The sequence below is a fragment of the Tistlia consotensis USBA 355 genome, from assembly GCF_900177295.1.
In the GTDB taxonomy this organism is placed as follows: Bacteria; Pseudomonadota; Alphaproteobacteria; order Kiloniellales; family DSM-21159; genus Tistlia; species Tistlia consotensis.
This window is the reverse complement of record NZ_FWZX01000019.1, coordinates 1-53,286: the sequence shown is the minus strand read 5'-3', so window position 1 is coordinate 53,286 and position 53,286 is coordinate 1. Positions and strand designations below refer to the sequence as shown.

Genomic DNA, 53,286 nt, shown 5'->3' with positions numbered 1-53,286 from the left:
CGCCTTCAGCGTGATCGCCAGCTTGGTCGCGAGGTCCGGATCGTCGGCGGAGGGCGGCACGCGCGGGCCGGCGTCCTTGTCGATCAGGCAGTAGGCCAGGATGTAGAGGACGTAGAGCGCCGAGAGGATCAGGCCGGGGATGATCATGCCGACCATCAGGTCGCCGATCGAGACGTTGGCGATCGGCCCGAGCACCACGACCACGACCGACGGCGGGATGATCGTGCCGAGCGAGCCGCCGGCGCAGATCGTGCCGCTGATCAGGCTGTTGCGGTAGTTGAAGCGCATCATCGCCGGGATCGCGAGCAGCCCGACCACGGTCTCGGTCGCGCCGATCACGCCGGTCGAGGCGGCGAAGATGATGCACATCACGACCGTGCCGACGGCGAGGCCGCCGGGCAGCCGGCGGGTCCAGAGATGGACCGCGTCGAACAGCGACTCGGCGATGCCCGAGCGCTCCAGCATCGCGCCCATGAAGACGAACAGCGGCACCGCGGCCAGCACGAAGTTGGTGGCGACGTCCTCGATCTTCTGGGTGAACTGGAAGAAGGCCGCCAGGTCGAAGGTCATGACGCCGAACACGAAGGCGACCGACATCAGCGAGAAGGCGACCGGGAATCCCAGGAAGATCAGCAGGAACAGGGCCGGGAACATGAGCAGGGCTTCCATGCGCTCAGAGCTCCTGTTCGCGGTACAGCGGGTGGTCGGACATCTCGGCGGGCAGGTCTCCGGCGCCGTCCCCGTCCAGGTCGAGCGGCCGGCCGATCAGCACGGCGGCGCTCTTGATGATCTCGGCGACGACCTGCAGGCCGAGCAGCGCGAAGCTGGAGGAGATCATGACGCGCAGCGGCCAGATCGGCGGGTTCCAGGCCGACTGGCCGGTGCGCTCGCCGCTCTGGATCGCCTGCCACGCATAGTTCGCGAGCGTGTCGGTCAGCAGCACCAGGAAGGGCAGCAGCAGGAAGAGGTAGCAGACCAGGTCGATCCCGGCGCGCCAGCGCGGCGGCAGCTTGGCGTAGATCAGGTCGATGCGGATGTGGCCGCCGCGCTGCAGGGTGATCGCTGCGCCCAGCAGGAAGTGCGCGCCGGTCAGCGTGTAGCCGAGCTCGAAGGCCCAGATCGTGGGCTCGAGCAGCACGTAGCGGGCGAACACGTCATAGACGGTGGCCAGGGCCAGCGGCAACACGATCAGCGCCGTGACGTAGCCGATATTCGTCGTGACGCGCTCGATGGCCTTGACGATCGAACGCATGGACAGAGGAGCTCCCTGGAAAGCGCGGGGGAAGCGGGAACGGGCCGGAGCGGAACCGGGAGGGCGGATAGCCGAAGGGCGGCGGGACCTGCGCCCCGCCGCCCCCGCGACCGGCCGGAGCCGCTACTCGGTGTCCTGGGTCTTGACGTTGCGGTAGCGGTGCGCGTCCTTCCAGAGGTCGGCGAAGGCCTCCTGGCTCTTCAGCACCTTGGCGAACCAGGGATTGTCCTTGGCCTGGCCCTCGGCCCACTTGATGCCGAGCTCGTGCGCCTTGTACTGGACCTCAGGCGCCAGCTCGATCACCTCGTTGCCCTGCTCGCGATAGAAGGCCAGCGCCTTGGCGTCCTCCTGGCCGATGGTCAGCCAGGAGTTCATCGTCGTGACGAAGGCGGCCTGCCTGATGATCTCCTGGTCGCCGGCGGAGAGGCTGTCCCAGACCTTCGGGTTGATCACCAGCTCGAAGGGCGCGGTCGGCTGGTGCACGCCCGGGATGATCACGTACTTGGTGACCCGGTAGAAGCCCGGCGCGATGTCCTCGTAGAGCGTGCCCCACTCGGTGGCGTCGATCGTGCCGCGCTCCAGAGCGGTGTAGACCTCGCCGCCCGGCGTCGTCACCGGCGCCGCCCCCATCTCCTTGGAGATCTCCAGCCACGCGCCGGCGGTGCGCAGCTTCAGGCCCTTCAGGTCCTCGAGCGTGCGCACCGGCTTGCGCGAATGCAGGAAGGCCTCGGCGGTGCGGATGAACAGCGGCATGGCGACCAGGTTGAACTTCTCCTTGCGCCACTCGGCCCAGAGCTCGTTGCCGCCGCCGCGATAGAGCCAGTGCAGCATGTGCTCGGTGTCGAAGCTGCCGGCATAGCCGCCGAACAGCACGGCGGTCGGGTCGGCGCCCCAGTCGTAGCCGGGCCAGGTGTGGCCCATGTCGGCGATGCCCTGCTGCACCGTCTCGGAGACCTTCAGCGCCGGGCCCAGCGTGCCGCCCGGGAAGACCTGGACCTCGAGGCGGCCGTTCGACAGCTCGGCGACGTTCTTGGCGAAGGCCTTGGCGCCGATCTCCATCAGCGGCCCACCGGCCCAGCCGGTCGCCATGCGGAAGCTCCGCTCGGCGGCCTGCGCGTGCCCCGAGGGCAGCCCCGCCGCCACGGCGAGCGCCGCGGCGAGCACGAGGCCCCGCAAACCCGTCTTCATGTCCAACATCGATACCTCCCCTGTTGATTGTCCTGCGCCGCCCTGGACGGCCGTTGCCCCGGCGCCGCTCAGCGCGTCGTCGGCATGTCCGCCAACGCCGCCTCGATGTCGGCGTCGGTCATCTCCCATTCGTTGCCGAAGTTGGCCACGACCTGCCGCATGAAGGCCTGGTAGGCGCCCTTCGCCCGCGCGTCGTCGCCCCAGTGGTCGGCGAGCAGCGCCAGCGCCAGCTGGGCGGGCTCGGGGCCCTCGTAGCTCCACTCGAAGCCGTTGCGCGACAGCGCCAGCAGGTCGGTGCGCGGATCGAGAGGCCGGCCGTCGACCGTCACCATCAGCCCGTCGATCGTGCGATCGCCGCGATAGGTCTTCATGTTCCCGGAACCCCGACGTTTCCCCAAGGCGACCGGTCATTCGTGACCAGTCGTGTACCAGTGATATATTTTTGACATTCTAACCCCGGCTCGTCACGCTGAAAAGGTCGGCATGCCCATCCAAGCGGAAAGAAAGTTTCGAACGCGCCTCCCGTGCGGCGCAGGCGGTACTGGCCCGGCTCAACCAGCCTGGTGTATCGAGGAACCGCGGCTCCGGCCGGGCGGAGCACGCGTCGAGAGAGGCCGCGGACCAACGAACGGATGAGGGACGGCATGGCCGAGAGCAGCAGGTCGGATCCGGAAGCGCAGCCGGCGGACGACGGCGGCAGCCTGACCGACCGGGCCTACCGGCAGCTCGAGGAGCTGATCGTGACGCTGCGCCTGGCGCCGGGCGAGGTGCTGTCCGAGGCGGCGCTCAGCAAGCAGCTCGGCATCGGCCGCACGCCGATCCGCGAGGCGCTGCAGCGCCTGGCGCGCGAGGGCCTGGTGGTGATCCTGCCGCGCCGCGGGATCCTGGTCGCCGAGATCAACGTGCGCAGCCAGCTCGAGCTGCTGAAGGTGCGCCGCGAGCTGGAGCGGCTGATGAGCCAGCTCTGCGCCCGGCGCGCGACCCCGGCCGAGAGGCACGCCTTCGCCGAGCTCGCCGCCGACATGGAGCGGGCCGCGAGCGACGACGACGACGTCGCCTTCATGCGCCAGGACCGCCAGCTCAACGCCATGATCTCGCAGTGCTGCCGCAACGAGTACGCGCTGAAGGCCCTGGGCCTGACCCACGGCCTGTCGCGGCGCTTCTGGTACCAGCACTACCGTCAGGTCCTCGACCTGCCGCTCTGCGCGCGGCTCCATGCCGCCCAGGCCCGCGCCATCGCCGAGGGCGAGCCGCAGGCCGCCGCCGCGGCCTCGGACCGGCTGATCGACTACATCGAGACCTTCACCCGGGCGACGCTCGACGCCGACTCGCCGGCCGTCGCACGCGCCTGACCCCGGCCCGCCGCGGCCCGGCGCCGGCGCCTCAGCCCAGGTGGGCCCGCAGGTCGTCGGCGTTGCGCCGGCGGCGCTCGCGCCTGAGCCGGCTCGGCGGGCAGCCGTAGAGCTCCAGGAAGGCCCGGGCGAAGTGCGAGGCCGACTGGAAGCCGGTCGCCAGCGCCACCTCCATCACCGGCATCGCGGTGTGCTCGAGCAGCTGCCGGGCGCGCGCGAGGCGCAGGTTGCGGTAGAAGCCGCCGGGCGTCTGCTGGAAGAAGCCCAGGAACAGCCGCTCCATGTGGCGCGGCGAGACGCCGGCGAGCCGGGCCAGGGCCGGCTTGTCGAGCGGCGTCTCGAGGTTGCGCTCCATTGCGTCGACGCAGCGCGCCAGGGCCTCGTGGTGCACGCCCAGGCGCTCCGACAGGCGCTGGCCGCCGGGCTCGCCGGCGCCGCTCGCGCCGCGCACCCGGCCCAGCTCGCCGGCGACGGCGTCGGCCAGGCTCTCGCCCTCCCAGCCGGTGATCACCTCGAGCGCCAGCCGCAGGCCGGCCTCGCTGCCGGCCGCGGTCATCACCGCGCCGGGATCCGAGTGCCCGAAGCCGGCGATCGGGTGGCGGCCGAAGGTCTCGAAGAAGGCCGGCGCCAGGCGCGGCTGCACGAAGGCGCTCTCGGGCGCCGCCAGGCCGGCCCGGGCGAGCAGCCAGGCGCCGGCGTCGAGCCCGGCGAGCGCCGTGCCGAAGCGCGACAGGCGGCGCAGCCAGTCGAGCAGCTCGCGCGCCTCGAGGCCGATCGCGGCCTCGCCGCCGCAGACGCAGAGCAGCGCGTAGTCGAGCGATTCGACGGCGACCTGCTGGATCGCGACCCGGGCGCCGCTGCGCGCCCGCGCCGGCTGCGAAGTCAGCCCGACCGCGCGGACCTCGATGCCCGGCGTCGGCCGCCGCCGGTGCGCCTCGGCGAAGGCCTCGGCCGGCAGGGCGAAGCTGCCCAGGTCGTAGCCGTCGAGCAGGAGGAAGCCGACCTGGCGCGGCCGGCCCGGCGCCGCGGCCGGGACCGGCGGAAGCGCCGGGGGGAGCGTCGAAGCCGGCGTCAGCGCTCGCCCTTCTGCTTCTGGCCCTTGGCCTCGGGGAAGACCCAGAGGGCGAAGATCATGAAGGCGCCGAGGCCCCAGGCGACGTAGCCCGGGCCCTGGTGGCCGAGGCCGAGCTGCCACCAGCCGGCGAAGGCGGCGACGAGGACGACGATGGCCGAGAGGATCAGCTTGATGTGCGTCGGCATGGCGAGGCTCCCTTCCTGAACGCGATCATAGGACCTGGTTGAGCGCCGCGGCCAGGGCGCCGCCGGCGAGCAGCACCAGCAGCAGGCCGGGCCGGCCGTTGCGCAGGCCCGCGGGCAAGAGCTGGAACAGGAGCGGCCCGGCCAGCAGCGCCAGGCCGCCGGCGATCACCGCCGGGGCCAGGGCGAGACGGTCGAGCGCGAAGCGCAGGGCGCCGAGCCCGAGCAGCAGGACCGCCAGCAGCGCGAGCAGCAGCAGCGCGTCGGCCAGGGGCCCGCGCTGCGCCGGCGTGCGGGCAGCGAGCGGCAGGAAACCGCCGAGCAGCACCAGGGCCGCGGCCAGGACGGCGACCCCGGCGGCGAACAGGCCGAGCGCGGCGATGTCGAGCGAATCCAGGCTCACGGGCGCGTCGCTTCCCCCTTCGTCCGCCGCGCGGTCCGGCCGTCGTGCGCTTGACCGCGGCCGGCCGGCGGCATTAAGCAGGGTTGATATATCAGTGACGCATCAGCAGGGGCAAGGGAGGCGAACCGTGGCCGATGGCGAGAAGAAGAAGCGCACCATCACCGAGATCCGCGAGTCGAAGCGGACCGGCGAGAAGATGGTCTACACCTCGGTGCCGGACTACACCTCGGCGCGCTGGGCCGAGATGGCCGGGGTCGACGTCTGCGTCGTCGGCGACAGCCTCGCCATGGTCGCGCACGGCCACAAGAGCACGATCCCGGCGACCATGGACATGATGGTGATGCACGCCCTGGCGGTGCGGCGCGGCGCGCCCGAGACCTTCGTGCTCGGCTGCATGCCCTACCAGAGCTACAACACGGTCGAGCGGGCGCTGGCCAACGCGACCCGCTTCATGCAGGAGGCCGACTGCGACGCCGTCAAGCCGCAGGGCGGCAAGAGCCAGGCGCAGATCCTCAAGGCCCTGGTCGACGCCGGCATCCCGACCGCCTCGCACATCGGCCTGACGCCGCACACCATCGCGATGTTCGGCGGCTTCAAGATCCAGGGCCGCACCGCCGAGGCAGCGATGAAGATCCTGGAGGACGCCCTCGCAATCCAGGACGCCGGCTGCTTCATGCTGGAGTTCGAGGCCGTGCCCGCGCCGATCGCCAGGGTCATCTCCGAGCAGCTGGAGATCCCGACCATCGGCATCGGCGCCGGCGCCGGCACCGACGGCCAGATCCTCCTGAGCTACGACCTGCTGGGCGTGTTCACCGACTTCAAGCCGAAGTTCACCAAGCGCTACGCCAACCTGACCGAGGTCGCGGTCGGCGGCCTCAAGCAGTACGTCAAGGAGGTCAAGGAAGGCTCCTTCCCCGACGACGACCACAGCTACGGCGTCAAGGAGGGCGTGCTCGAGGAGTTCCAGGCGCTGATCGAGAAGCGCCGGCAGGTCTGAGGGCCGCGGGACGCTTCCATTCGCTTCATCCTGAGCCTGTCGAAGGGTGGAGCGAAATCGGCACGGGCGGTGACCGAATGGCTTCGCCCTTCGACAAGCTCAGGACGAAGCCATCGGGGGAGCACCCCTTGCGCGATTTGACACAGGCACGCGGCTGATCTATTGTTGATATATCAGTAGAGACCCGTCAGGCTGCCCAGGTGGCCCGACGCAACGACGCTAGAGAGAGGTGTCTCGCGATGGAACTTGCCCAGTCCCCGATGAGCGACCGCCAGCGCAGCTACCGGGCGCAGTACCGCGAGCGGATCGCCGGCTGGTACAACGGCTGGCTCCACGTCCTGGTGATCTACGCGATCGGCGCGGCCGCCCTCTACATCTACGTCTCGAACATCGCCGACGTCGTCTGGTGGGAGTGGCTGGCGATCCCGCTGGTCTTCCTGGCCTGCAACTTCTTCGAGTGGTTCCTGCACCGCCACGTGATGCACCGGCCGCTGCGCTTCCCGGGCCTGCGCGCGATCTACACGCGCCACACCCTGATGCACCACCAGTTCTTCACCGACAGCGAGATGCGCTTCGCCGACTCGCACGACTGGCGCGTCACCTTCTTCCCGCCCTACGCCCTGGTGACCTTCATCCTGATGTCGATCCCGGGCGCCCTGGTCGCGGCCTGGCTGCTGTCGCCGAACGTCGGCTGGCTGGTCATGTGCACGACGACCTCGATGTACATGATCTACGAGTTCATGCACTTCTGCTGCCACGTCGAGGAGAACGCCTTCGTGCGCTGGTGCCCGCTGGTCAACACCAACCGGCGCCACCACACCGCCCATCACGACCAGTCGCTGATGATGGAGCGGAACATGAACCTGACCTTCCCGATCGCCGACTGGCTGATGGGCACCTCGGACCTCGACCGCGGCCTGATCGGCACGCTGTTCAACGGCTATGGCACCAGGCACATCCGCAAGGACATGCGGAAGACCTCGCGCACTCCGGGCCGCAAGACGGCGTCCGGCGGCAAGGTCGCCGGCGCCACCGCCTGAGCGGCCGAGCAGCTCGAACCTCCCGACAGGGGGTGGGGCCGGCAGGCCCCGCCCCCTTCTTCTTGTCAGCCTGCCGGTCCGCGTCGCCCCGGCAGCGGACCGGGCGGTGCCGCGGCTCCCGAAGCCGCCGGCGATCTTTGGCTTGGCCGCAGCCGGCCCGCCGGGGCATACCGGGCTCTCTCTCCGGCGCCGGAGACCCGCACGACAGGAAGCCGAACGGGCCGTCTCGATGCAGCTCTTGGGAAACCAGGCCCGCTATCTCTGCTGCGTCTTCCTCGCGGCCTTCGGCCGCGGGACGCAGCTGCTCGCCGCCATCTACTTCCTCTACCTGGACACCGGCGACCTGCACCCGGCGGCCCTGCTGGTCGCGGCGCACGCCCTGGCCCTGGCGGGCTGCAGCCTGGTCCTGCGCAGCAACGCGCTGGCCGAGCGTCTCGACGCCCGCGGGGTCGTCGCCGCCGCCATCCTCTGCCACGGGGCGGTCTCGGCCACGATAGCGCTGCTGGCCTTCGGGCAGGACCTGACGCGCGACGGGCTGCTCGCGCTCTACGCCCTGCACGGCGCGATCAGCAGCGTCGGCATGCCGGCCAGCCTGTCGCTGCGCCACGCGGTCGCGCGGCAGGACCGGGCGGTTCACGGCCAGGCCCTGCCGAAGGGCCTGACCGGGCTGGGCCGGGCCCTCGGCGCCCTCGCCGGCGGGCTGATCGTCGATCGCTACGGCATCGCCGTCGCCTTCGCGGTGCCGCTGCTGACGCTGCTGCCGGCCCTCGCCGCCGCCCTCTCGATACGCCTGCCCGCGGTGCACGGCCCGACCGGCGGACCGAGCCCCGAGGCCGGACAGGGCCGGCTGCTGTGGTCGGGACTGGCGGCGATCCGGCGCAATCCGGCCATGCGGTCGGCGGCCGTGATCTTCGTCGCCTTCAACGTCTTCGCGGCACCGGTGCACCGCCTGCTGCCGGACATCGCGCAGAAGCTCGGCAGCAGCGCGAGCGCGCTCGGCGCCCTGACGGCCTCGCTGCTGGTCGGCGGCCTGCTGCTGGTGCCGCTGGCCGAGGCGCTCGGCCAGCGCATGGCGCTCCACCGCCTGATGCTGCTCTCGCTGCTGGGCCAGGCCCTGCTGCTGATCCTGCTGGGCCTCTACCTCGACCAGGCCAGCCCCTCCCCGGCCGTCGTTCCGCTCCTGCTCGGCCTCCTGGGCTTCCTGCTCGCCTATCCGGCCGCCGTCGTGCTGGCCGTGCTGCAGTCCCACAGCCCGCATCCGGCCCGGCGCGGCGTGCTGACGGCCTACACCAATCTCGGCCTCGTCGCCCCGGTCAGCGGGGTCGGCCTGGCCCTGCTCGCCGATGCCTTCGAGATCCAGCCGGTCATGCTCGCCTGCGGCTCGGCGCTGCTCTGCCTGGCGCTCCTGCAGTCCGGCCGGATCCGGTCGCTGTCGATCGCCTCCGGCTCGTGACGGCGCGGGCCGCCGCCCCGCGCGGTCGGGCGCTCATGCCCTGACGTAGTGCAGCCGGTCGAAGCCGCGCCGCCACTCGGCGACGCGCGGCGCCATCGCCTCGGGCGCGTTGGCGCGCAGCGCCTCGGCGATCAGGCGCGCGAGCGGCGCCATGTCGGCCACCGTCATGCCCCAGCGGACCAGCTCGGGGGTGCCGAGGCGCAGGCCGTTCAGGTCGCCCTCGACCGGGGCACCCGGCAGGCCGATGCCACAGGCCAGGAAGCCGGCCTTGCGGAGCTTCCTCGAGGCCGCCTGGCCGCCGCCGAAGCCGGCCGCCTCGAGGGCGAACTGGTGCGAGGCGGTGAAGCCGCGCCCGGCGGCGAAGACCGGCAGCCCCTCCGCCGCCAGCGCCCCGGCCAGGGCCTTCGCGGTCCCGGCCATGGCCCGGGCATAGGCGGCACCGTACTCGCGCCAGTCGAGCAGCGTGACGGCGAGGGCCGCGGACTTGGCGACGTCGAAGTTCGCCGTCAGGCCGGGAAAGGCGATCTCCTCCAGGCGCCGGGCGAGGCCGGCGTCGTTGGTCACGATGAGGCCGCCGGCCGGGCCGCCGAGGCTCTTGTAGGTGCTCATCGTCATCAGCTGCGCGCCCTCGGCGAGCGGGTCGGCGAAGACGCCGCCGGCGATCATCCCGCACTGGTGCGCCGCGTCGAACAGCACCCGCGCGCCGACCTCGTCCGCGACGGCGCGGACCCCGGCGACCGGGTGCTGGAACAGGTTGAGGCTGCCGCCGACCGTGATCAGCGTCGGCCGCACCCTGAGCGCCAGCTCGCGCAGGCCTGCCAGGTCCAGGGTGTAGCCCTCGGCGTCGACCGGCGCCGGATGGATGGTCAGGCCGTAGAGCCCGGCACAGCCCGCGAGGTGGTGGGTGACGTGGCCACCGATCTCCGGCGGCGGCGCGATGATGACGTCGCCCGGCCGGGTCGTCGCCATGAAGGCGTAGAGGTTGGCCAGCGCGCCGGAACCGACGCGGATCTCGGCATGGCTGGCGCGGAACACCTCCGCGGCGAGCTCGGCGGCGATGACCTCGATCTCCTCGATCGCCTCCAGCCCCATCTCGTACTTGTCGCCCGGATAGCCGAGCGAAGGCCGGCTGCCGAGGCCGCTGGCCAGCATCCGCTCCGCGGCCGGGTTCATCACGTTGGTCGCCGGATTGAGGTTGAAGCAGTCGCGCTCGTGGATCCGGCGGTTCTCCTCGACCAGCGCGTCGAGGCGGCCGGCGATCGCCTCGGACGAGGCCGCGGCGGTGGCCTCGGCGATGGCGCCGACGCGCTCGGCGGCGACGGCGGGCAGCCAGGGGCGGGGAGCGAGTGCGGTCATCGGGATCACCTCGTAGGTTCGGAGGCACTCTCCCCGGATTGACACATCACGGCAAAGGGGATTTCAGGAATGGCGGCCCAAAGCGCCGAGCCTCGTTTCGTCGGCCATCCCTTCATCTGCCGCTCCGTCTCCCTCGAGGCGGCAGTGAGTCCGATGATTGCGCCGCAACTGAGTGCGCATCTCCTCCGCGCCTGCCGGCAACCACGCTCAAATGCGGCGGGGCGTCGGCCGGGCCTTCTGGAAATCAGGACTCCGGCCCAACTTCGAACGGTGTGGTTCGGCGCACGCGACGAATCAACTTCTGGAAGCGCTTGACCGCCTTAAGGCTGATTCCCCCTCTGCGCCCGCGCTGCCGCAGGATGAGCCTTCCTCGATGAAGTTGAGGACCGACGACAGCAGCAACGGAATTTATCATCGCGGCGATGCCCGCGAAGAACGTCGGAATAAGCAACAACCCGACCATAACCATGGGAAAGATGCCCGGCCGGCCACCAACCCTATTTCGCTCAGTGTTTTCCGGATCATAGGTAAAGGTCAGCGGCTCACCGACAGCGATCTCTCGACGAAGGTCAAATGACCGCCTCGTGCCTTGAGAAGACACGATCACCGAATAACAGTCGCGTCTGCTGCTCAAGCGGCATTCGCCCTGTCTCGCTTCCTGCACCTTACCCGTTACCTCGATGCCTCGAAGAAACAGGATGCCTTCCTTCTGGACAGCCACGATAAGAATGAGGGCAGAAAAGGCGGCAACGACGATCGATGCCAGGAACCAGACCAGCGCTGCCCAAGGTGACATGTCTCTTCCCGAGCGCATGAGATCGCCAGCATAGAGCCCTATACGCCGAACCCAAGAAAGACAACCCAGCCGGGTGACGGCCCGGACGCGGCAGTAGCCCCGACCGCCCTACCCCTCGACCAGCGCCTCCAGGGTCTCGACGCGGTCGGCCTCGTGGGCCGGCTTGTCCCAGCGGATCCGGCTGACCCGGGGGAAGCGCAGGGCCAGGCCCGACTTGTGGCGGGTCGAGCGCTGCACGGCGTCGAAGGCAACCTCCAGCACCAGCCCCGGCTCAACCGCGCGCACGGGCCCGAAGCGCTCGGTGGTGTGGTCGCGCACCCACTTGTCGAGCCGCTTCAGCTCCTCGTCGGTGAAGCCGAAGTAGGCCTTGCCGACCGGCACCAGCTCGTCCTCCGGGGTCCAGGCGCCGAAGGTGTAGTCGGAATAGAAGGAGCTGCGCTTGCCGTGGCCGCGCTGGGCGTACATCAGTACGCAGTCGAGCACCAGCGGGTCGCGCTTCCACTTGTACCAGGGCCCCTTGGGCCGGCCGGCGAGGTAGGGGCTGTCCTTGCGCTTCAGCATCAGCCCCTCGATGCCGTTCTCGCGCGCCGCCGCCCGCAGCGCCTCGAGCTCCGACATCGAGGCGAAATCGACCAGCGGCGAGAGGTCCATGCGCCGCGGCTTCTCGCGCGCGACGAAGGCCTCCAGCCGCGCCCGGCGCGGCAGCAGAGGCAGGCTGCGCAGGTCCTCCCTGCCCTCGAACAGGATGTCGTAGAGCCGGAGGTGGGCCGGGTGCCGCTGCAGCAGCTTCGCCGTCACGGTCTTGCGGTTGAGCCGCTGCTGCAGGTCGTTGAAGGGCGCGACCTCGCCGCCCTCCGGGCCGTCCCGCAGCACCAGCAGCTCGCCGTCCAGCGTCGCCTCGAAGTCGACCGCCTCCAGGATGTCGGGGAAGGCGCCGCCGATGTCGTCGCCGGTGCGGCTGAACAGGCGCGTCTCGCCGCCGCGCGCGACCAGCTGGACCCGGATGCCGTCCCACTTCCATTCGGCGAGGTACTCCTCGAAGGGCAGCGCCTCGACCTCGCTCTCCTCCAGGGGCGTGGCCAGCATCAGCGGCCGGAAGGCGGCGGCCTCGCCCAGCTCGGGCTTGGCGCCCCGGCCCTCCAGCCAGGCGAAGAGCGCGCCGTAGGGCGGCGCCAGGCCGTGCCACAGCTCCTCGACCTCCTCGACCGGCCTGTCGCCGAACGCGGCGACCGCCGTCTTGGCGAGGCGCGCCGAGACGCCGACCCTGAGGCCGCCGGTGATCAGCTTGAGCAGCGCCCAGCGCTCGGTCGGGTCGAGCGCGTCGAGCCAGCGGGCCAGCAGGGCCGGCACCTCGCCGCGCCCGGCGGCGCGCAGCGCCTCCACGACCTCGCCCAGGGCCGGCGGCCGGTTGGCGCCCGGCCGCTCCGGCCAGATCAGCGCCACGGTCTCGGCGAGGTCGCCGACGTAGTCGTAGGACCAGCGGAACAACACCGGGTCCGTGCGCTCCTCGACCAGGGCGCGGACCAGGGCCGGCTTCGCGCCCTTGAGGTCGAGGCCGTCGCTGAGCGCCGCCAGGGCCCAGCCGCGGTCGGGGTCGGGGGCGTGGCGGAAGTAGTCGACCAGCAGGCGCAGCTTGCCGTTGCGCTGCGGCGTGTAGACCAGCCGGTCGAGCAGCGCGGCGAAGGCCTTCACGACGCTCCCCCGAGAGCCTCTCCCTCGTCCTCCTCGCCGAGACCGACGACCGACAGCGCCCGCGCCCGGAAGCCGCGCTGCCGCGCGTGGTGGACCAGCGCCTCCTCGTTGCCGTGGGTCACCCAGACCTCGGGCGCGCCGACCTCGTCGAGGGTGCGGGTCAGCTCGTCCCAGTCGGCGTGGTCGGAGATGATCAGGGGCAGCTCGACGCCGCGCTGGCGGGCCCGCTGGCGCACCCGCATCCAGCCCGAGGCCATGGCCGTGACCGGATCGGCGAGGCGCCGCGCCCAGCGGTCGGCCAGCGCCGAGGGCGGCGCCAGCACCAGGGCACCGGCCATCTCGGCCTTCGCCGCGACCGTCGCCGGGCTGAGCGGCCCGAGCGGGACGCCCAGCTCCTCGTAGAGCGCGCAGAGCGCCTGCAAGGCGCCGTGGACGTGGATCGGCCCGTCCCAGCCGGCCTCGCGCAGCAGGCGGACGACGCGCTGCGCCTTGCCCAGGGAATAGACCCCGACGACGTGCGTGCGCTCCGGGAAGACCGCCAGGGAATGCAGCAGCTTGGCGATCTCGCCCCGGTCGTCGGGATGGCGGAACACCGGCAGGCCGAAGGTCGCCTCGGTCACGAAGACATCGCAGGGCACGACCTCGAAGGGCGCGCAGGTCGGGTCGCGCCGCCGCTTGTAGTCGCCGGAGACCACGACCCGGCAGCCGCGCCACTCCAGCACCGCCTGGGCCGAGCCGAGCACGTGGCCGGCCGGCGCCAGCCGCACGGTCACCTCGCCGATCGTCACCGGCTCGCCGTAGCCCAGCGCCTGCAGGCCGCTGCCAGCCCGGTCGCCGTAGCGTGCCTGCATGATCGCCAGGGTCTCCGGCGTCGCCAGCACCTTGGCGTGGCCGGGCCGGGCGTGGTCGGCGTGGCCGTGGGTGACCACCGCCCGCTCGACCGGCCGGACGGGGTCGACGTAGAAGTCGCCCGGGACGACGTAGAGGCCGCGCGGCTCGACGCGCAGCCAGCTCTCCGGCCGAGGTTTGTTCATGGCCCGTACCATATGGGCGGCTGCGGCGACTCGCCAAGTGCGCTAAGCTTCCGTAAACGCCTGAGGGAGTTTGATCGCCCCATGCAGCCGGACGTCGAGATCCATCCTGCCCTGCTGAAGGACTGCCACGACATCGGGCGCCTGCGCATGTCGCGCCTGCTGCTGATGGACGAGGCGGCCTGGCCCTGGCTGGTGCTGGTGCCGATGCGGCCCAACAAGGTCGACTGGGACGACCTGGACCCGATGGACAGCTACCGGGTCTGCGACGAGATCCGCGAGTGCTCGCTGGCGCTGAAGCGGCTCTACAGCCCGATCAAGGTCAACGTCGCCGCGCTCGGCAACCAGGTGCCGCAGCTCCACATCCACGTCATCGCCCGCTTCGAGAAGGACCCGGCCTGGCCGCGCCCGGTCTGGGGCGTGACCGAGAAGCGCCGCTACGAGCCGCACGCCCTGCAGCAGCGCATCGCCGAGATCGAGCGCGAGCTGCACTCCTCCCTCGGCTTCGCCGACCGGAAGGGCTGATTCGCCTCGCCCCCGGGGCGGGAGGGGCGACGCTCACCCCGAGCCGCCGAAGCCCAGGTTGGCGAGGCCGCGGTCGGGGCGGCGGGCGTAGTCGACGAAGAAGTCCGCGAGACGGCCGGCCGGACCGTCCTCGGGCTCGGCGGCCCGCGTCACCGCCCACCAGTCGAGGCTGAAGCCCTCGGGACCGAGCGGCTTGGCCAGCAGCGAGCCGTCGGCGACCTCCGGCTCGACCGCCCAGCGGCTGAAGATCGCGCAGCCGAAGCCGGCGCGCACCAGGTCGATCACCGCCTCCGGCAGCTGCACCTGGGAGACGCGCCGGAACGGTACCGGCGGCGGCCCCGCCACCGTGTCCCAGCTGTAGCCGGGCTCGCTCGACAGCGGGTAGGCGAAGTAGCGCTCGTCGGCCATCTCGCGCGAGGACAGCCAGGGCAGCGCGGCCAGGCGGTGGCCGGGAGCCACGATCACGACCAGCGGGTCGCTGGCGATGTGCCGCCAGCGGAAGCCGCCGCCCCACGACCCCCGCTGCTCCGACCGGCTGCCGTAGACCAGGGCGACGTCGACGGCGCCCTCGGCGAGCGCGGCGAAGGGGCTGTGGGTCGCCCGCGCCACCAGGTCGACCTCGATCCCCGGGCTCCGGTCTCCGAAGTCCTCCAGGAAGCGCGGCAGCCAGTGGTAGCGGCTGTAGGTCGCCTGGCCGAGGCGCACCAGCTCGCGCACGCCGCCGGCCGAGGGGCGCAGCTCCTGCTCGGCGCGGCCCAGCTCCTCGACGACGCGCTGGGCGCTCTGCAGCAGGCGCTCGCCGGCCGGAGTCAGCAGCAGCCGCTTGCCGGAGCGCGAGAAGAGCCGGCGCTGCAGGCGCCGCTCGGCCTCGCGGACCCGATGGGTGACCGCCGACTGGGTCAGGCCGAGCCGCAGCGCCGCCGCGGTCACGCCACCGGTCTCGACGATGGCGATCAGCACCAGCAGGTGGCGCAGCTCGAGCAGCGGGGCTTCGGCCAAGAATGAATCCTTTTCATCGAAAGACTGAAAATAACCAATTTTTCTCCAGATCGCGAGGCCGCTAGACCTGCGCCATGACCGAGCTAGCCCGACGCCCGCCCCGCCTCTCCCCCCGCCTCTCCCCTGGCGCGGGCGCCACGCTGCTGGTCATGCTCAGCGCCGTCGGCTTCGGCCTGGTGCCGCTGTTCGGCCGGCTGCTCGCCGCGGACGGGCTGTCGAGCCCGACCATCGGCTTCCTGCGCTTCGCCTTCAGCCTGCTGGTCATGCTGCCCTTCCTGCCGCGCGGCCGCGCCAAGCTGAAGCCGGCGCTGCTGCTGGCCGGCGCCGGCGCCACCATGGGCATCGGCTGGACCGCCTACCTCGACGCCCTGCAGGAAACCAGCGTCGCCGCGGTCGGCGTCGTCTACATGACCTATCCGCTGTTCGCCGTGCTGCTGGCCCGCCTGCTGCTCGGCCAGCGCCTCGGCGTCCGGGCGCTGCTCGCCGGCGGCCTGGTGCTGGCGGCCGCGCTGATCGCGCTGTCTCCGGCGGCCGTCCCGGAGGCCCAGGTCCCGGCGCTGCTCTCGGCGCTGCCGGCGCCGCTCGCCTTCGCCCTGGTCATCGTCGTGCTGACCGGCTGCACCCACGGCCTGACGACCCTGGAGAAGATGGCCGCCGGCATGGGCGGCGCGACCCTCGGCCTGCTGCCCCTGGCGATCTTCCGGGGCGAGCTGCTGAGCCTGCCCGCCGATCCCGGCACCTGGCTGCTGATCGCCGGCATGATCGGCGCGACGGCGATCCTGCCGCAGCTGCTCTACACCTTCGCCGCCCCCCGGGTCGGCCCCTCGCGCTCGGCGATGGCCGGCAGCCTGGAGCTGCCGACGATGTTCCTGGTCGGCGCGCTCGGCTTCGGCGAGCCCATCGGCCCGGCCGAGCTGGCCGCAGCCCTGCTGATCTGCCTGGCGGTCGCCCTGGCGCCGGCCGTGGCGGTGCCGCCGCCGGGCTGATGCCCCGGGGGCGAGTTTTCTCCGGGCCCCGGGCCGTGCTACCTGAAGCGCCATGAGCGCCTCCTTCATCGACGAAAGCGACGAGGTCGCGGCGGCGCGCGCCGAGGGGCGCCCGCTGGTCGCGCTGGAATCGACCGTCGTCGCCCACGGCCTGCCCTGGCCCGACAACCTGCACGCCGCCGAGGCGATCGAGGCGGCGGTGCGCGAGGCCGGCGCCGTGCCGGCGACGATCGCGCTGGCCGACGGCCGTCTCAGGATCGGCCTCGACCGCGACACGCTGGAGCGCCTGGCGCGCGGCGCGGCGCCGGTCGCCAAGGTCAGCCGGCGCGACTTCGGCGCGGTGCTGGCGAGCCGCGGCCTCGGCGCCACCACCGTCGCCGGCACCATGGCGGCGGCGGCGCTGGCCCGCATCCGGGTGATGGCGACCGGCGGCCTGGGCGGCGTGCACCGCGGCGCCGAGGCGAGCTTCGACATCTCGGCCGACCTCGGCGAGCTGGCGCGCACGCCGGTCGCCGTGGTCTGCAGCGGCGCCAAGTCGATCCTCGACCTGCCCAAGACCCTGGAGCTGCTGGAGACGCTCGGCGTGCCGCTGATCGGCTACGGCTGCGGCCGCCTGCCCGCCTTCTACCTGCGCGAGACCGAGCATCCCGTCCCGGCACGGGCCGACAGCCCCGCCGAGGCGGCGGCGATCCTCGAGGCGCAGTGGTCGCTCGGCCTCGGCGGCGGCGCGCTGCTCGCCAACCCGATCCCCGCGGCGGCGGCGCTCGATCCGGCGCGCTTCGCCGCCTGGCTGGCCGAGGCCGAGCGCGAGGCGGCGCTGCAGGAGGTCACCGGCAAGGCCGTCACGCCCTTCCTGCTGTCGCGCCTCCACGCGCTCTCGGAGGGCGCGACCCTGGCCGCCAACCGGGTCCTGCTGATCGAGAACGCCCGCCTTGCCGGCCGCATCGCGGCCGCGCTCGCCGGCGGTGGCTGAGGCCGCAGCCGAGCCCGTCCTGCCGCCGGCCTTCGCGGCCTGGTTCGCGGCGCGCGGCTGGCAGCCGCATGCGCACCAGCTGGCGATGCTGGCGGCGGCCCGCGCCGGCCGCTCGGCCCTGCTGATCGCGCCGACCGGCGGCGGCAAGACCCTGGCCGGCTTCCTGCCCAGCCTCATCGAGCTGGCCGAGGCCCCGGCCGACGGCCTGCACACCCTCTACGTCTCGCCGCTGAAGGCCCTCGCCGTCGACATCGAGCGCAACCTGATGACGCCGATCCGCGAGCTGGATCTCGCCGTCGCCGCGGAGACCAGGACCGGCGACACGCCCCAGGCCAAGCGCCAGCGCCAGAGGAAGCGGCCGCCGCAGATCCTGCTGACCACGCCGGAATCCCTGGCGCTGCTGCTCAGCTACCACGACGCGCCGGAGATCTTCGCCGGCCTGCGCTGCGCCGTCGTCGACGAGCTGCACGCGCTGGCCGGCACCAAGCGCGGCGACCTGCTGGCACTCGGCCTGACCCGCCTTTCCGCCCTGGCGCCGGGCCTGCGCCGGGTCGGCCTCTCGGCGACGGTGCACGACCCGGAGCGCCTGACCGCCTGGCTGTCGCCGACGGGCCGGGCCGAGGGCGCGCCGGTCGAGCGGGTCGTCGGACGCGGCGGCGTCCGGCCCGAGATCGAGATCCTGACGACCCGCGAGCGCCTGCCCTGGTCCGGCCACATGGCGCTGCACGCCCTCGCCGAGGTCTACGAGCGGATCCGCAAGGCCGGCGTCACCCTGGTCTTCGTCAACACCCGCGCCCAGGCGGAGCTGGTCTTCCAGGAGCTCTGGCGGCTCAACGAGGAGGCCCTGCCGATCGCGCTGCACCACGGCAGCCTGGCGGTCGAGCAGCGCCGGCGGGTCGAGGCGGCGATGGCCAGGGGCAGCCTGCGCGCCGTCGTCGCGACCTCCTCGCTCGACCTCGGCATCGACTGGGGCGGCGTCGACCTGGTCGTGCAGGTCGGCGCGCCCAAGGGCGTCTCGCGCCTGCTGCAGCGCCTGGGCCGCGCCAACCATCGGCTCGACGCGCCGAGCCGCTGCCTGCTGGTCCCGGCCAACCGCTTCGAGGTGCTGGAGTGCCGCGCCGCCCGCGACGGCGTCGAGGCGATGACGCTCGACGGCGACCCGCCCCGGCCCGGCGGGCTCGACGTGCTGGCCCAGCACATCCTGGGCACGGCCTGCGCCGGCCCCTTCGCGGCCGACGCGCTCTACGCCCAGGTGACCGCGTCCGAGCCCTATGCCGGCCTCGCGCGCCGCGACTTCGACGACGCCCTGGCCTTCGTCGCGACCGGCGGCTACGCGCTCAAGAGCTACGAGCGCTTCCGCCGCCTGAAACAGGACGGGGACGGCCGCTGGCGGGTCGCCGGGCCCCAGCACGTCAAGCGCTACCGCATGAACCTCGGGGTCATCGTCGAGGCGCCGACCCTCAAGGTCAGGCTCGGCAACGGCCGCCGGCTCGGCGAGGTCGAGGAGTACTTCATCCAGTCGATGGTGCCGGGCGACACCTTCGTCTTCGCCGGGCAGCTGCTGCGCTTCGAGAAGGTGCGCGAGACCGACGCGATCGTCAGCAAGGCCGCCGGCGGCGACGCCCCGAAGATCCCGGCCTACGCCGGCGGCCGCCTGCCGCTCTCGACCCACCTCGCCGAGCGCGTGCGCGCCATGCTGGAGCGGCCGGACAGCTGGGGCGGCTTCCCGGGCGCGGTCGAGGAGTGGCTGCGCCTGCAGCGGCTGCGCTCGGTGCTGCCGCCCGGCGACGGCCTGCTGGTCGAGACCTTCCCGCGCGGCGGCAAGGAGTTCCTGGTCGCCTACTGCTTCGAGGGCCGCAACGCCCACCAGACCCTGGGCATGCTGCTGACCCGGCGCATGGAGCGCGCCGGCCTCGGCCCGCTCGGCTTCGTCGCGACCGACTACGTGATCGCCGTCTGGTCGGTGAAGCCGGTAACCGACGCCGCCGCGCTGTTCGACCAGGACATGCTGGGCGACGACCTCGAGGAGTGGATGGCCGAGTCCTCGCTGCTGAAGCGCACCTTCCGCAACGTCGCGGTCATCGCCGGCCTGATCGAGCGGCGCGCGCCGGGCAGCGAGAAGTCCGGCCGCCAGGTCACCTTCTCGGCCGACCTGATCTACGACGTGCTGAGGAAGCACCAGCCCGACCACCTGCTGCTGCGCGCGACCCGCGCCGACGCCGCCGGGGGCCTGACCGACATCGGCCGGCTCGCCGCCATGCTGGCCCGCGTCCGGGGCAGGATCCGCCACCAGCCGCTCGAGCGCGTCTCGCCGCTCGCCGTGCCGGTGCTGCTCGAGATCGGCCGCGAGCAGGTCTACGGCTCGGCCCTCGACGACCTGCTCGACGAGGCCGCGGAGAGCCTGATCGCCGAGGCCATGGCGCCGGAGCAGGGCGGGCTGCCGCAGTAGGGGGCGCTCCTCTCCCTCGTTGACCACTCCCTCTCTTCGTCACCCCCGCGAAAGCGGGGGCCCAGAGAAAAGGCCCGTTCGCACAGACCATCGCCAGTCCGCGCACACGGCGTCGTTCTCTGGATCCCCGTTTTCACGGGGATGACGAATAAGACGGGGGTGAGGGGAATGGGAGACCTTCAGCCACGACCACCCCTTTGCACCGCGCCGCGAAGCGTGCTTCACAGGAGGCAGCGGGGAAGGACGCAGCATGATCGCCAACGGAATCGTCATCGCCGTGCTGCTCGGCGCGGCGGCGCTGCTGTTCGCGCCGCGCACCCAGCGCTCGACCGACTGGCAGGCGACGGTGACGCCGCTGGCCTCGATCATCGGCAGCGGCTTCCTGGTCTCGGTGCCGCTGCTCGCCCGCCAGGTCGGCGATTGGGCGCTGCCGGCGATGGCCGTGCTGGTCGGCGCCGCCTGGCTGGTCGGCGCGGCGATCCGTTTCAACATCCGCCACGTCGAGCCGCTGCTCGGCGAGCCGCCGAAGGACGGCGAGACGCGGCTCGCGCTGTCCCTGGAGAAGCTCTCGCACTTCGTCCTGGCCTTCGCCTACTTCGTCTCGGTCGCCTACTACCTGGTGCTGCTCGGCAACTTCCTGCTGAAGGGCCTGGGTGTCGTCGATCCAGCCGCCGCCAAGGCGATCGCCACGGTGATCCTGGCCACGCTCGGGGCGCTCGGCCTGCTGAAGGGCCTCGGCATGGTCGAGCGGATCGAGAAGTACAGCGTCGGCCTCAACCTCGCGGTCATCGCGGGGCTCATCGCCGGCCTGCTGTGGCGCAACGGTGACCTGCTGGCGAGCGGCGCCTGGCAGCTGCCGGGCGACACCCCGCCGCTCGGCCTGCATTCCCTGCAGGTGCTGCTCGGCCTGCTGATCGTCGTCCAGGGCTTCGAGACCTCTCGCTTCCTCGGCGACGAGTTCGATGCCGAGACGCGGATCCGCACGATGCGCCGGGCGCAGCTGATCGCGGCGGCGGTCTATCTCGCCTTCTTCGCGCTGACCACGAGCCTCTTCGGCCTGCTCGGCAGCGACCGGGGCATCGCCGCGATCGTCGGCCTGGTCGGCCACGTCGCCCTGGTGCTGCCGCTGCTGCTGACCGTCGGCGCCGTGGCCAGCCAGTTCAGCGCCTCGGTCGCCGATTCGGTCGGCTGCGCGGGGTTGCTGGAGGACATCGCGGCGCGGCGCCTGTCCCTGCGCCACGCCTATCCGCTGATCGCCCTGGTCGCGGTCGCGATCACCTGGGGCACCGACGTCTTCCGCCTGGTCACTCTGGCCTCCCAGGCCTTCGCCCTGTTCTACCTGGTCCAGGCCTGCGTCGCCCTGGCCGTGGCCTGGGACGACCGCGGCCTGCCCAGCCGCACGCGCCACCTGCTGCTCTTCGCCGGGGGCGCCGCCTTCTGCCTCTCGGTCGTGCTGTTCGGCGTCCCGGCCGAGGGCTGAGCCGCCGCTCCGACGGCGCCCGCGGGCGCCGTCCCGTCGCCAAATTGCCCCGAGTTTGCCCCTTTGCGTACTCTTGCGGCACGGGTATCCGGCGCCACCTCCTTGCTTATGGAAAGCGAGAACTCCTCGCGGAACCGACGTCCGAAAGCGGAGGTCCCTGCCATGCTGAAGACCACCTCGACCCTCTTCGCCGCGCTGCTGCTCGCGACCCCGGCCGCCGCCGGGACGCCGACGCCGTCCAGCGGCACCCAGATCGCCAGGATCGCGCCGGGCGCCGGCCTCGCCACCGCCCCGCTCGCCGCCGCCCCACTCGCCGTCGGCGGCCGGATCTTCGCGCCGGGCACCGACTGCGCGCCGGACCGGCCGCGCGGCTGCTCGATCGCCGCCTACGACGCCCGCAGCGGCACCGAGCTGTGGCACCAGGCGCTCGACGCCAGCCCCGACGGCCAGGCCGCGCCGGCCCGCACGGCCGCCGGGGCACAGGGCAGCCTGACCTGGATCTCGCCGGTCTACGACGCCGAGACGAACACCCTCTTCGTCGGCCTGTCGGACCGTTCCGCCGGCGCGCCGCAGCCTCTCGTCACCTACGCGCTCGACGCCCGCACCGGCGCCGTCGAGTGGTACCGGCGCGCGGCGCCGATGAGCCAGCTCGGCCTCGAAAGCGCGTCGGCCGCGCCCACGCGCGGCGAAGCCGGGTTCTGACGTTCGCTTCCGGCAGGGGCCCCCCGCGGGACGAGCTGCGCTTCCCCGCGCCCTTGCCGGCATCGCGCATCCAGGTAGGATGCCGCGATGCCCTCCGTTCTCGATTCATCCCAATCCAGCGCAACGGTCCTGACGGTCGCCGGCGCGACCCTGATGCCCGAGCCATCGGGCGCGCTCTGGTGGCCGGAGCGCGAGCTGCTGGTCGTCGCCGACCTGCACCTGGAGAAGGGCACGGCGTTCGCCCGGCGCGGCCAGCTGCTGCCGCCCTACGATACGGCGGCGACGCTGGAGCGGCTGGCCGAGGCGCTGCGCCGGCGGCGGCCGAGACGCTTGGTCTGCCTCGGCGATTCCTTCCACGACCGCGAGGCAGCGGAGCGCCTCGCGCCCGAGGCCCGGGCGCTGATCGGCGACCTGGCCGCGACGACCGACTGGGTCTGGATCGCCGGCAACCACGATCCCGCGCCGCCCTCGGATCTGGGCGGCCGGGTCGAAGAGGAGCTGGTCGAGGGCTGCCTGGCGTTCCGTCACGAGGCGGCCGAGACAGGCGGCGCCGGCGAGCTGTCCGGCCACTTCCATCCCAAGGCGCGGGTCAAGCTGCGCGCGCTCGGCCTCTCGGCGCGCTGCTTCGTCGGCGACGGCCGGCGCCTGATCCTGCCGGCCTTCGGCGCCTTCGCCGGCGGGCTCGACGTGCTGAGCCCGGCGATCCGGCGGCTGTTTCCGGAGGGCTTCGAGGTCGCGCTGCTCGGCCGGCGCGCCGTCTATCGCTTCCCCGCGAGCCAGCTGCTGCCGATCGCCTGACGCGGCCGGCGCGACCCGGAATTCCCACTAAACAACTGATAATTAATGAAAAACTGCCAGACCCGCGGGTGATCCAGGACGCCGGCGGCTGCGTATAGCTCCGGAATCGCGCAGGGCGCGGCCGCCCGACGACGCTTCCCGAGGAGCTCCCTTGACCGCCTCCCCGACCCTCGTCTGGTTCCGCCTCGACCTGCGGGTCTCCGACAACCCGGCCCTCCATGCCGCCGCCGAGCGCGGCGCGCCGGTCGTGGCGCTGTTCCTGCTCGACGATGCGGAGGCCGGCGCCTGGGGCTTCGGCGGCGCCCAGCGCTGGTGGCTGCACGGCTCGCTGGCGAGCCTCGCCGGGAGCCTCGGGGAACGCGGCGTCGAGCTGGTGCTGCGGCGGGGTCGGGCCGCGGAGATCCTGCCGGCCCTCGCCGGGGAGATCGGCGCCGGTGCGGTCTACTGGAACCGCTGCTACGAGCCCTGGCGGATCGCCCGCGACCGCCGCCTGAAGCAGGCCCTGGCCGAGACCGGTGTCGAGGTCGAGAGCTTCAATGCGGCGCTGCTGCACGAGCCCTGGGCCGTCCAGACCCTGCAGGGCGGCTCCTATGGCGTCTTCACGCCCTTCTGGCGCGCCCTGCAGCAGCGCGCGGTTGCCGCGCCCTCGCCGGCGCCGAGCGCGATGACCGGCCTGAGGGGAGTCGAAAGCGAGGTGCTGGCCGACTGGGGCCTGCTGCCAGCGAAGCCCGACTGGGCCGGCGGCCTGCGCCGGACCTGGACGCCCGGCGAGAAGGCGGCCGAGGGCCGGCTCGGCGCCTTCCTGCAGCAGGCGGTCGAGGGCTATGCGGAGGAACGCGACCGGCCCGGCCTCGACTCGACCTCGCGCCTCTCGCCGCACCTGCACTTCGGCGAGATCGGCCCGCGCCAGGTCTGGGCGGCGACCCGGCGCTTCCTGGAGCGCCAGGGCAGCGCCCCGGGCAAGGCCGGCAAGTCGGCCTGGAAGTTCCTGGCCGAGCTGGCCTGGCGCGAGTTCTCCTATCACCTGCTGTTCCATCACCCGGCGCTGCCGGAGCAACCCTGGCGGCCGCAGTTCGCGGCCTTCCCCTGGTCCGACGACGAGGCGGCCTTCGCGGCCTGGTGCCACGGCCGCACCGGCTATCCGGTCGTCGACGCCGGCATGCGCCAGCTCTGGGCGACCGGCTGGCTGCACAACCGCGTGCGCATGATCGTCGCCTCCTTCCTGGTCAAGGACCTGCTGATCCCCTGGCAGCGCGGCGAGGCCTGGTTCTGGGACACGCTGGTCGACGCCGACCTGGCCAGCAACGCGGCGAGCTGGCAGTGGGTCAGCGGCTGCGGCGCCGATGCCGCCCCCTACTTCCGGATCTTCAATCCGGTCCTGCAGGGCGAGAAGTTCGATCCCGGCGGCGACTACGTCCGCCGCTGGCTGCCGGAGCTGGCGGCGCTGCCGGACAGCCACCTGCACAGGCCCTGGGAAGCGCCGGCCGAGCTGCTGCGCCGTAGCGGCATCGTCCTGGGCCGCGACTACCCGCTGCCGCTGGTCGACCACCGGCGCGCCCGCGAGCGGGCGCTCGCCGCCTTCGAGGAGATCAGGAAGGAGGCCGCGACGTGAGGATCGCCGTCGTCGGTGCCGGCATCGCCGGCCTCGGGGCCGCCTGGCTGCTGTCCCGGCACCACGAGGTCGTGGTCTACGAGGCGGCGGAGCGCCCCGGCGGCCACGCCAACACCGTCGAGCTCGAGGTCGCGGGGGGCGCATCGCCGTCGACACCGGCTTCATCGTCTACAACGAGCGCAACTATCCGCACCTGGTCCGGCTGTTCGACGCGCTGGGGGTCGAGACCGCGCCTTCGGACATGTCCTTCGCCTTCTCGGCGGCCTCGCCGGACGGGCGGGGCGCCTTCGAGTACGCCGGCAGCCCGGGCGGCCTGTTCGCCCAGCGCCGCAACCTGCTGCGGCCGCGCGCCTGGAGCCTGCTGCGCGACGTGCTGCGCTTCTATCGCGAGGCGCCGGCCCTGGCCGGGAGCGACGACCAGGTCACGACGATCGGCGCGTGGCTGGAGGCCCGGGAAGGCGGCGGCCGCCGCGTCCGGCTCCATCAGGAAGGGCATCGCGAAGTCGTTGCGGTCGGTCAGCGGCGTGCGCACGAAGCCGGGGCTGACGACCTGCAGCACGACGCCCCGGCGCGCCAGCTCCGGCCGCAACGCCTCGCAGAGCCGGACCAGGCCGCCCTTGGTCAGGGCGTAGCCGCCGGCGGTCGGCAGGCCGCACCAGCCGGCCATCGAGGCGACCACCGCGATCCGGCCGCAGCGCCGCGCCGACAGGACGGGCATCAGCGCCTCCAGGCAGTGCGCCGTGCCGAAGACGTTGAGCTCGACGAGGGCGCGCAGGTCGGCGCTGGAGAAGCCGGCAGCCGGGGTCGGCCGGTGCGTGCCCGCGTTGAGCACCGCCTGGGCGATCGGGCCGTGCGCCGCCTCGATGCCGGCGACCGCCTCGGCCACCGCCGCCCGGTCGGTGATGTCGAGCGGCCAGGTGGCGACGCGGCCCGGCAGGCCCGCGGCCTCGGCCGCGAGCGCGTCCAGCCGGTCGGCGGAGCGCGCCGAGGCGACGACCGTCCGGCCCTGGCCGGCCAGCTGCCGGGCCAGGGCACGGCCGAGGCCGCTGCTCGCCCCGGTGATCCAGACGGGACTTTGTCCCGCCGTCGGTCTTCCTGAGATCATGGCGCTGTCTACGCCGGCGGCGGCCGCTTGGATCTGCCCGGCAGGGCCCTACCTCCGCAGCATCGGGGGCTTCGTCGAGCTGTCTTCGATGCGACCGCAGAGCTGTAACACGATCGCCATAGCGTGCGGCTCCGAAGCCTGCGCACGACAGGCAGACCCTGCGCTCCCAAAACTCGGAAGGATGACATGACGACGACGACCGAGGCCTCACGCCGCGACGTGCTCCGCCTGCTGGCCGGACTGCCGCTGATTCCGGTGGCCGGCTCCACCGCCCTCTCGACGGGCCTGTTCGCCGCCACGGCCGGCGACGCGGCCGCGGCGACCGCCGCGCCGGTCTCGGCCGAGTTCATCGGCATGCCGGCGCCCTCGACCCCGGCCGCCCAGGCGGCCACGACGGTCGAGTCGGCCATGGTCGTGACCTACGCCGACGGCAAGAAGCAGACCTTCAAGCTGGCCTACCAGCCGCTGTTCTTCACCGGCGACGAGGTGCCCGACGGCAAGGGCGGCAAGACGCTCGCCGGCGGCTACTACGACATCGAGGGCAAGCCGATCCTCGACGCCTCGGCCGATCAGCCGACCCAGTTCTTCTCGGACTGCCCGGACGGCTACAGCCTGCTGCAGGCGACCGACGCCAAGGTCGACGGCGTCAAGGGCAACACCGTCTTCGCCGTGGTCCAGTTCGAGTACACCTCGAACGACGCCAAGGGCGACGGCATGTACGGCAAGCTGCCCTCGCCGATCGCCGTGCTGACCCTCGACCAGGACCCCTCGACCGGCTCGCTGTCGCTGGTCCAGTACCACGCCGTCGACACCAGCCCGGTGCACGGCCTGTGGATCACCTGCGGCGCCAGCCTGTCGCCCTGGAACACCCACCTGTCGAGCGAGGAGTACGAGCCCGACGCGACCAAGGCCGCCGAGGACAAGCGCTTCCAGGCCTTCAGCCAGAACCTCTTCGGCGACCCGAAGAAGGCCAACCCCTACCACTACGGCCACCTGCCGGAGATCGTCGTCAACGCCGACGGCAGCGGCACGGTCAAGAAGCACTACAACCTGGGCCGCATCTCGCACGAGGTCGTCCAGGTCATGCCCGATCAGCGCACCGCGCTGATGGGCGACGACGCCACCAACAGCGGCCTGTTCCTCTTCGTCGCCGACAAGCCGGCCGACCTCTCGGCCGGCACGCTCTACGTCGCCGAGGTCAAGCAGCGCGCCGGCGAGGCGATCGACAAGGGCGGCGTCTTCGACCTCAGCTGGATCTCGCTCGGCCACGCCACCAGCGACGAGATCGAGAAGCTGGCCGACAGCCTGACCGCTGCCGACATCGTCGAGGTCGCGACCAAGGACCCGATGGACGCCAGCTTCACCAAGATCGGCTACGGCGGCAAGGAGCAGTGGGTCAAGGTCAAGCCGGGCATGGAGAAGGCCGCGGCCTTCCTGGAGACCCATCGCTACGCGCCGCTGGTCGGCGGCACGCTCGCCTTCACCAAGATGGAAGGCACGACGGTCAACGCCAAGGACAAGGTCGCCTACTCGGCGATGTCCTACATCTACAAGACCATGACCGACGGCAAGTGGGGCATGAAGATCGACCAGATCAAGGCCGGCGCCGTCTACCAGCTGCCGATGAAGGGCGGCCAGAAGGACGCCAAGGGCCAGGCGATCGACAGCGAGTGGGTGCCGGTCGAGATGAGCACGGTCGCGGCCCTGGTCGGCCAGGACCTCGCCGAGCCCGACGCGGTCGGCAACACCGCCGCCGTCGACAGGATCGCCAACCCCGACAACCTCAAGTATTCCGAGAAGATGCGCACCCTCTTCGTCGGCGAGGACAGCGGCAACCACGTCAACAACTTCCTCTGGGCCTACAACGTCGACAGCGGCGCCCTGGCGCGCATCCTGTCCTGCCCGGCGGGTGCCGAGTCGACCGGCCTGCAGGCGGTCGACGACGTGCACGGCTTCTCCTACATCATGAGCAACTTCCAGCATCCCGGTGACTGGGAGAAGGGCCTGCACGACAAGGTCAAGGCGGCCCTCGAGCCGATCATGGACAAGGAGTACCGCAACAAGCGCAGCGCGGCGGTCGGCTACATCCAGGGCCTGCCCCAGGCGGTCTGACGCAGAGTGGTGCCGCCGGGCCCGCGGGCCCGGCAGAGACGAGACGGGGCGGCCTTTCGGCCGCCCCGTTGCCTTTTCCGGCTGGCCGGGCGAAGCCGTCAGCCCTCGGGGTCCTGGTTCAGGCGGTTGTGCAGCTTGCCGAGGAAGCGGCCGGCGCGCCGCGCCGCCGCCTCCGCACCCTGCTCCTCCTCGACCGGCCCCTTCCTGCCGGCGGCCTCGCCGCTGTCGCGCCAGTCGTCGCGCAGGGCCTCGTAGGCCGCCCTGGTCTTGCGGCCGGCGGCATGGGCGCGCGGCGCGACCTCCTTCTCGACGAAGTCGCTCGCCTTCTCCTGGACCCGGGGATCGCGCGCCGCCTGCCGGGCCGCGCGCCCGAACAGCTGCCGGAAGATCGCCATCTGCCTGCTCCTCGTCTGCCCGATTGCCGTCGGCCCGGCGGGCGGCCCGGGTGCCGATGCCGGGCGCCCGGCCCCGAGCATGTCGTCCCCGAAGGCCCATTGACAGGGAAGAGTTTTAACGTCACTCATAGTGACATTAATACACACTCAGTGCGGAAATACGAGAGCCCGCTACGGCGCGCCCAGGCGGAGGAGACGCGCCAGCGGATCCTGGACGCCGTGGCGCGGCTGTTCGAGACCACGCCCGAGCAGGCCCTGTCCTTCGATGCCATCGCCGCCGAGGCCGGCGTCCAGCGCCGCACTGTGTTCCGGCATTTCGAGAACAAGGAGGCGCTGCTCAAGGCGTTCTGGACCTGGACCAACCGGGAGGTCGCGCCGCGGACCTGGCCGGAGACCGAGGCAGACCTCGTCGGGATGCCGCCGGTGACCTTCGCCGGCTTCGACCGGCGCGAAGGCCTGATCCGGGCGGCGCTGCTGTCCCGCTCGGGCCGCGAGATGCGCCTGGGCGCCGCCGCCGAGCGCGAGGCCGCGTTCCGCGGCAGCCTGGCGGAGGTGACCGGCGGGCTGGATCCGGCGAGGGCGCGGCAGGCGATCGCGGTGATCCAGCTGCTCTACAGCGCCAGTGCCTGGCTCTCCTTCAAGGACTACTGGCAGTTCAGCGGCCGGGAGGCCGGAGAGGCCTCGGCCTGGGCGATCGGCGTGCTCCTGGACGCGCTGCGGCGCGAGTCCGCGGGCGACGATCGCGCAACGACACCGACACCAGCATCAAAGGACGACAGGCGATGACTCCCTCGATCACGCTCACCCCCGCTTCCGACATCGACACGCTCTGGGTGATCCGCGACCGTGTCCGGTTCAGCGGCCAGCTCGGCGGCACCCAGGCCGTGATGCTCGAGGTGGAGGTGCCGCCGGGCGCGACCGTCCCGGTCCATCGCCACGTCTCCCCGGAGCTCTACCGGGTGCTGTCCGGCGAGGTCGTCTTCACGACGCTCGTCGACGGCCTCGAACGGCAGATGACGGGGCGCGCCGGCGACGTCCTCGACGTGCCGTCCGGCGCGCCGCACGGCTACGCCAACAACAGCGGCCGGCCGGCCGAGATGCTGGTCGTCGTCGACCGGACCATGGCGGCCTTCTTCCGCGACCTCGGCACGACGGTTGCCGCCGAGGGCCCGCCGAGCGAGGCGGAGCTGGCGCGCGTCGGCGAAGCCTGTGCGAGGCACGGCATCTCGTTCTGCGCCACCAGCGACGCCCCCACCGCCTAGGGCGCGCCCGCGGCGGTCCCCGCCCGGCGCCCGTCCACGACGAGCGACCGGGCGGCGGCTGCGCCGGCCGTCGGGACCTCAGCCGGTGCCGCCGAGGCAGCCGGTCAGGCTGTTCGCCAGCTGCCTCAGCAGGGCCGGATAGGCGTCCGGGCCGGGCGTCAGGTCGGCGCCGAGCGGGTCGAGCACACCGACCCGCGCGCCCGTCCCTCCGGCCAGGGTCTCGACCAGGCGCGGCGTGAACTGCGGCTCGCGGAACAGGCAGATCGCGCCGAGCCGGCCGATCTTGGCGCGCAGCTCGGCGACACGCCTGGCCGAAGGCGTCTGCTCGGGGCTGACCGTGACCGAGCCGACCGCGGTCAGGCCGAAGGCCTGCTCGAAGTAGCCGTAGGCGTCGTGGAACACGATGAAGGGCCTGCCGGCGACCGGCGCCAGCTGGCGCGCGAGCTCGGCCCGCAGCCGCTCCAGCCCGGCGACGGTCTTCCCGGCGTTGGCCTTGTAGGCCGCCGCGTCCTGCGGATCGAGCTCGGTGAGCGCAGCCGCGACCGCCTCGACGATCCGCTCGGCGTTCTGCGGATCGAGCCAGAGATGGGGATCGACATCCGACTCGTGGCCCGAGCCGGCGGGCTCGTCGTCGTCTGGCTCCCAGCTGCCGCCGGCACGCGCCTTGCGCAGCTTCACGCCCGGCACCTCCAGCGCCTCGACGCGACGCGCCTTGGGCGCCAGGGAGTCCAGGCTGTCCTCCAGGAAGTGCTCGAGCGCCGGACCGACCCAGACGACGAGGTCGGCATGCTGCAGGGCCTCGGCTTCGGACGGCTTGATGCTGTAGACGTGCGGCGAGGCGCCGCCGGGCACCAGCAGCATCGGCTCGCCCACCCCTGCCATCACCGCGGCGACCAGGCTGTGCAGCGGCTCGATCGTCGCGACGACGCGCGGCGGCGCGGCAGCGGCCGTGCCGGGGGCGAGCAGGAAGCCGCTCAGCAGAATCGCGGCGGCGGCAAGGGGGCGCAGGACAGCCATGGGGTCTCTCTCTCCGGTCTCGTGGGTGGCGCAAATGTTATTTTATAACATGACCGAGTCAAGCTAGGATCGCGCCATGACCGACGAGGCCCTCGCCTTCCCCACCGCCCGCCACGACCATGCGGCCTGCATCGCCGAGGCGCTCGACCGCGCCGAGCGGCTCTGTGCCGAACGCGGCGAGCGCCTGACGACCCTGCGCCGCCAGGTGCTCGAGCTGGTCTGGTCGGGCCACGCGCCGCAGGGCGCCTACGACCTGCTGGAGCAGCTCGGCCAGGCGCGCGGACGGGTCGCACCGCCGACGGTCTACCGGGCCCTGGAGTTCCTGCAGGCCCAGGGCCTGATCCACCGGATCGAGAGCCTCAACGCCTTCATCGGCTGCCCGATCCCCGAGGAGCGCCACAGCGGCCAGTTCTTCATCTGCCGGCTCTGCGGCCTGGCCGCGGAACTCGACGTCGGCGCGATCGACAGGGCGATCGACCGCGAGGCGACCAGGCTCGGCTTCACCATCGAGCGGCGCACGGTCGAGCTGCAGGGCCTGTGCCGCGCCTGCCGGGAGGCCCAGGCGTGACCGAGGGGGGCGTGACCGAGGGGGGCGTGACCGGGGGGGGCGTGACCGGGATCCTGGCCCGCGCCGAGGGCATCGCCGTCAGCTTCGCCGGCCGGCGCGTGCTGCAGGACGTCGACTTCCTGCTGCGCCGCGGCGAGATCGTCAGCCTGATCGGCCCCAACGGCGCCGGCAAGTCGACCCTGGTCAAGGTGCTGCTCGGCCTGCTGCGCCCGGAGCGCGGCCGGGTCGAGCGCGCGCCCGGCCTCAAGGTCGGCTACGTGCCGCAGCGTCTGAGCGTCGACCCGACCCTGCCGCTGACCGTCGCCGGCTTCCTGTCGCTGCCCGACCGGCGACCCGAGGCCCAGCGCCGCCAGGCGCTGGCCGAGGTCGGCGTGCCGCAGCTCTGGGGCGCCCAGGTCCACGAGCTGTCGGGCGGCGAGCTGCAGCGGGTCATGCTGGCGCGCGCGATCCTGCGCGGCAGCGACCTGCTGGTCCTCGACGAGCCGGCCAGCTCGGTCGACGTCGCCGGCCAGGCCGAGCTCTTCGAGCTGATCGCCCGGGTCCGCGACCGGCGGCACTGCGGCATCCTGCTGGTGTCCCACGACCTGCACGTGGTGATGGCCGGCGCCGACCGGGTGGTCTGCCTGAACCGCCACGTCTGCTGCACCGGCAGCCCCGAGGCGGTCGGCCTCGACCCGGCCTTCGCCGAGCTGTTCGGCAGCTCGGCCCGGGTGCTCGGCCTCTACCACCATCACCACGACCATCGCCACGACCTCGCCGGCGAGGCCGAGGGCCAGGCGACCGGCACCGAGGGATAGTCCGCTTGAATCGCGCCGGTTTCCGAAGGGACTGAGAATGCTCGACGATTTCCTGGTCCGCGCCCTGCTGGCCGGCTTCGGCGTCGCGCTGATCGCCGGGCCGCTCGGCTGCCTGGTGGTCTGGCGGCGCATGGCCTACCTCGGCGACAGCCTGGCCCACTCCGCCCTGCTCGGCATCGCGCTCGGCCTGCTGCTCGACCTCGACACGACGCTGGCGATCGTCATCGCCGGCCTCGCCTTCGCGGTGCTGCTGGTCGGGCTGCAGCAGCAGCGCCAGCTGGCGACCGACACGCTGCTCGGCCTGCTCGCCCACTCGGGCCTGGCGATCGGCCTGGTCGTGCTGTCCTTCGCCGAGACCCTCAGGGTCGACCTGATGGGCTACCTGTTCGGCGACGTGCTGGCGGTGCGCGCCGGCGACCTCGCCTGGATCTGGGGCGGCGGCGCGGTCCTGCTGGCCGCCCTGGTCCGGCTCTGGCGGCCGCTGCTGCTGGCGACGATCCAGGAGGAGATGGCGCGCGCCGAGGGCCTGCCGGTGCTGGCCCTGCGCTTCGGCCTGACCGTGCTGCTGGCGCTGACCGTGGCCCTGGCCATGAAGGTGGTCGGCATCCTGCTGATCACCTCGCTGCTGATCGTGCCGGCCGCGGCGGCCCGGCCGCTCGCCCGCTCGCCCGAGGCGATGGCCCTGGTCGCCGCCGGCCTGGGCTGCCTGGCCGTCGCCGGCGGCATCGGCGGGTCCTGGTTCGCCGACACGCCGACCGGCCCCAGCATCGTCGTCGCGGCGCTGCTGCTGTTCCTGGTCACCCAGGCCGCCGCGGCCGCCCGGCATCGGCTGCCGCGGCGCGCCTCGCCGGGCTGAGCCGCACGCCTCAGGCGCCGCCGCTCTCGGCGTAGCGCCGGATCGCCTGGTCGATCGCCTTGTGGGCCTCGCCGGGCTCGCCCCAGTGCTTGATCTTGACCCACTTGCCCTTCTCCAGGTCCTTGTAGTGCTGGAAGAAGTGGGAGATCTGGTCGATCAGGATGCGCGGCAAGTCGCGCCAGGAATGGATCTCGCTGTAGTAGGGATGGAGGGCGTCGGCGGGCACCGCCAGGACCTTCTCGTCCTCGCCCTTCTCGTCCTCCATGATCAGCACGCCGATCGGCCGTGCCCGCACGACGGCGCCCGGCACGACCGGCTGCGGCCCGGCGACCAGCACGTCGACGGGATCGCCGTCGTCCGACAGGGTGTGCGGCACGAAGCCGTAGTTGCAGGGATAGAACATCGCCGTGTGCAGGAAGCGGTCGACGAAGATCGCGCCCGACTCCTTGTCGAGCTCGTACTTGACCGGCGCGCCGCCAACGGGAACCTCGATGACGACGTTGACCTCGAACGGCGGGTTGGTGCCGACCGATACCTTGCTGAGATCCAAGACTGCTTCTCCTGGTGCCTGATCCAGTCCGCGGGTCTGGCGCCTTCCTCCCCCGGCGGCCCTCCATCGCGCGTCCGGCCCCGGCGGACCTGTCCTTCGCGTCGACGTCGACGGCTTCCGCCGCCACGGGCCCTCGGGCGGCAGTCCGGTAGCGGCCGCAGGCCGCCGCGTCAAGCGGCCGCCCGATGCGGCCGTGCTATTCGGCCGCGCCCTTCTGCCGTGCCGCCATCTGGTCGTGGATCCAGCGGTAGGTCTTCTCCATGCCGTCCTCGAGGCGGATCGAGGGCGCCCAGCCCAGCTTCTCCTTGATCAGCGTGTTGTCGGAATTGCGGCCGCGCACGCCCTTGGGAGCGTCCAGCTTGTAGTGACGCTTCAGGGTGATGCCGGCGATCGCCTCGACGATCGAGACCAGTTCGTTGATCGTGACCAGCTGGTCGGAGCCGATGTTGAGCGGCTCGGTCACGTCGCTGGCGAGCAGGCGGCGCGTGCCGTAGAGGCAGTCGTCGATGTACATGAAGCTGCGGGTCTGCGCGCCGTCGCCCCAGATCTCGATGTCGTGGCGCCCGCTCGCCTTGGCCTCGATGACCTTGCGGCAGATCGCCGCCGGCGCCTTCTCCCGGCCGCCGTCCCAGGTGCCCTCGGGCCCGTAGACGTTGTGGAAGCGCGCGACGCGGGTCGCGAGGCCGTAGTCCTCGCGGAAGTGCCGGCACAGGCGCTCGCTGAACAGCTTCTCCCAGCCGTAGCCGTCCTCCGGCATAGCCGGATAGGCGTCCGACTCCTTGAGCGCCGTGACGTGCGCGTCGGTCTGCTTGTCGGCGGCGTAGACGCAGGCCGAGGAGCTGTAGAAGAAGCGCTCGGTGCCGGCGTCGCGGGCGGCCATCAGCATGTGGGTGCTGATCAGGACCGACAGCATGCAGGCCGCCTTGTGGGTCTCGATGAAGCCCATGCCGCCCATGTCGGCGGCCAGGTTGAAGACCGCCGCCGCGTCCTCGGCGGCCGCCCGGCAGGCGGGCAGCTCGCGCAGGTCGAGCTGCCGGTTGTCGGCTTCGGGAAAGCGCTGGTACCACTCCTCGAAGGGCTTGATGTCGACCGCGCGCACCCGGGTATAGCCGTCGCGCAGCAGGTCACCGACCAGATGGCCACCGATGAAGCCCCCCGCGCCGGTCACCAGCACCAGCCGATCCTTGGATACCGCCTCGTTCATCTCGTCGAGCCCCCTGACGTTCCGCGCGATCCGTACCGGCCGGCATGGTAGCCCAAGACGGCCTTCCGCGCGATCCGCCATTGCCGCACCCGGCTTGCCCCGGAGGCGCCGGCCGTGCCATTGAGGGCGCCCCTGCCCCTGCCCCGCCGATGCCCTGGCCCATGCCCCGCCGCCTGCTCTTCGCGTCCCGCCTGGACGAGGCTGCGCTCGCCGCCCTCGCGCTCTGCTTCCCCGGCCTGGCCGTGCTGCTGCCGCTCGGCGTCGTGCCGCTGGTCCTGGTCGTGACGCTGGCCGCCGTCGCCGCCGAGCTGCTGTCCGGCGTGCCGCTCAGCCGGCCGCCGCGGTCGATCGTGCTGGCGGGCCTGGCCTTCGCCGCCTGGGCGCTGCTCTCGGCGGCCTGGGCGATCGATCCGCCCTGGTCGCTGGAGATCTGGGCGCGGATCGTGCCGACCGTCGCCGCCGGCGGGTTCCTGCTGCTGCATGCGGCGCGCCAACCGCCGGAGCGCCGCCGGCGCCTGGCCGGCTGGCTGCTCGCCGGCTTCGCCCTGGCGGTCGCGATCATGGCGGTCGAGGGCCTGACCGACCGCTCGATCAACCTGTTCCTGGCCCGCCTGGTCGACCAGGCGCCGGAGGGCGGCTACAAGCTCAACCGCCTGAACCGAGGCGCGACCGCCCTGGCGATCCTGGCCTGGCCGGCCGCCGGCGCCCTGGCCGCCCGGCTGCCGGCACGGCTTCGCCGCGGAGTCCTGCTGCTGCCGCTGGCGACCACCCTGCTGCTGTTCGGCTACGCCAGCGATTCGGCCATCCTCGGCTGCGCGGCGGGTGTCGTCGCCGCCCTGCTGGCCCTGCCCTGGCCGCGCCCGACCCGCCGCACGATCCTGGTCGGCCTGGCCCTGGCGCTGCTCGTCATGCCGCTGGTCGCGAAGGGCCTGTCGGACCTCGGCCTGTCCAGCGACCCGCAGCTGCCCTTCTCGTTCCGCCATCGCGTCTTCATCTGGAACTTCACCGCCGAGGAGACCGCCAGACGGCCGCTGCACGGCTGGGGCCTGGACGCCTCGCGGGAGCTCGCCAAGGGCGCGCCGCGCTTCGACGCGACCCATGGCGCGCTGCCGCTGCATCCGCACAACGCCGCGCTGCAGGTCTGGGTCGAGCTGGGTGCCGTCGGCCTGCTGCTCGGCGGCGCGCTGCTGCTGCTCGTGCTGGCGCGGATGCGCCGGGGCCCGCCGCTCGCCGCCGCCCTCGACGCCGGCATGGTCGTCAGCTTCCTGACCATCGGTCTCGGCGCCTTCGGGATCTGGCAGTACCACTGGCTGGTCGTGCCGCTCACCGCCGCCGCCCTGATGCACATGACCGCCGGTCAGGAAATCGGCGCTCAGCCCCGGCGCGATCCGGAGACCAGCGAGTCGTAGAGCGCCAGGGTCCGGCGGTTGACCGCCTCGACGTCGAACTCGGCCTCGGCGACGGCACGGGCACGCCCGCCCAGGCGCCGGCGCAGCGCCGGGTCGCCGGCGAGGCGCAGGAAGGCCGCGGCCAGCGCCCCGGCGTCGCCCGGCGGCACCAGCAGGCCGGTCTCGCCGTCGCGGCAGACCTCGCGGCAGCCGGCGACGTCGGTCGCGACCAGGGCACGGCCGGCCGCCGCCCCCTCGATCAGGCATTTCGGCACGCCCTCGCCATACTGGCTGGGCAGGCAGACGACGTGGGACCCGGCCATCAGCGCCGGCATGTCGTCGCGCCGGCCGAGCCATTCGACGGCGCCCGCCTCGTGCCAGGCCCGGAGGCGCGCCTCGGGGATCGCGTCGCGGTTGCCCGGATCCGGGGCGCCGACCAGCAGGAAGCGCAGCGCCGGCCGCTCCGCCTTGGCGAGCCGCGCCGCCTCCACGTAGCTTTCGATGCCCTTCTTGGCGATCAGCCGCGAGGCCAGCAGCACGGTCATCGGCCCGGCCGGCTCGGGCGTCGCGGCGAAGGCGGCGAGGTCGACGCCCGAGCCCCGGATCAGGACCGTGCGGCCGGCGAGATAGCCGCGCGCCGCCAGCGCCGCGCCGTCGTCGGGGTTCTGCACCAGCAGGCGCGTGCGGTCGTGGGCGAGGAGCGCCAGGTAGCGCGGGATCGCCTGCTGCAGCAGCCGCCAGACCGGGCCGCCGTCGCTGAAGGTCCGGCCGGCGCCGGTCACCGCCAGCACGACCGCCGGCACGCCGGCGAGGCGCGCGCCGAGCAGCCCCGGCACCACGGCCTTCAGGGTGACGCAGTGCAGCAGGTCGGGCTGCAGCCGCCGGCAGAGCGCGGCGACGGCCAGGGCGGCGCGCAGCTCGGCCAGGGGCCTGAGCCCGAAGCGCTCGATCGGCACCGGGTGGAAGGCGAGGCCCGCGGCCTCGATCTCGGCCCGGCGCCCGTCGGCGCGCGAGGCGACCGCGACCTGCCAGCCGGCCGCGACCGCCGCCCGGGCGAGCGGCAGGCGGTGCGACAGAAAGAAGCCGGCGTCGTTGACGAGAAAGAGCAGGCGGCGGGACATGGCGGGCAAGCTAGACCAGATGGTGACTTCGCGGAAATGCTTCGAGATCCGCCAAGTCATGCGATGACCTGCCTTGACGACCTGCCCGTGAGCCGAATTCATTTCCCTGTAGACAAGCAGTTCGCCGCTGACGATCATCACCGGTTGGCCAGCGGCGAACTGCTTGTCTACAGCTTCGGCATCGTGCCTAAGATCACAATGATTGGTGACAAGGAGAAGGCCACAGTCGCCAAGTTCCGGAGGCCGCTCAGCGGATCAACCGCCGAGCGAGCGAGGCAGATAGCCCGTCGGCTATCCTACTTCGCCCAGTGGCCCTGTACCCACTCCCACTGGCCACGCTGGTAGTCGTAGCGCCAGTGCGCCTTCACCCATCGGGACTTTCCGATCGGGCGAGGCGTCTTGAGATTCTGGAGCCGATCGACCGGCTTCGGCGGCCGTGGCGGGCGAGGCGCCCTCAGTCGTCGCATTGAAGGAACTCCTTCAGCTAAGGGTGTATTCGCGCCAGGGGATGGCGCGCAGCGGAACATTGGCCAGAAACCGCGCGATGTCGGGGCGGCCGAAGTAGCTCGGCCGGCCGCGGCTGTCCTGGGCCATGAGGACAATCGGCAGCCCCGGAAAGACGCCGGCGAAGGCGTTGATCGTGTCGCGCGCGGAGGTTCGGCAGTCGATGACATGCTGCTTCACGATGGCAACCGCGAAGGTGATGCCCTGTTCGCGGATAACCGCACCCTGAAAACGCATTCTCTTCTCCTCTTGCCTTGAGCGAGAAGGCCGCACCTCGCGTTGAAGTGCGGCCCTCTGCGGTCAGCCCCTCGGGGGGAACGGGTCGTTGCCGTAGCTGTCACGATCCCTGATCTGGCCGTCCCGGCCGTGGATCAGGAGCTCGCTCTGCTGGTTCCGGGCGATCTCGCGCCCCCGGTCGATCGCGTCCGCCTGGGTCTCGTGGGTGGAGGTGACGCGGCTGTTGCCTTCGCCACGGACCGCCCATCCGCCCTCGTGCGGCACGATGTGCTGGTTCTTGCCCAAACTGCTCACCTCCCTTCCGTCGGCGGAACCGAACATGCCGTAAGATATAGTGAACGCCGGTGCCATTGTCAACTCAAACGGCCGTAGCGTAAGTTCAATCGAACGACAACGATGCCCGCCTCGCCGAGGAAGGGCGACAAAACGAGGTATTGGGATGTCACTCGCGGCCAGGCTCAAACAACTACGTCAGCGGAAGGGAGAATCGCTCCAGCAAGTCGCAGATGCCGTTGGGGTCTCGAAAGCACATATTTGGGAGCTTGAGAGAGGAACCAGCTCCAATCCTGGGGTGGAGTTGCTAACCCGACTGGCGCGGCATTTCAAAGTTTCGGTCGCCTATCTGATCGATGATGGCAGCGAGACAAGCGATGCTGCTGCGCTACAGTTTTTTCGGGAGTTCGAGGGACAGCTTTCTGACGACGACTGGGCTGCCCTGCGGAGTATCGCTGACCGATTGAAAGGGCCGAAGCCATGAGCGATGAGTTGTTGATGGACCTGGCCGATTGCGGGTCGCCGGAGAAACTGATTGCCACCATTCTTCAGCATCATCCGGACTGGCAGCCGCCGGTGCCCCTTGAGGCGTTTGCCCGGAAGGTTGGGATTGTCGAGTTCAAAGATCTGACGGTGGAGGGCTTCGTCGGCGCTCTCATGACCGATGATGCCAAGGCGCAAGGCGTCATCCTTGTGAAGGCCGGGCAGCGAGAGGCCCGGAGACGATTCACAGTGGCGCACGAGCTTGGCCACTTTCTGATCCCGACCCACCGGGGCAGCAAGCACTGCACCGCTCAAGACCTCCGAGAAGGCCGACGGGAGACGGAGCATCAGAGGCAGGAAGCCGAAGCCAATCGCTTCGCCGCAGGGTTCCTGATGCCGAAACCCTGGTTCGAGCGCGACATGGATGGACTGGGCGAGGCCGAGGTTTCCCATCTTCAGGACCTGGCTCGCCGGTACGAGACGAGCCTTGAGGCGACCGCCAATCGGTACGTTGAGCTGTCAGAGGACGCCTGCGCGATCGTTTTCTCCAAGGATGCCGTAGTGCGGTACGCCCGTGCGGGACGCCGCTTTCCGAAGCTCGCTGTTGGCAAAGGAGACGGTCTTCCTCCAGGGTGCGCGAGCCTGCTTGCGCCTCAGGTGCCGCTGCGCACACCAACAGACTGGTCAGAAGTCGACGGTACCGTCTGGGTGCGGGCCGAATGGGGTGAGTGGGCGCCGATGATCCTGGAGCAGTCCATGCGGCAGCGAGGTGGATACCAAGTGACGCTACTGTTCACCGAACGCCACGATGCCGACCATGATGAGGAAGAGCGCGATCTTGAGAGAAGCTGGCAGGTGGGATTCCGGCGGTGAGGCATCCGACTGTCTAGAGCGAGAGCGAGCAGCCGTCATAGGCCTTGGCAAGATCCGCTACCTCGAAGGATTCGTCGCCTCGCCTCTACCTAGCCCTGTTCGAAGGCAGAACAGGGTGCCGGCGCGGCAATCTTCGAACGATATGCCTCCGTCCTTTCGGGACCCGACTGGCTCCGACTGGGCATGATCCGATCTGGACCGCGTCATGGTGGTACCCGCGTGCAGATGGCGGCCGCTTTCGGCTTCGCCCGCGGCGCTGCTCCGCCTACATTGACTGCAATCAGTTCCGTTGCCCGAGGTTCCCGTCCGCCGTCATGCCGCCGCTGCTCGATGCCCGTACCCCGCCACCGCCCCGTCGCGGACAGCCCTCCGGCCTGACCCTGGCGCCGGCGCCACTGGCGCTGGTCGTCGCGCTGCTGCTGGTCTTCGCCGCGCAGCGCCTGTCGCCGCCCGACATCGCGCAGTGGATCCTGGTGCACGGCGCCCTGCTGATCTTCATCGGCGGCCAGGCCGACTGGTCGCGGCTCTACACCCTGGTGACCAGCCTGTTCCTGCACGACGGCTGGCTGCACTTCGGCTTCAACGCCTTCTGGCTGGCGACCATCGGCTCGCTGGTGCACCGCTTCGTCGGGCCCTGGCGCTTCCTGCTGATCTTCTTCCTGGGCGGCATCGTCGGCGGCCTGGCGCTGGTGCTGTCGCACTGGGGCGAGACCGTGATCGCGATCGGCGCCTCGGGCTCGGTCTTCGCCTTCCTGGGCGCCGGCGGCCACGTCTTCGTCGCCCGGCCGGACGACACCCGCGCCGAGCGGCTGAAGCGCCTGGCCGCCTTCACCGTCGTGATGATGGCGCTGAACCTCGCCTTCGCCTTCTTCGGCACGCTGCCCGGCATGGACCCCGTCTCGGTCGCCTGGGAAGCGCATGCCGGCGGCTTCCTGACCGGCCTGCTGCTGTTCCCGCTGCTGGCCAGGGGGCGCGAGGGCGGCCTGCCTACCAGCCGAGGCCGCGGCGCACCAGGCTGAGGCCGATCAGCAGCAGGACGGCCAGCAGCACCCGGCGGAAGGTCTGCTGCGGCACGATGCGGCGCAGGCGCTGGCCGGCGAGGACGCCGAGCATCACCGGCACGACGAAGATCGCCGAGAGCAGCAGCTCCTGCGGCCCCAGCACGCCCTCGGCGGCCAGCGTGCCCCAGAGCGGCAGGCCGGCGGCGACGAAGGCCAGGCCGACGGCAGCGACGAAGGCGTCCTTGGGCAGCTGCAGCGAGACCAGGTAGAGGATGATCGGCGGCCCGAAGAAGTTGGAGAGGCCGCCGAGCGCCCCGGCCAGCACCCCGACGACCGGCCCGAGCGGCTTCTCCAGCCGCGCCGGCAGCACGATGCGGTGGGCCACCAGGTTGAAGAGCGCGAAGGCGACGACGATCACGCCGAGCGAGAGGTAGGTCGTGCGCGCGTCGAGCGCGACCAGCAGCCGGGCGCTGGCGAGGCAGGTCAGCATCGCCGCCAGGATCATCGGCCAGAAGCGCCGGAGCGTCGGCCCGATGAAGCGGCGGTCGAGGCCCTGGTAGAGGTTGCTGACCAGGATCGGCAGGGTCATGGCGGCGATCGCCGTCGGCACCGGCATGAACTGCGAGAGCACCGGCACCGCGACCAGCGGCAGGCCGATGCCGAGCACGCCCTTGACGCCGCCGGCCACGACCTGGAGCGCCAGCAGCAGCAGGAAGCCGGCGAGGTCGACGTGGAGCGCGGCGACGAGCGCGCTCAAGCCGAGGCCTTCGCGAGGTCGCGCAGCGAGACCGCCGGATCGGCGAGGCTGTCGGCCCGGACCCGCACGCGCTGCTCGATCAGCTGCCTCAGCGGCCGCCGCTCCCGGCCGGCGTCGAACAGCGCGGCGCCGCGGAGCAGGCCGTGCTCGATCTCGAAGGCGATCGCCGGCCCCGCGAGCGGCGTGCCGCGCCAGACCAGCTCGCCCTCGAAGGCGGTCAGGCCGAGAAGCTGCAGGTTGAGCTCGTACTGGTCCGTCCAGAACCAGGGCACGACACTGTAGGGCTCCGGCTTGCCGCAGATCGCCTTGGCCGCGATCTGCGGGGCCAGCTCGGCGTTCTCCCAGGACTCCAGCCGCACCCGGCGGCCGAGCCAGACGTTCTCGTGGCGGGTGCAGTCGCCGACCGCCCAGACCCCGGGCGCCGAGGTCGCCGCGAAGGCGTCGGTCAGGATGCCGTCGTCGCAGTCGAGGCCGGCGGCCCGTGCCAGGCCGTCCTCGGCCGTGCAGCCGATGCCGACGACCGCGACCTCGGCCGCCATGCGCGTGCCGTCGGCGAGCACCACGCCCTCCAGCCGGTCCCTGCCCTCGAAGGCCGCGACCTGGCCGGACAGGCGGATGTGCACGCCCCGCTCGATGTGCAGCTGGCGCAGGTGGCGCGAGACCTTCGGGCCCAGGGCGCGGCCGATCAGGTGCGGCGCGGCCTCCACCACCGTGACCCGGCAGCCGCGCCGCCGCGCGCTGGCCGCGACCTCCAGGCCGATGAAGCCGCCGCCGACCAGCAGCAGCTCGCGGCCCTCGGTCAGCTCGGGGGCCAGGGCGCGGGCGTCGGCGGCGCTGCGCAGCAGGTGGACCCCCGGCAGCTCGGCCCCGGGACAGGCGAGGCGCCGCGGCCGCGCGCCGGTCGCCAGCACCAGCCGGTCCCATTTGACGTGGCGGCCGCCGGCGCAGGTCAGGCGCCGCGCGCCGACCTCCAGGGCCTCGACCGTCAGGCCGGTCTCCAGCTCGATGCCCAGCTCCTCGAGCTGGCCCGGCTTGAAGAGCGCCGCCTTCAGGGGATCGGCGCCCTCGGCCAGCACCTCCTTGGACAGCGGCGGCCGCTCGTAGGGCGCCTCCGGCTCGGCGCCGAGCAGCAGGATGCGGCCCTGCCAGCCCTGCCTGCGCAGCGCCTGCGCCGTCCGCCCCCCGGCCTGCCCGGCCCCGACGATCACCGCCGTCTCGCTCATCGTTCCTCCCGCCTGCCTCTGTCGTCCAGCATCACGGCGGCGCACGCGCGCCGCAACCCGCGCCCCTAGCCGGCCAGCCGTGCGCGGATCAGGCCGCGCAGGGCGTTGCCGACGAACAAGGCCGGCGCGGCGCGCAGCTCGCCGAGGCTCAGCGGCGCCTCGCGGGCCCGGCCGGCGGCGAGCAGCTCGGCGCGCAGCACCGAGTCGAGGCAGCCCTCGGCGAGCGGCGGCGTGCGCAGCCGCTCCGGCGCCGCCGGGTCGGCGGCGTAGAGGCAGGTGATGCCGCCGTCGGCGACCCGGCCGGCGCGATTCAGGAACAGCACCTCCTCGGCGCCGCTGCCCGGCAGCAGGCGCGCCCGCTCGCCGTCGTAGAGCGCGCGGCGGTCGGTCTTGTGGCGCAGCAGCGGGTCGGACTGGTCGAGGCGGCGCTCCGAGACGACCAGGGTCCAGACGCTGTCCGGCGGCAGCGCTGCGAAGGCCGTCGCCGTCGCCGCCAGCGTGCCGTCCCGGGCCAGGGTGAGGCGGATCCGCAGGGACCACTCCGGCCGTCCGGCCGCCGCGGCCTCGACGGCGCGCACCGCCTCGGCGGGATCGCAGGCGAAGCCGAGCGCGGCGGCGGAGCGCCGCAGCCGCGCCAGGTGCAGCGGCAGGCGCGGCGCGCCCTCGCCGGCGCGCCACAGCAGGGTCTCGATCAGCCGAAGGCCGGGCACGGCGCGGCAGTCGCGGCACTGGCCGACCGGAGCAGGTCGGTCAGGAAGCGGGCCTTGAGCAGGCATTCCGCGTACTCCTCCGCGGCCCCCGAGTCGGCGACCAGGCCGGAGCCGACGGAGAGCAGGCCGCGCCGCAGGCCCCCGCCCCCGACCTCGCCCGCGCCGTCGACCGCGCCGAGCCTGAGGGTGCGGATCGCGACGCTGAAGGCCATGGCGCCGCCCGGCGCGATGCAGCCGATGGCGCCGCAGTAGGCCTCGCGCGGGCTCTCCTCCAGCTCCGCGATGATCTCCATGGCGCGGATCTTCGGCGCGCCGGTCACCGAGCCGCAGGGGAAGAGCGCGCGGAAGCGCTCGAGCAGGGAGCCGCCGGCCTTCAGCCTGCCGCGCACCGTCGAGACCATCTGGTAGAGCGTCTCGTAGGTCTCGACCTCGAAGAGGCTGGGCACCGAGACGCTGCCAATCTCCGCCGTGCGGCCGATGTCGTTGCGCAGCAGGTCGACGATCATCAGGTTCTCGGCGCGGTTCTTGGGATCGGCGGCGAGCGCCGCCCGCGCCGCCCGCTCGGCTGCGGCGTCGCCGCGGATCGCGGCCGGCCGTTCCGCCGTGCCCTTCATCGGCCGGGTCTCGATCCAGCCCTCGGCGTCGGCCCGGAAGAACAGCTCCGGCGAGGCCGAGAGCAGCAACGGCCCCGCGAGCGCGACCAGCGCGCCGTGGCGGACCGGCTGGGCGCGCCTGAGCGCGCCGTAGAGCGCCAGCGGATCGGCCCGCGTCTCGATCGCCAGCGGGAAGGTCAGGTTGGCCTGGTAGACGTCGCCGGCCAGGATCCAGTCGGCGACCTGCCGGAAGCGCTCGCCGTAGGCCGCCGGCCCGAGAGCCGGCACGACCCGCTCCAGCGTCGCGCGCCCGGCGCCGGCGTCGCAGCGCGCCAGCAGCGCCTGCGCCTCGGCGGCCGGCGCCGGCGAGTCGTAGAGGCCGAAGGACAGCAGCGGCCCGGCCATCGCCGCCGCCTTGGCCGGCAGCAGGGGCGCCAGCCGGGGCTCGAGCAGGTAGCCGAGCTCGTAGGCGGCGAAGCCGGCGAGCCACAGGCCCTCGTGATGCGCCGCCTGCAGCCGCCGGAAGGCCGCCTCGACGTCCGGCTCGCCCGGCCAGAGCGTCACGACGTCGCGCGGCCGCGCGAACAGCCGGGCGCTGCCGGTCAGGCTGGAATCGAGCAGGACGCTGCCGGGTTCGGGGACCATGGGGCGGGTTCTAGCGCGCCGCCGCCGCGCCCGTCATGCCCGCAAGCGGCGTCGAGGCGCCCGGAAGCGCTGCCGGAGCGCTCCCCATCTTCGCCATCCCCGCGAAGGCGCCGGGGCATGCCCACAAGTCCGCCATCCCGGAAGCCGCCTTGCCCGACAGCTCTGCTGTCGTCGGCAAAGCGAGCTGTCCGGGATCCAGGGGGCCCAAGCCGGGCCGCCTGGGCTCGCGGCCCTGGATCCCGGCTCGCAAGGCTCGCAAACCGAAAGCTTTTCAAGGCTTTCGGGCTCACCTGACGCCCGGGGTGACGAGATGGGCAGAGCCTCAGAAGAAGGTCGCGAGGCCGCCCGTCACGCCGTAGGCGTCGTCGACCGTGAAGACCAGGCGCCACTTGTCGAAGGTCGTGCAGGGGTGGGAGATGCCGCAGGCGACCAGGTCCCCGACCTTGAGCGGGCTGCCCCCCTCGCTCTCGGGCGGCAGGGCCAGCTCGGCGTGCTGGTCGTGCAGCTTGGTCACCCGGTGGCCCGGCGCCAGGGCCTCGGGCGCGCCCGCCCCGCCCGGCCGGTGCCAGCGCTCCGGCACCGGCAGGCCGGCGTCGAAGCCGGCGTCGCGCTTGCCGAAGCTCAGGATCGCCTTGCCGGGCTCGGGGCGCGACTGCACCAGGCTCCAGAGCTCGAGCGCCGGGCGCGGCCCCTCGCCGAGCTCCGCCAGGTCGGGCGAGCGCTCCAGCATCCGCGCGAAGGCCTTGCCGTAGAGCCCGCTGTCGTGGGTCAGGTAGCAGCCGCTGCGGGTCACGACCTGGCTCGGCCGCGACAGCCTGACCGCGCCGAGCCGCCCGGCCACCAGGTCGAAGAAGGAGGAGCCGCCGGCGGTCAGCAGCACCCGGTCGGCCTCGAACAGCCCCTCGGCGTCGCAGGCCTCGGCGAGGCCGGCCAGGACCTCGAGGAAGGCCGCGACCGCGGCCTCGCGCGCCGCCTCGCTCTCGCCCTGGATCAGCCCCTCGAAGCCCTCGACGCCGGCCAGCGCCAGGTGCGGCGCGGCCCTGACGGCGCGCGCCACGGCCAGGGCCGTCTCGCGGTCCCGGCAGCCGGTGCGCCCGCCGGCGACCCCGGCCTCCAGCAGGACGCAGAGCGGCCGCTTCAGCCCGGCCTCGGCGCAGCCGGCCTCCAGCGCGGCGACGCCGTCGAGCGAATCGACCAGGCACCAGAAGGCGAAGTCGGGATCGGCCGCCAGGGCCGCCGTCACCGCCCGGATCGCCGGCCAGCCGACCAGCTGGTTGGCGAGCAGCACCCGCTTGACCCCGAAGCGCCGGCAGACCTCGAGCTGCTGCACCGTCGCCACGGTGATCGCCCAGGCGCCGGCCTCGAGCTGGCGGCGGAACAGCTGCGGGCTCATGGTCGTCTTGCCATGCGGCGCGATCGCCGCCCCGGTGCGCGCCAGAAAGCCGTGCATCCAGCGCTCGTTGTGCGCCAGCGCCGGCTCCCTGAGCAGCAGCAGCGGCAGCGGCAGGTCCCCGGCCAGCAGGTTCCAGCCCTGCCGGCCGATGTCGCCGAGGGCGAGCGGCGCGGCGGCGGCCGGGATGCCCTTGGTCAGGGCGTCGAGCGGAAGGGCGGCGAGGTCGGGGGCGGCGAGGTCGGGAGCGGGCATGGCGGAGGCGGGCATGGCGGGGTCCTTTCGTGCGGCACCCGCCCTGTTACCGCCTTCCCGGGCGCCGGGCGAGCCCGAAAGCCGGCCGGCCTCCGGGTCGCGGGCCCCGCGCCCCGGGAGCCGGGGCGGACAGGCCTCGCGCCGCCGGCGCTCCTGCTATGCTGTCCGTCACCGAGGCGAAAGGAGCAGGCCATGAAGATCCAGGGATCCGTCGCGCTGGTGACCGGCGCCAACCGCGGCCTCGGCCTCGCCTTCGCCCGCGCCCTGCTGGCGCGCGGCGCCGCGAAGGTCTACGCCGCGGCGCGCGATCCCGCCTCCGTCGCCCTGCCCGGGGTGGTGCCACTGCAGCTCGACGTGACGCGGCCCGAGCAGGTCGCGGCGGCGGCCGAGGCCGCGGGCGACGTCACCCTGCTGGTCAACAACGCCGGCATCGCCCGGCTCGGCGGCTTCCTCGATGAGGGCGCGGTCGAGGACCTGCGCGCGCATTTCGAGACCAACGTCGTCGGGCCGCTCGCGATGGCCCGCGCCTTCGCGCCGGTCCTGGCCCGCAACGGCGGCGGCGCGCTGCTCGACGTGCTGTCGGTCGCGAGCTGGGTGACCGGCCCGCTGCTGGCGACCTACAGCGCCTCCAAGGCCGCCGCCTGGGCGCTGACCAACGGCCTGCGCAGCGAGCTGGCCGGCCAGGGCACCCAGGTGCTCGGCCTGCACGCCAGCTTCATCGACACCGGGATGGTCAGCGGCCTCGAGGTGCCCAAGAGCAGCCCCGAGGCCGTCGTCGCCGAGGCCCTCGACGCCCTGGAGCGCGGCGACAGCCAGGCCCTGACCGACGATTTCTCGCGCAAGGTGCAGCAGGGGCTGTCGGGGCAGCCGCCGGTCTATCTGAAGGTCATCGCGGATCCGCGCAAGGGGACCGCAGGCTAGCCGGGGCGCCATGGTCCCTCCCCCTTCCGGCGCCGGACCGGCGTGGGGCGGCGAAGGAAGGAGCTCGGCCGACGATCGAGATCATGCCGGAGAGCGAGGGCCCGATCCTCGGCATCCGCGCCAGCGGCCGGCTGACGCTCGACGACGGCGACCGCGTGCCGGCACCGCGCCTCGAGGCCCTGGCGCGGCGGTTCGGCAGCCTGCGCGCGCTCTTCTACCTGGACGGCGGCTTCGAGGGCTGGGACGCCTCGCCGGCCTGCTGATGCAGGGCGAGCTGCGCTGCTCATCCGCCGAGGCGCTGCCCGAGGCCTGGGCCTGGATCAGGGCGTGAGGCGGCCGGTCTCCGGCCGCTGCGCGTCGCGAGCCGCGGCCCGGCGCGCAGCGGCGCGGCTCAGGCGAGCCGCTGGGACAGCTCGACGTCCCCGGCGAAGGGCGTGGAGAGGTAGCCGTTCGCCGGCGAGCGGACGTAGTCGAGGTAGTCCGGGCTGTCGTCGGCGTTGTCGGCGACGATCAGCGCGCCCGGCCGCAGCCGGCCCTCCAGCAGCGCCAGGATGTCCGGATAGAGCGCCTTGGCGCCGTCGAGCAGCAGCAGGTCGATCGTCTCGGGCTGGTCGGCGGCCAGCGTCTCCAGGGCGTCGCCCTCGCGGATCTCGACCAGGTCGGCGAGGCCGCCTTCCGCCAGGTTGGCCTTGGCGCGCGCCACCTTGGAGGGCTCGAACTCGCTGGTGATCAGCCGGCCGCCGCCGTTGTCGCGGAGCGCGGCGGCGAGATGCAGGGTCGAAAGGCCGAAGGAGGTGCCGAACTCGACGATCGTCCGCGCCCCGCCGGCGCGCGCCAGCATGTAGAGCAGCCGGCCGGTCTCTCGCGAGACCGGCAGCGGCAGGTCCTTCAGCAGCCCGTAGAGCTCGCGGTAGGCGGTTCGGCTCTGCAGCAGGCGCGCCCGCTCCTCGCCGGGCAGGCCGGCGAGCGCCGGGCTCGTCTCGGGCGAGGCCGCGGCGGCTTCCGTGAACAGGCGGTCGAGCAGGGCGGACAGGCGGGGCTCGCTCAGGGTCGTCATCGGGAAGCTCCTTGGTGCGTTGCGCGGCCGGATCGGCCTGGGCTAGAAATACGACTGATTAGTCGCATTTCCTATTCGCATTGCCGGAGAGGCCCGTGCCCGACCGCCCGAAAGCCCGGATTTCCGCGCGCAAGCAGCCCAGCCAGGCGCGCTCGCGGGAGCTCGTCTCGGCGATCCTGGAGGCCGCGGTTCAGGTTCTGGCGACGGAGGGGGCGCCGCGCTTCACGACGGCGCGGGTCGCCGAGAGGGCCGGCGTCAGCGTCGGCTCGCTCTACCAGTACTTCCCCAACAAGGCGGCGATCCTGTTCCGCCTGCAGAGCGACGAGTGGCAGGAGACCGGCGCGCTGATGCGCGCGATCCTCGAGGACCGCGCCCGGCCGCCGCAGGAGCGGCTGCGCCGGCTGGTCCACGCCTTCGTCCGCTCGGAGTGCGAGGAGGCCGGGATGCGCGGCGCGCTCGACGACGCCGCACCGCTCTACCGCGACGCACCCGAGGCCCGGCAGGCGCGCGCCTCGGTCGAGCGCAGCGCCGAGGCCTTCCTGCGCGAGGCGCTGCCGCGGGCCGACGACGCGACCCGCGCCCTGGCCGCCGAGCTGATCACCGGCGCGCTCGCCGCGCTCGGCAAGCGCTTCTCGGAGGCCCCGCGGACGCCCGCCGAGGTCGAAGTCTATTCAGACGCCATGGCCGACATGTTCTGCGCCTATCTCGACCGCCTGCGCTGACGGGCGGCGCCGCCCGGCGCAGTGCCGTGCCCCGGGCCGTGCCCCGGGCCGCGCGCCGTGCCGTCGAACGCCAGGCTGCCGAGCAGCCGCTCGGCCGCGCCCGGCGGCCCCGGGACCAGCAGGGCCGCGACCTGCCGGTAGAGGCCGTCCGGCGGCGGCGCCGGCTGCCGGTCGCGCCGCCTGGGCAGCAGACCTTTGAGAAAAGCTCTAGTCATGGCGCCAGGATCGGCCGATGATGCCGCCCTGGCGAACGCGAAGATCTCAGCGAACGCTTGAGGTTTTTTCAAGAGGGAGCCGGCCATGCGACGCCTGCCGTCCCTGCGCGGCCTGCAGGCCTTCGACGCCGTCGCGCGCGCGGGCAATCTGGCCGGCGCGGCGCAGCGGCTCGGCATCACGCCGAGCGCGGTCAGCCACCGCATCCGCGGCCTGGAGCAGGAGCTCGGCCTTGACCTGCTGAGGCGCACGCCGGCCGGCCTGCGGCTGACCGAGGCCGGGCGCCGCTACCGCGCCGAGGTCGAGGGCGCCTTCGACCGGCTCGCCCGGGCCACGGACGAGCTGCTCGGCCCGGCCGCGGCGCGGCCGCTGACGATCAGCCTGACCGCCGAGGTCGGCACGCGCTGGCTGATGCCGCGCTTCCCGCGCTTCGTCGAGCGCCATCCCGAGATCGAGACCGCGATCCTCAGCAGCTACCGGGTCGCGGACCTCGCCGCCGGCGAGGCCGACCTCGCGCTGCGCCACGGCACCGGCGACTGGCCGGGGCTGCGCGCCGAGCCGATCCTGCGCTTCGGCGTCTCGCCGCTCTGCGCGCCGGCGCTGGCGGCCCGCCTCGCCGGCCTCGGGCCCGCGGCGGCCCTGGCGCGGAGCACGCTGATCCGCGACGTCGAGGCGGACAACGACGACTGGGACGCCTGGCTGGCGGCGGCCGGTGCCGGGTCCGCGGCGCCGGCCCGCGTGCTGCGCTTCGAGAACTACACCATGGCGCTGGCCGCGGCGGTCGCCGGCCAGGGCCTGGTGCTCGGCTACTGGGGCTACGTCGAGGCCGAGCTGGCCGCCGGCACCCTGGTCCAGCCCTTCGAGCTCGTCGTGCCGATCGACCGCGGCTACCACCTCGTCTATCTCGAGCAGCGCCTCTCCGACCCCCGCGTCCGCGCGTTCCGGGACTGGGTGGTCGAGGAATGCGGGGAGGGCGACGGCGCAGCCATGGCGCCGGGCTGACGCGCCGCCCCGCTTCCGCCCCCCTTTTCGTCATTCGCGCGGAGGCGGGAATGACGACGAAAAGGGAACGCCGGGCGGGAAACGCCCGCGCGATCCGCGCCTACGAGAACTCCGGCTTCGTCGAGGAAGGGCGAGAGCGCGAATCCGCACCCCTCGACGGCGAGTGGCACGACGACGCGATCACGGGGGTGCTGGAGGGGCAGCATCGGGGTCGGCAAGCGCTAAGCGGCCGCAGTTGACCCGAAGGGGTCGTTCAGCGCGGCTTGCGCCGAGTCCGCGACGGGTGGTGAGCAGTCCTTCGCGATGCCACCGCGGAGCGACAGGGGATGCCCCGATATCGGCCGATAAACGAACCGCGAGCAAACCACGTCGCCCGTGGCTAGCCACGCACGCGTTCACTCGATAACGCTCAGGTTTGGGGACGGCGGCTCGCTCCCCATATGACGCACATGAGCAGCGATGACTACGTGACCGGCAAGCGCATGTGCGAGGACATGACAGCCGAGGCGTTCGAGAGCGATTTTCCGAAGGTAACCGGCCGCACGGTCAAAAATGTCGGTGGAGAGGACCCGCCCGATCTGATCGCACTCATTGACGACATAGAGACCGGCGTCGAACTGACCGCGATAATGGCTGCGGACGCGGAAGACATCGTGCTCGGAATGCATCGACTGGCGAAGCAGAAGCATGAGAAATATGATCGCCGCGGGCTGTTCGGCGGCCGGCCGATGATCCTGTTGGGCCATCTTACTTGGCCTCCTATCGGCACCAAGGAGCGCGAGAACCTGACGATGGAAGCCATGTACCGGGCGATGGCAACTTACCCTGCCCTTTGGGATGTGTGGGAGGAAGTCGATAGCATGTATGACCCATCCGACTTCGACGGGTTCGGTTTCTCCGAGATTTGGCTGATGGACGACGGCATGAAGTACAGTTCCCGCCGTGATCCGCGTGCTCCGGCGGATTTCTTCTGCTTTGCACCATCTGAGAAGGGCGGGTTCTGGGAGTTTGAGAGAAAGCGCCGTCCCCCATACTGGCACCTTTATGCCGGCCACTAGAAGAGCGCGCCGAAGCGGCCGTGATATGGGAGGTGCTAGAATGCGACGGTTCACGGACCCAGAGATCGTGTTCCACTACGAGGGTACGGGCGGCGGGATGGAAAAGACGTTAGAGGCCAACGAGGGTGGCACCCTAACCTACGACGAGTCACCCAATTATTATGCGCATCTCGGGGGCGAGAAGGGCAAGGTGGAGAGACTGTCGCCAGCCGAAGAAAAGGCGCGGTTTCCGGGTTACGATGAGAAGATCGATAGTGCTGTCGCCTATATGAAGGGCCGGCGCGGATCAGCGTCAGAATCCAACTAGCGCCGACCAGGAGCCGAAAGCGTCACGGATCCGACCTCACGGTGCTTTCTGCCGGCGTAAGGGTCGGCTTCGGGGGGCAAGGGCCGTCGGTCTCGCCAGCGGATCGTGCGTCGCATCCTACAGTCGATGGTCGCGGTCCGACTTGTTGCACTTCTAGCACGCAGTCCGCCCGCGCGGCGGCGCGTTAGAAAGGTCGAGAGAATATGAGCGGCATTAACGTCTTCCAGGACTTGGTCTTGACCGGTCCCGACTCTAGCCGCGACGCGCTCGCCGCTGCACTCAAGCAGGAGGCAGCTTCCCCGTGGCACTTCGATGCCGAAGGCTCGGCGAGCGCCGAACGCAACGCGGTCGGCGACAAGGGCATCCTGATCTTTGAGCGCAGCCCTGCTGATGACTTGCCGGCGGTTAGGCTGGTGCTGTGGCCGCAGGATGGGGGCTACTATGTCCCTAACGTTACGCCCGTTCAGACCAGCAAGCTGACGGTTTCCGAATATAACGCGGTTCTCGCGGACTTTGCCGAGACCGTGGCGAAACCGATCGCTCGCCGCTTCGGGTTTACCGTGTCGACGACATCGGCGAACCAGAACCTTGAGGACTGGCTGACACCGGAGGCCGCCATTGCCCTGCGCCGCTTCTCGGGCGCTGCCAACAAGTCGACCGGCGCCAGCCATCCGATGGACGAGCGGCGGTGGTTCGACTTCATCATTGCCGTGCACCGGACCGGAAAGCGGATCGGGTCGGACTACCTCGCCCGCTGGCTGCACGAGGTGGAGGGCTGGGACGAGCAGTCGGCGCACACTCTCGTCGCCGAGTTTGAACGAGGCATCGCTCTGCTTGCGCGGGACGTTGAGACGCGCTGACCGTGCTGGCATTCAACCCTAGCGCAATCGTCGGGCGAGGAGTGCCGGTGCTTTGCATCGACACCTGCTCGGTGCTGGACATCATGCGCGATCCAACCCGGGACGAATTGAAGCCGCACGAACGCAAGGCGGCGATCGATCTTCTCGATCGGCTGGAGAACGGCGACTTGGTTTGCCTCATCGCAGAGCAAGTCGAGCTCGAATTCAACGAACACGACCAGACCGTGCAGGACGAGGCGAGGCGAGCGATCCGGAAGCTTCGGGAAAAGGTTGAGCGCGTAAATCAGATCTACGGCACCTTCCTACCCGCGATCAGCATCAGCCTCACTCATCTCGACGCGCTCGTTGCGCCGGCTCGACAGATCGTTCAGCGCTGGCTGAACGCCTCGACGCTGGTCCCCGGCTCCACCGACGCGCTCATCCGCGCAATGGACCGTGTGAATCGCAACGTCGCGCCCGCGCGCAAGGGCAAGGACTCGGTCAAGGACTGCCTCGTGCTCGAGACCTATCTCGGGGCGATGGCTGATCTGCGCGGTGCTGGCCTGCCCGCGACCGCGGTGTTTCTCTCGTCCAACAGCAAGGAATATCTCGGCGAGACCAACGTGCTGAAGACCGATCTCCAGGCCGACTTCGCACGCATGAACATGGCCTATGCGACCAATATGGCGCAGGCGAAGGTGACGCTCGGATTCTGACCGGGCGCCCGTGGCCTAGCCTCCATCGGCGGCGAGGTGGCACTTCTTATACTTCTTGCCACTGCCACAGTGGCACGGATCGTTGCGTCCCAGTTTCGGGCCCTGGCGGGCGGTTGACTCCGACTTCGGCGATTTTCCGAGCTGGTTCGCCATCTGGTTCATCTTGCCGTCGAACTTCCAGGGGAAGACGACCTTCTTGCCAAAGCGGATTGCGCCCGTTGCTGGCGAAAGGCACAGCCCGAACCATTGGTCCGCCTTCTGGCTGTACTTCCGCAGCGTCATATGCGCCTCCAGCCTTGGCTCCGCCTCGGATCGGGGTGCGAAATTGGCGTGGACCGTGAGGCCGGTGTCGGCGAATCCCAGCGTGAAGTCCGATGAACCCTTCATCTGCGCGGCCCGGAGCACACGGTCGATGCCGTCCGCTAACTCCTTCATCGCATCCCCGCTGAGCTGGTAAAGCGTACGCCTCCGGTGAGAGCCGCCTTGCGGGATAGCGGGATCGTGGGAAGGTCCTAGGGGTAATCCTAGGAGTAGCCCTATGACGATACCGCGGGTCGAGGTGATCACGTCCGTTGAGCGGCGGCGGCACTGGTCGCGTGCGGAGAAGGAGCGGCTGGTCGCGGCGAGCCTGGAGCCGGGCGTGACGGTCTCGGAGGTGGCGCGCTCGGCGGGCCTGCACGTCAGCCAGCTGTTCCGCTGGCGCAAGCAGCTCTGCACGCGGATCGACGCTCCGCCGGCGCCCGAGTCCCAGGCGCTGGTGCCGGTGCAGATCGTGCCGGACGAGGGATCCC

General features: G+C 72.0%; 60 protein-coding genes and 1 pseudogene (1 of these 61 only partly in view). 33 read left to right on the top strand and 28 right to left on the bottom strand.

Going from position 1 to position 53,286, the window contains the following annotated elements; genetic code table 11:
* The 4 genes from B9O00_RS20290 to B9O00_RS20275 all read right to left on the bottom strand — a co-directional run.
* Positions 1-669, bottom strand: partial view of a TRAP transporter large permease gene (locus B9O00_RS20290; protein ID WP_085124554.1) — the 5' portion only. 645 nt of this gene lie to the left of the window's left edge; only the first 669 of its 1,314 coding nucleotides appear in the window; it begins with the start codon at positions 667-669; its stop codon lies off the left edge, out of view.
* 4 nt (positions 670-673) lie between these two features.
* Positions 674-1,252 (bottom strand): TRAP transporter small permease subunit, encoded by a 579-nt coding sequence (locus B9O00_RS20285; protein WP_085124553.1) that lies wholly within the window; start codon positions 1,250-1,252, stop codon positions 674-676.
* A 123-nt stretch (positions 1,253-1,375) separates the two neighbouring features.
* A complete protein-coding gene (gene dctP, locus B9O00_RS20280) occupies positions 1,376-2,440 on the bottom strand; it encodes a TRAP transporter substrate-binding protein DctP (protein ID WP_089229751.1) in 1,065 nt (354 codons plus the stop codon).
* A 68-nt stretch (positions 2,441-2,508) separates the two neighbouring features.
* A complete protein-coding gene (locus B9O00_RS20275; protein WP_085124551.1) occupies positions 2,509-2,811 on the bottom strand; it encodes a DUF6166 domain-containing protein in 303 nt (100 codons plus the stop codon).
* A gap of 273 nt (positions 2,812-3,084) precedes the next feature.
* Between B9O00_RS20275 and B9O00_RS20270 the strand changes: the two genes are divergently transcribed.
* On the top strand, positions 3,085-3,792 hold the full coding sequence (locus tag B9O00_RS20270; protein ID WP_085124624.1) for a GntR family transcriptional regulator: 708 nt from the start codon (positions 3,085-3,087) through the stop codon (positions 3,790-3,792).
* 31 nt (positions 3,793-3,823) lie between these two features.
* Here the strand turns inward: B9O00_RS20270 and B9O00_RS32615 are convergent, their stop codons facing one another.
* The 3 genes from B9O00_RS32615 to B9O00_RS20255 are packed head-to-tail and all read right to left on the bottom strand — an operon-like array spanning position 3,824 to position 5,452.
* Positions 3,824-4,867, bottom strand: a complete 1,044-nt coding sequence (locus B9O00_RS32615; RefSeq protein WP_268810784.1) for a GlxA family transcriptional regulator — start codon at positions 4,865-4,867, stop codon at positions 3,824-3,826.
* A complete protein-coding gene (locus B9O00_RS33845; protein WP_085124549.1) occupies positions 4,864-5,052 on the bottom strand; it encodes a hypothetical protein in 189 nt (62 codons plus the stop codon). The genes B9O00_RS32615 and B9O00_RS33845 overlap by 4 nt, the downstream gene beginning before the upstream one ends.
* Positions 5,053-5,077: 25 nt before the next feature.
* On the bottom strand, positions 5,078-5,452 hold the full coding sequence (locus B9O00_RS20255; protein ID WP_085124548.1) for a hypothetical protein: 375 nt from the start codon (positions 5,450-5,452) through the stop codon (positions 5,078-5,080).
* A 127-nt stretch (positions 5,453-5,579) separates the two neighbouring features.
* On the opposite strand from B9O00_RS20255, the gene panB reads away from it, so the two are divergent.
* The 3 genes from panB (at position 5,580) to B9O00_RS20240 (ending at position 8,942) form a co-directional block, all read left to right on the top strand.
* Positions 5,580-6,449, top strand: coding sequence for a 3-methyl-2-oxobutanoate hydroxymethyltransferase (panB, locus tag B9O00_RS20250; RefSeq protein WP_200808594.1), 870 nt, complete (start codon positions 5,580-5,582; stop codon positions 6,447-6,449).
* A 239-nt stretch (positions 6,450-6,688) separates the two neighbouring features.
* Positions 6,689-7,489: a sterol desaturase family protein gene (locus B9O00_RS20245; RefSeq protein ID WP_085124546.1), complete on the top strand. Its 801-nt coding sequence runs from the start codon at positions 6,689-6,691 to the stop codon at positions 7,487-7,489.
* On the top strand, positions 7,392-8,942 hold the full coding sequence (locus B9O00_RS20240; protein WP_085124545.1) for an MFS transporter: 1,551 nt from the start codon (positions 7,392-7,394) through the stop codon (positions 8,940-8,942). The genes B9O00_RS20245 and B9O00_RS20240 overlap by 98 nt, the downstream gene beginning before the upstream one ends.
* 33 nt (positions 8,943-8,975) lie before the next feature.
* On the opposite strand, the gene glyA is transcribed toward B9O00_RS20240, so the two are convergent.
* From glyA to B9O00_RS20225, 4 genes are all read right to left on the bottom strand, one after another.
* Positions 8,976-10,298, bottom strand: coding sequence for a serine hydroxymethyltransferase (glyA, locus tag B9O00_RS20235; RefSeq protein ID WP_085124544.1), 1,323 nt, complete (start codon positions 10,296-10,298; stop codon positions 8,976-8,978).
* Between the two features lie 244 nt (positions 10,299-10,542).
* Positions 10,543-11,094, bottom strand: coding sequence for a hypothetical protein (locus tag B9O00_RS32610; RefSeq protein WP_143596299.1), 552 nt, complete (start codon positions 11,092-11,094; stop codon positions 10,543-10,545).
* A gap of 108 nt (positions 11,095-11,202) precedes the next feature.
* Entirely contained in the window at positions 11,203-12,786 is a 1,584-nt protein-coding gene (locus B9O00_RS20230) for a cisplatin damage response ATP-dependent DNA ligase (protein WP_085124543.1), read from the bottom strand.
* Positions 12,783-13,820: a ligase-associated DNA damage response exonuclease gene (locus tag B9O00_RS20225; RefSeq protein WP_085124542.1), complete on the bottom strand. Its 1,038-nt coding sequence runs from the start codon at positions 13,818-13,820 to the stop codon at positions 12,783-12,785. The genes B9O00_RS20230 and B9O00_RS20225 overlap by 4 nt, the downstream gene beginning before the upstream one ends.
* 81 nt (positions 13,821-13,901) lie before the next feature.
* On the opposite strand from B9O00_RS20225, the gene B9O00_RS20220 reads away from it, so the two are divergent.
* Positions 13,902-14,342 (top strand): HIT domain-containing protein, encoded by a 441-nt coding sequence (locus B9O00_RS20220; protein ID WP_085124541.1) that lies wholly within the window; start codon positions 13,902-13,904, stop codon positions 14,340-14,342.
* A 33-nt stretch (positions 14,343-14,375) separates the two neighbouring features.
* On the opposite strand, the gene B9O00_RS20215 is transcribed toward B9O00_RS20220, so the two are convergent.
* The gene (locus B9O00_RS20215) at positions 14,376-15,341 is read right to left on the bottom strand and encodes a LysR family transcriptional regulator (RefSeq protein ID WP_085124540.1); all 966 of its coding nucleotides are present in this window, start codon (positions 15,339-15,341) and stop codon (positions 14,376-14,378) included.
* Between the two features lie 74 nt (positions 15,342-15,415).
* On the opposite strand from B9O00_RS20215, the gene B9O00_RS20210 reads away from it, so the two are divergent.
* The 8 genes and pseudogenes from B9O00_RS20210 to B9O00_RS34180 all read left to right on the top strand — a co-directional run.
* On the top strand, positions 15,416-16,327 hold the full coding sequence (locus tag B9O00_RS20210) for a DMT family transporter (protein ID WP_085124539.1): 912 nt from the start codon (positions 15,416-15,418) through the stop codon (positions 16,325-16,327).
* Positions 16,328-16,379: 52 nt separating this feature from the next.
* Entirely contained in the window at positions 16,380-17,300 is a 921-nt protein-coding gene (locus tag B9O00_RS20205; protein WP_085124538.1) for a pseudouridine-5'-phosphate glycosidase, read from the top strand.
* The gene (locus B9O00_RS20200) at positions 17,293-19,749 is read left to right on the top strand and encodes a ligase-associated DNA damage response DEXH box helicase (protein WP_179243971.1); all 2,457 of its coding nucleotides are present in this window, start codon (positions 17,293-17,295) and stop codon (positions 19,747-19,749) included. Before B9O00_RS20205 ends, B9O00_RS20200 begins: the two co-directional genes overlap by 8 nt.
* A 250-nt stretch (positions 19,750-19,999) precedes the next feature.
* The gene (locus B9O00_RS20195) at positions 20,000-21,229 is read left to right on the top strand and encodes an Aq_097 family APC-type transporter (RefSeq protein ID WP_085124536.1); all 1,230 of its coding nucleotides are present in this window, start codon (positions 20,000-20,002) and stop codon (positions 21,227-21,229) included.
* A 162-nt stretch (positions 21,230-21,391) separates the two neighbouring features.
* On the top strand, positions 21,392-21,931 hold the full coding sequence (locus B9O00_RS20190; RefSeq protein ID WP_085124535.1) for a hypothetical protein: 540 nt from the start codon (positions 21,392-21,394) through the stop codon (positions 21,929-21,931).
* A gap of 87 nt (positions 21,932-22,018) precedes the next feature.
* Positions 22,019-22,729, top strand: coding sequence for a ligase-associated DNA damage response endonuclease PdeM (gene pdeM / locus B9O00_RS20185; protein ID WP_085124534.1), 711 nt, complete (start codon positions 22,019-22,021; stop codon positions 22,727-22,729).
* Between the two features lie 151 nt (positions 22,730-22,880).
* The gene (locus B9O00_RS20180; RefSeq protein WP_085124533.1) at positions 22,881-24,341 is read left to right on the top strand and encodes a cryptochrome/photolyase family protein; all 1,461 of its coding nucleotides are present in this window, start codon (positions 22,881-22,883) and stop codon (positions 24,339-24,341) included.
* Positions 24,338-24,421: pseudogene (locus B9O00_RS34180) on the top strand (NAD(P)-binding protein); the annotation flags it as partial. The gene B9O00_RS20180 and the pseudogene B9O00_RS34180, both read left to right, overlap by 4 nt.
* On the opposite strand, the gene B9O00_RS34175 reads toward B9O00_RS34180, so the two are convergent.
* A complete protein-coding gene (locus B9O00_RS34175) occupies positions 24,418-25,446 on the bottom strand; it encodes an SDR family NAD(P)-dependent oxidoreductase (protein ID WP_322111208.1) in 1,029 nt (342 codons plus the stop codon). The pseudogene B9O00_RS34180 and the gene B9O00_RS34175 sit on opposite strands and share 4 nt — an antisense overlap.
* Positions 25,447-25,632: 186 nt before the next feature.
* Here B9O00_RS34175 and B9O00_RS20165 point away from each other — a divergent pair, with 186 nt between their 5' ends.
* Complete coding sequence (locus B9O00_RS20165; RefSeq protein ID WP_085124532.1) at positions 25,633-27,558, top strand: PhoX family protein; 1,926 nt, start codon at positions 25,633-25,635, stop codon at positions 27,556-27,558.
* Positions 27,559-27,656: 98 nt separating this feature from the next.
* Here the strand turns inward: B9O00_RS20165 and B9O00_RS33120 are convergent, their stop codons facing one another.
* Complete coding sequence (locus B9O00_RS33120) at positions 27,657-27,953, bottom strand: hypothetical protein (protein WP_159460275.1); 297 nt, start codon at positions 27,951-27,953, stop codon at positions 27,657-27,659.
* A 150-nt stretch (positions 27,954-28,103) separates the two neighbouring features.
* Between B9O00_RS33120 and B9O00_RS33115 the strand changes: the two genes are divergently transcribed.
* Both B9O00_RS33115 and B9O00_RS20155 read left to right on the top strand, forming a co-directional pair.
* The gene (locus B9O00_RS33115; RefSeq protein ID WP_159460274.1) at positions 28,104-28,739 is read left to right on the top strand and encodes a TetR/AcrR family transcriptional regulator; all 636 of its coding nucleotides are present in this window, start codon (positions 28,104-28,106) and stop codon (positions 28,737-28,739) included.
* Entirely contained in the window at positions 28,736-29,215 is a 480-nt protein-coding gene (locus B9O00_RS20155; RefSeq protein ID WP_085124530.1) for a cupin domain-containing protein, read from the top strand. Before B9O00_RS33115 ends, B9O00_RS20155 begins: the two co-directional genes overlap by 4 nt.
* Positions 29,216-29,293: 78 nt before the next feature.
* On the opposite strand, the gene B9O00_RS20150 is transcribed toward B9O00_RS20155, so the two are convergent.
* Positions 29,294-30,232 carry a zinc ABC transporter substrate-binding protein gene (locus tag B9O00_RS20150; RefSeq protein ID WP_085124529.1) on the bottom strand — a complete coding sequence of 313 codons (939 nt, stop codon included), beginning with the start codon at positions 30,230-30,232 and terminating at the stop codon, positions 29,294-29,296.
* Between the two features lie 76 nt (positions 30,233-30,308).
* Here B9O00_RS20150 and B9O00_RS20145 point away from each other — a divergent pair, with 76 nt between their 5' ends.
* From B9O00_RS20145 to B9O00_RS20135, 3 genes are read left to right on the top strand one after another with little or no spacing between them, the layout of a single operon-like run.
* Positions 30,309-30,800, top strand: a complete 492-nt coding sequence (locus tag B9O00_RS20145) for a transcriptional repressor (RefSeq protein WP_085124528.1) — start codon at positions 30,309-30,311, stop codon at positions 30,798-30,800.
* On the top strand, positions 30,797-31,597 hold the full coding sequence (locus B9O00_RS20140) for an ATP-binding cassette domain-containing protein (protein WP_218822902.1): 801 nt from the start codon (positions 30,797-30,799) through the stop codon (positions 31,595-31,597). Before B9O00_RS20145 ends, B9O00_RS20140 begins: the two co-directional genes overlap by 4 nt.
* A 37-nt stretch (positions 31,598-31,634) precedes the next feature.
* A complete protein-coding gene (locus B9O00_RS20135; RefSeq protein WP_085124527.1) occupies positions 31,635-32,453 on the top strand; it encodes a metal ABC transporter permease in 819 nt (272 codons plus the stop codon).
* A gap of 10 nt (positions 32,454-32,463) precedes the next feature.
* Here the strand turns inward: B9O00_RS20135 and ppa are convergent, their stop codons facing one another.
* A complete protein-coding gene (gene ppa, locus B9O00_RS20130; protein WP_085124526.1) occupies positions 32,464-33,003 on the bottom strand; it encodes an inorganic diphosphatase in 540 nt (179 codons plus the stop codon).
* A gap of 196 nt (positions 33,004-33,199) precedes the next feature.
* A complete protein-coding gene (locus B9O00_RS20125) occupies positions 33,200-34,207 on the bottom strand; it encodes an NAD-dependent epimerase/dehydratase family protein (RefSeq protein WP_085124525.1) in 1,008 nt (335 codons plus the stop codon).
* Positions 34,208-34,368: 161 nt separating this feature from the next.
* Between B9O00_RS20125 and B9O00_RS20120 the strand changes: the two genes are divergently transcribed.
* Positions 34,369-35,616: an O-antigen ligase family protein gene (locus tag B9O00_RS20120; RefSeq protein WP_085124524.1), complete on the top strand. Its 1,248-nt coding sequence runs from the start codon at positions 34,369-34,371 to the stop codon at positions 35,614-35,616.
* On the opposite strand, the gene B9O00_RS20115 is transcribed toward B9O00_RS20120, so the two are convergent.
* From B9O00_RS20115 to B9O00_RS20100, 3 genes are all read right to left on the bottom strand, one after another.
* Positions 35,580-36,716 (bottom strand): glycosyltransferase family 4 protein, encoded by a 1,137-nt coding sequence (locus B9O00_RS20115; protein WP_200808592.1) that lies wholly within the window; start codon positions 36,714-36,716, stop codon positions 35,580-35,582. The genes B9O00_RS20120 and B9O00_RS20115 overlap by 37 nt on opposite strands.
* A gap of 480 nt (positions 36,717-37,196) precedes the next feature.
* On the bottom strand, positions 37,197-37,457 hold the full coding sequence (locus B9O00_RS20105; protein WP_085124521.1) for a hypothetical protein: 261 nt from the start codon (positions 37,455-37,457) through the stop codon (positions 37,197-37,199).
* Between the two features lie 63 nt (positions 37,458-37,520).
* Positions 37,521-37,808, bottom strand: a complete 288-nt coding sequence (locus B9O00_RS20100; RefSeq protein WP_322111207.1) for a DUF2188 domain-containing protein — start codon at positions 37,806-37,808, stop codon at positions 37,521-37,523.
* Positions 37,809-37,896: 88 nt separating this feature from the next.
* Between B9O00_RS20100 and B9O00_RS20095 the strand changes: the two genes are divergently transcribed.
* The 3 genes from B9O00_RS20095 (at position 37,897) to B9O00_RS20085 (ending at position 40,105) form a co-directional block, all read left to right on the top strand.
* Positions 37,897-38,214: a helix-turn-helix domain-containing protein gene (locus B9O00_RS20095; RefSeq protein ID WP_085124519.1), complete on the top strand. Its 318-nt coding sequence runs from the start codon at positions 37,897-37,899 to the stop codon at positions 38,212-38,214.
* Positions 38,211-39,086, top strand: a complete 876-nt coding sequence (locus tag B9O00_RS20090) for an ImmA/IrrE family metallo-endopeptidase (RefSeq protein WP_085124518.1) — start codon at positions 38,211-38,213, stop codon at positions 39,084-39,086. Before B9O00_RS20095 ends, B9O00_RS20090 begins: the two co-directional genes overlap by 4 nt.
* 314 nt (positions 39,087-39,400) lie before the next feature.
* Positions 39,401-40,105 carry a rhomboid family intramembrane serine protease gene (locus B9O00_RS20085; protein WP_085124517.1) on the top strand — a complete coding sequence of 235 codons (705 nt, stop codon included), beginning with the start codon at positions 39,401-39,403 and terminating at the stop codon, positions 40,103-40,105.
* On the opposite strand, the gene B9O00_RS20080 is transcribed toward B9O00_RS20085, so the two are convergent.
* The 5 genes from B9O00_RS20080 to B9O00_RS20060 form a co-directional block, all read right to left on the bottom strand.
* On the bottom strand, positions 40,074-40,844 hold the full coding sequence (locus B9O00_RS20080; protein ID WP_085124516.1) for a sulfite exporter TauE/SafE family protein: 771 nt from the start codon (positions 40,842-40,844) through the stop codon (positions 40,074-40,076). The genes B9O00_RS20085 and B9O00_RS20080 overlap by 32 nt on opposite strands.
* The gene (locus tag B9O00_RS20075; protein ID WP_085124515.1) at positions 40,841-42,067 is read right to left on the bottom strand and encodes an NAD(P)/FAD-dependent oxidoreductase; all 1,227 of its coding nucleotides are present in this window, start codon (positions 42,065-42,067) and stop codon (positions 40,841-40,843) included. The genes B9O00_RS20080 and B9O00_RS20075 overlap by 4 nt, the downstream gene beginning before the upstream one ends.
* Before the next feature lie 65 nt (positions 42,068-42,132).
* Complete coding sequence (locus B9O00_RS20070; RefSeq protein ID WP_200808591.1) at positions 42,133-42,777, bottom strand: aminotransferase class IV; 645 nt, start codon at positions 42,775-42,777, stop codon at positions 42,133-42,135.
* Positions 42,759-44,015: an aminodeoxychorismate synthase component I gene (locus tag B9O00_RS20065; protein ID WP_085124513.1), complete on the bottom strand. Its 1,257-nt coding sequence runs from the start codon at positions 44,013-44,015 to the stop codon at positions 42,759-42,761. The genes B9O00_RS20070 and B9O00_RS20065 overlap by 19 nt, the downstream gene beginning before the upstream one ends.
* 322 nt (positions 44,016-44,337) lie before the next feature.
* The gene (locus B9O00_RS20060) at positions 44,338-45,675 is read right to left on the bottom strand and encodes an amino acid deaminase (RefSeq protein WP_179243970.1); all 1,338 of its coding nucleotides are present in this window, start codon (positions 45,673-45,675) and stop codon (positions 44,338-44,340) included.
* Between the two features lie 177 nt (positions 45,676-45,852).
* Here B9O00_RS20060 and B9O00_RS20055 point away from each other — a divergent pair, with 177 nt between their 5' ends.
* On the top strand, positions 45,853-46,581 hold the full coding sequence (locus tag B9O00_RS20055) for an SDR family oxidoreductase (RefSeq protein ID WP_085124512.1): 729 nt from the start codon (positions 45,853-45,855) through the stop codon (positions 46,579-46,581).
* Between the two features lie 83 nt (positions 46,582-46,664).
* Positions 46,665-46,844, top strand: coding sequence for an STAS/SEC14 domain-containing protein (locus tag B9O00_RS20050; protein WP_085124511.1), 180 nt, complete (start codon positions 46,665-46,667; stop codon positions 46,842-46,844).
* Positions 46,845-46,972: 128 nt separating this feature from the next.
* On the opposite strand, the gene B9O00_RS20045 is transcribed toward B9O00_RS20050, so the two are convergent.
* Positions 46,973-47,638, bottom strand: a complete 666-nt coding sequence (locus tag B9O00_RS20045) for an O-methyltransferase (protein ID WP_085124510.1) — start codon at positions 47,636-47,638, stop codon at positions 46,973-46,975.
* Positions 47,639-47,733: 95 nt separating this feature from the next.
* Here B9O00_RS20045 and B9O00_RS20040 point away from each other — a divergent pair, with 95 nt between their 5' ends.
* Positions 47,734-48,360 carry a TetR/AcrR family transcriptional regulator gene (locus B9O00_RS20040; RefSeq protein ID WP_085124509.1) on the top strand — a complete coding sequence of 209 codons (627 nt, stop codon included), beginning with the start codon at positions 47,734-47,736 and terminating at the stop codon, positions 48,358-48,360.
* Here the strand turns inward: B9O00_RS20040 and B9O00_RS20035 are convergent.
* Complete coding sequence (locus B9O00_RS20035) at positions 48,339-48,662, bottom strand: hypothetical protein (protein WP_085124508.1); 324 nt, start codon at positions 48,660-48,662, stop codon at positions 48,339-48,341. The two genes, B9O00_RS20040 and B9O00_RS20035, sit on opposite strands and share 22 nt — an antisense overlap.
* Between B9O00_RS20035 and B9O00_RS20030 the strand changes: the two genes are divergently transcribed.
* The 6 genes from B9O00_RS20030 (at position 48,661) to B9O00_RS20010 (ending at position 52,495) form a co-directional block, all read left to right on the top strand.
* Entirely contained in the window at positions 48,661-49,575 is a 915-nt protein-coding gene (locus B9O00_RS20030) for a LysR substrate-binding domain-containing protein (protein WP_085124507.1), read from the top strand. The two genes, B9O00_RS20035 and B9O00_RS20030, sit on opposite strands and share 2 nt — an antisense overlap.
* Before the next feature lie 50 nt (positions 49,576-49,625).
* Positions 49,626-49,814, top strand: a complete 189-nt coding sequence (locus B9O00_RS20025) for a GNAT family N-acetyltransferase (protein WP_085124506.1) — start codon at positions 49,626-49,628, stop codon at positions 49,812-49,814.
* A 210-nt stretch (positions 49,815-50,024) separates the two neighbouring features.
* A complete protein-coding gene (locus tag B9O00_RS20020) occupies positions 50,025-50,633 on the top strand; it encodes a hypothetical protein (RefSeq protein ID WP_143596297.1) in 609 nt (202 codons plus the stop codon).
* A gap of 67 nt (positions 50,634-50,700) precedes the next feature.
* Positions 50,701-50,940 (top strand): hypothetical protein, encoded by a 240-nt coding sequence (locus B9O00_RS32605; protein WP_143596296.1) that lies wholly within the window; start codon positions 50,701-50,703, stop codon positions 50,938-50,940.
* A gap of 203 nt (positions 50,941-51,143) precedes the next feature.
* Complete coding sequence (locus B9O00_RS20015) at positions 51,144-51,800, top strand: DUF1889 family protein (protein WP_218822901.1); 657 nt, start codon at positions 51,144-51,146, stop codon at positions 51,798-51,800.
* 47 nt (positions 51,801-51,847) lie between these two features.
* Positions 51,848-52,495 carry a PIN domain-containing protein gene (locus tag B9O00_RS20010; RefSeq protein WP_085124504.1) on the top strand — a complete coding sequence of 216 codons (648 nt, stop codon included), beginning with the start codon at positions 51,848-51,850 and terminating at the stop codon, positions 52,493-52,495.
* A gap of 15 nt (positions 52,496-52,510) precedes the next feature.
* On the opposite strand, the gene B9O00_RS33840 is transcribed toward B9O00_RS20010, so the two are convergent.
* On the bottom strand, positions 52,511-52,930 hold the full coding sequence (locus B9O00_RS33840; protein WP_085124503.1) for an SEC-C metal-binding domain-containing protein: 420 nt from the start codon (positions 52,928-52,930) through the stop codon (positions 52,511-52,513).
* Positions 52,931-53,033: 103 nt separating this feature from the next.
* On the opposite strand from B9O00_RS33840, the gene tnpA reads away from it, so the two are divergent.
* The coding region (tnpA, locus tag B9O00_RS20000; protein ID WP_143596295.1) for an IS66-like element accessory protein TnpA at positions 53,034-53,286 on the top strand (253 nt) is incomplete at its 3' end.

Bases quoted from the DNA above. Each gene is read 5' to 3' on its own strand.
- pdeM (WP_085124534.1), top strand. From the start codon at position 22,019: ATGCCCTCCGTTCTCGATTCATCCCAATCCAGCGCAACGGTCCTGACG.
- B9O00_RS20225 (WP_085124542.1), bottom strand. From the start codon at position 13,820: ATGAACAAACCTCGGCCGGAGAGCTGGCTGCGCGTCGAGCCGCGCGGC.
- B9O00_RS33845 (WP_085124549.1), bottom strand. From the start codon at position 5,052: ATGCCGACGCACATCAAGCTGATCCTCTCGGCCATCGTCGTCCTCGTC.
- B9O00_RS20195 (WP_085124536.1), top strand. From the start codon at position 20,000: ATGATCGCCAACGGAATCGTCATCGCCGTGCTGCTCGGCGCGGCGGCG.
- B9O00_RS20205 (WP_085124538.1), top strand. From the start codon at position 16,380: ATGAGCGCCTCCTTCATCGACGAAAGCGACGAGGTCGCGGCGGCGCGC.
- B9O00_RS20125 (WP_085124525.1), bottom strand. From the start codon at position 34,207: ATGAACGAGGCGGTATCCAAGGATCGGCTGGTGCTGGTGACCGGCGCG.
- B9O00_RS20275 (WP_085124551.1), bottom strand. From the start codon at position 2,811: ATGAAGACCTATCGCGGCGATCGCACGATCGACGGGCTGATGGTGACG.
- B9O00_RS20165 (WP_085124532.1), top strand. From the start codon at position 25,633: ATGACGACGACGACCGAGGCCTCACGCCGCGACGTGCTCCGCCTGCTG.
- glyA (WP_085124544.1), bottom strand. From the start codon at position 10,298: ATGACCGCACTCGCTCCCCGCCCCTGGCTGCCCGCCGTCGCCGCCGAG.
- B9O00_RS20055 (WP_085124512.1), top strand. From the start codon at position 45,853: ATGAAGATCCAGGGATCCGTCGCGCTGGTGACCGGCGCCAACCGCGGC.
- B9O00_RS20150 (WP_085124529.1), bottom strand. From the start codon at position 30,232: ATGGCTGTCCTGCGCCCCCTTGCCGCCGCCGCGATTCTGCTGAGCGGC.
- B9O00_RS20145 (WP_085124528.1), top strand. From the start codon at position 30,309: ATGACCGACGAGGCCCTCGCCTTCCCCACCGCCCGCCACGACCATGCG.
- B9O00_RS20030 (WP_085124507.1), top strand. From the start codon at position 48,661: ATGCGACGCCTGCCGTCCCTGCGCGGCCTGCAGGCCTTCGACGCCGTC.
- B9O00_RS20095 (WP_085124519.1), top strand. From the start codon at position 37,897: ATGTCACTCGCGGCCAGGCTCAAACAACTACGTCAGCGGAAGGGAGAA.
- B9O00_RS20020 (WP_143596297.1), top strand. From the start codon at position 50,025: ATGAGCAGCGATGACTACGTGACCGGCAAGCGCATGTGCGAGGACATG.
- B9O00_RS20270 (WP_085124624.1), top strand. From the start codon at position 3,085: ATGGCCGAGAGCAGCAGGTCGGATCCGGAAGCGCAGCCGGCGGACGAC.
- B9O00_RS20120 (WP_085124524.1), top strand. From the start codon at position 34,369: ATGCCCCGCCGCCTGCTCTTCGCGTCCCGCCTGGACGAGGCTGCGCTC.
- B9O00_RS20220 (WP_085124541.1), top strand. From the start codon at position 13,902: ATGCAGCCGGACGTCGAGATCCATCCTGCCCTGCTGAAGGACTGCCAC.
- B9O00_RS20025 (WP_085124506.1), top strand. From the start codon at position 49,626: ATGACGACGAAAAGGGAACGCCGGGCGGGAAACGCCCGCGCGATCCGC.
- B9O00_RS20210 (WP_085124539.1), top strand. From the start codon at position 15,416: ATGACCGAGCTAGCCCGACGCCCGCCCCGCCTCTCCCCCCGCCTCTCC.
- B9O00_RS20085 (WP_085124517.1), top strand. From the start codon at position 39,401: ATGCCGCCGCTGCTCGATGCCCGTACCCCGCCACCGCCCCGTCGCGGA.
- B9O00_RS20190 (WP_085124535.1), top strand. From the start codon at position 21,392: ATGCTGAAGACCACCTCGACCCTCTTCGCCGCGCTGCTGCTCGCGACC.
- B9O00_RS32610 (WP_143596299.1), bottom strand. From the start codon at position 11,094: ATGTCACCTTGGGCAGCGCTGGTCTGGTTCCTGGCATCGATCGTCGTT.
- B9O00_RS20045 (WP_085124510.1), bottom strand. From the start codon at position 47,638: ATGACGACCCTGAGCGAGCCCCGCCTGTCCGCCCTGCTCGACCGCCTG.
- B9O00_RS20015 (WP_218822901.1), top strand. From the start codon at position 51,144: ATGAGCGGCATTAACGTCTTCCAGGACTTGGTCTTGACCGGTCCCGAC.
- B9O00_RS20245 (WP_085124546.1), top strand. From the start codon at position 6,689: ATGGAACTTGCCCAGTCCCCGATGAGCGACCGCCAGCGCAGCTACCGG.
- B9O00_RS33840 (WP_085124503.1), bottom strand. From the start codon at position 52,930: ATGAAGGAGTTAGCGGACGGCATCGACCGTGTGCTCCGGGCCGCGCAG.
- B9O00_RS20060 (WP_179243970.1), bottom strand. From the start codon at position 45,675: ATGCCCGCCTCCGCCATGCCCGCTCCCGACCTCGCCGCCCCCGACCTC.
- B9O00_RS20115 (WP_200808592.1), bottom strand. From the start codon at position 36,716: ATGTCCCGCCGCCTGCTCTTTCTCGTCAACGACGCCGGCTTCTTTCTG.
- B9O00_RS20135 (WP_085124527.1), top strand. From the start codon at position 31,635: ATGCTCGACGATTTCCTGGTCCGCGCCCTGCTGGCCGGCTTCGGCGTC.
- B9O00_RS20065 (WP_085124513.1), bottom strand. From the start codon at position 44,015: ATGGTCCCCGAACCCGGCAGCGTCCTGCTCGATTCCAGCCTGACCGGC.
- B9O00_RS20105 (WP_085124521.1), bottom strand. From the start codon at position 37,457: ATGCGTTTTCAGGGTGCGGTTATCCGCGAACAGGGCATCACCTTCGCG.
- dctP (WP_089229751.1), bottom strand. From the start codon at position 2,440: ATGAAGACGGGTTTGCGGGGCCTCGTGCTCGCCGCGGCGCTCGCCGTG.
- B9O00_RS20075 (WP_085124515.1), bottom strand. From the start codon at position 42,067: ATGAGCGAGACGGCGGTGATCGTCGGGGCCGGGCAGGCCGGGGGGCGG.
- B9O00_RS33120 (WP_159460275.1), bottom strand. From the start codon at position 27,953: ATGGCGATCTTCCGGCAGCTGTTCGGGCGCGCGGCCCGGCAGGCGGCG.
- B9O00_RS20100 (WP_322111207.1), bottom strand. From the start codon at position 37,808: ATGGCACCGGCGTTCACTATATCTTACGGCATGTTCGGTTCCGCCGAC.
- B9O00_RS20285 (WP_085124553.1), bottom strand. From the start codon at position 1,252: ATGCGTTCGATCGTCAAGGCCATCGAGCGCGTCACGACGAATATCGGC.
- B9O00_RS20050 (WP_085124511.1), top strand. From the start codon at position 46,665: ATGCCGGAGAGCGAGGGCCCGATCCTCGGCATCCGCGCCAGCGGCCGG.
- B9O00_RS20035 (WP_085124508.1), bottom strand. From the start codon at position 48,662: ATGGCCGGCTCCCTCTTGAAAAAACCTCAAGCGTTCGCTGAGATCTTC.
- B9O00_RS20240 (WP_085124545.1), top strand. From the start codon at position 7,392: ATGGCACCAGGCACATCCGCAAGGACATGCGGAAGACCTCGCGCACTC.
- B9O00_RS20155 (WP_085124530.1), top strand. From the start codon at position 28,736: ATGACTCCCTCGATCACGCTCACCCCCGCTTCCGACATCGACACGCTC.
- B9O00_RS34175 (WP_322111208.1), bottom strand. From the start codon at position 25,446: ATGATCTCAGGAAGACCGACGGCGGGACAAAGTCCCGTCTGGATCACC.
- B9O00_RS20090 (WP_085124518.1), top strand. From the start codon at position 38,211: ATGAGCGATGAGTTGTTGATGGACCTGGCCGATTGCGGGTCGCCGGAG.